The sequence below is a fragment of the Stenotrophomonas sp. STEN035 genome, from assembly GCF_056759935.1.
Genome location: NZ_JBRRDY010000016.1, coordinates 1 through 57,328, shown reverse-complemented (window position 1 = coordinate 57,328; position 57,328 = coordinate 1). Strand labels below are relative to the sequence as shown.

At 63.4% G+C, this 57,328-nt stretch carries 52 protein-coding genes (1 of these 52 cut by a window edge); 25 read left to right on the top strand and 27 right to left on the bottom strand.

Features of this window, described 5'->3' with window-relative positions; all coding sequences use genetic code 11:
• Positions 1–271, bottom strand: partial view of a DUF475 domain-containing protein gene (locus ACVOLL_RS10525; protein WP_481512866.1) — the start only. Its footprint begins 755 nt before the window's first position; the window shows 271 of its 1,026 coding nt (coding positions 1–271); the start codon lies at positions 269–271; the stop codon falls past the left edge of the window.
• Between the two features lie 677 nt (positions 272–948).
• On the opposite strand from ACVOLL_RS10525, the gene ACVOLL_RS10520 reads away from it, so the two are divergent.
• Genes ACVOLL_RS10520 through ACVOLL_RS10500 form a run of 5 tightly spaced genes read left to right on the top strand, consistent with a single transcriptional unit; the run spans position 949 to position 6,620 of the window.
• Complete coding sequence (locus tag ACVOLL_RS10520) at positions 949–1,590, top strand: vWA domain-containing protein (protein ID WP_481512865.1); 642 nt, start codon at positions 949–951, stop codon at positions 1,588–1,590.
• Positions 1,591–1,633: 43 nt separating this feature from the next.
• Complete coding sequence (locus ACVOLL_RS10515) at positions 1,634–2,278, top strand: vWA domain-containing protein (RefSeq protein ID WP_154354630.1); 645 nt, start codon at positions 1,634–1,636, stop codon at positions 2,276–2,278.
• A gap of 27 nt (positions 2,279–2,305) precedes the next feature.
• Positions 2,306–3,355, top strand: coding sequence for a TerY-C metal binding domain-containing protein (locus ACVOLL_RS10510; protein ID WP_481512864.1), 1,050 nt, complete (start codon positions 2,306–2,308; stop codon positions 3,353–3,355).
• Between the two features lies 1 nt (position 3,356).
• Positions 3,357–5,117 carry a protein phosphatase 2C domain-containing protein gene (locus ACVOLL_RS10505; protein ID WP_481512863.1) on the top strand — a complete coding sequence of 587 codons (1,761 nt, stop codon included), beginning with the start codon at positions 3,357–3,359 and terminating at the stop codon, positions 5,115–5,117.
• 3 nt (positions 5,118–5,120) lie between these two features.
• Positions 5,121–6,620 carry a lipopolysaccharide kinase InaA family protein gene (locus ACVOLL_RS10500; protein WP_481512862.1) on the top strand — a complete coding sequence of 500 codons (1,500 nt, stop codon included), beginning with the start codon at positions 5,121–5,123 and terminating at the stop codon, positions 6,618–6,620.
• 110 nt (positions 6,621–6,730) lie between these two features.
• Here the strand turns inward: ACVOLL_RS10500 and ACVOLL_RS10495 are convergent, their stop codons facing one another.
• Both ACVOLL_RS10495 and glmS read right to left on the bottom strand, forming a co-directional pair.
• A complete protein-coding gene (locus tag ACVOLL_RS10495; protein ID WP_481512861.1) occupies positions 6,731–7,075 on the bottom strand; it encodes a DUF4236 domain-containing protein in 345 nt (114 codons plus the stop codon).
• 183 nt (positions 7,076–7,258) lie between these two features.
• On the bottom strand, positions 7,259–9,091 hold the full coding sequence (glmS, locus tag ACVOLL_RS10490) for a glutamine--fructose-6-phosphate transaminase (isomerizing) (RefSeq protein WP_481512860.1): 1,833 nt from the start codon (positions 9,089–9,091) through the stop codon (positions 7,259–7,261).
• A 215-nt stretch (positions 9,092–9,306) separates the two neighbouring features.
• Here glmS and ACVOLL_RS10485 point away from each other — a divergent pair, with 215 nt between their 5' ends.
• From ACVOLL_RS10485 to ACVOLL_RS10435, 11 genes are all read left to right on the top strand, one after another.
• Positions 9,307–10,575 carry an efflux RND transporter periplasmic adaptor subunit gene (locus tag ACVOLL_RS10485; RefSeq protein ID WP_481512859.1) on the top strand — a complete coding sequence of 423 codons (1,269 nt, stop codon included), beginning with the start codon at positions 9,307–9,309 and terminating at the stop codon, positions 10,573–10,575.
• Positions 10,576–10,774: 199 nt separating this feature from the next.
• Positions 10,775–11,500, top strand: a complete 726-nt coding sequence (locus ACVOLL_RS10480) for an ABC transporter ATP-binding protein (protein ID WP_296247631.1) — start codon at positions 10,775–10,777, stop codon at positions 11,498–11,500.
• 45 nt (positions 11,501–11,545) lie between these two features.
• The gene (locus ACVOLL_RS10475) at positions 11,546–12,850 is read left to right on the top strand and encodes an ABC transporter permease (protein ID WP_481512858.1); all 1,305 of its coding nucleotides are present in this window, start codon (positions 11,546–11,548) and stop codon (positions 12,848–12,850) included.
• A 127-nt stretch (positions 12,851–12,977) separates the two neighbouring features.
• The gene (locus ACVOLL_RS10470; protein WP_481512857.1) at positions 12,978–14,201 is read left to right on the top strand and encodes an ABC transporter permease; all 1,224 of its coding nucleotides are present in this window, start codon (positions 12,978–12,980) and stop codon (positions 14,199–14,201) included.
• Between the two features lie 22 nt (positions 14,202–14,223).
• Entirely contained in the window at positions 14,224–15,534 is a 1,311-nt protein-coding gene (locus ACVOLL_RS10465; RefSeq protein WP_481512856.1) for an ABC transporter permease, read from the top strand.
• Positions 15,535–15,595: 61 nt separating this feature from the next.
• Positions 15,596–16,813, top strand: a complete 1,218-nt coding sequence (locus tag ACVOLL_RS10460; protein WP_481512855.1) for an ABC transporter permease — start codon at positions 15,596–15,598, stop codon at positions 16,811–16,813.
• A 30-nt stretch (positions 16,814–16,843) separates the two neighbouring features.
• The gene (locus ACVOLL_RS10455) at positions 16,844–17,338 is read left to right on the top strand and encodes a nuclear transport factor 2 family protein (protein ID WP_481512854.1); all 495 of its coding nucleotides are present in this window, start codon (positions 16,844–16,846) and stop codon (positions 17,336–17,338) included.
• Positions 17,335–18,666, top strand: coding sequence for an ABC transporter permease (locus ACVOLL_RS10450; protein WP_481512853.1), 1,332 nt, complete (start codon positions 17,335–17,337; stop codon positions 18,664–18,666). Before ACVOLL_RS10455 ends, ACVOLL_RS10450 begins: the two co-directional genes overlap by 4 nt.
• Before the next feature lie 13 nt (positions 18,667–18,679).
• Entirely contained in the window at positions 18,680–19,900 is a 1,221-nt protein-coding gene (locus ACVOLL_RS10445) for an ABC transporter permease (protein ID WP_481512852.1), read from the top strand.
• 54 nt (positions 19,901–19,954) lie between these two features.
• A complete protein-coding gene (locus ACVOLL_RS10440) occupies positions 19,955–21,292 on the top strand; it encodes a sigma-54-dependent transcriptional regulator (RefSeq protein ID WP_481512851.1) in 1,338 nt (445 codons plus the stop codon).
• A gap of 10 nt (positions 21,293–21,302) precedes the next feature.
• A complete protein-coding gene (locus ACVOLL_RS10435) occupies positions 21,303–22,655 on the top strand; it encodes a sensor histidine kinase (protein WP_481512850.1) in 1,353 nt (450 codons plus the stop codon).
• A gap of 149 nt (positions 22,656–22,804) precedes the next feature.
• On the opposite strand, the gene ACVOLL_RS10430 is transcribed toward ACVOLL_RS10435, so the two are convergent.
• Both ACVOLL_RS10430 and glmU read right to left on the bottom strand, forming a co-directional pair.
• Positions 22,805–23,296, bottom strand: a complete 492-nt coding sequence (locus ACVOLL_RS10430) for a GNAT family N-acetyltransferase (protein ID WP_481512849.1) — start codon at positions 23,294–23,296, stop codon at positions 22,805–22,807.
• 7 nt (positions 23,297–23,303) lie between these two features.
• Entirely contained in the window at positions 23,304–24,671 is a 1,368-nt protein-coding gene (gene glmU / locus ACVOLL_RS10425; RefSeq protein WP_481512848.1) for a bifunctional UDP-N-acetylglucosamine diphosphorylase/glucosamine-1-phosphate N-acetyltransferase GlmU, read from the bottom strand.
• An 81-nt stretch (positions 24,672–24,752) separates the two neighbouring features.
• Between glmU and ACVOLL_RS10420 the strand changes: the two genes are divergently transcribed.
• Complete coding sequence (locus tag ACVOLL_RS10420) at positions 24,753–25,136, top strand: GtrA family protein (RefSeq protein ID WP_481512847.1); 384 nt, start codon at positions 24,753–24,755, stop codon at positions 25,134–25,136.
• Here ACVOLL_RS10420 and ACVOLL_RS10415 read toward each other — a convergent pair.
• From ACVOLL_RS10415 to ACVOLL_RS10370, 10 genes are all read right to left on the bottom strand, one after another.
• Positions 25,127–27,343, bottom strand: coding sequence for a hypothetical protein (locus tag ACVOLL_RS10415; protein ID WP_481512846.1), 2,217 nt, complete (start codon positions 27,341–27,343; stop codon positions 25,127–25,129). The genes ACVOLL_RS10420 and ACVOLL_RS10415 overlap by 10 nt on opposite strands.
• Before the next feature lie 79 nt (positions 27,344–27,422).
• Complete coding sequence (locus ACVOLL_RS10410; protein WP_481508170.1) at positions 27,423–27,845, bottom strand: F0F1 ATP synthase subunit epsilon; 423 nt, start codon at positions 27,843–27,845, stop codon at positions 27,423–27,425.
• A gap of 83 nt (positions 27,846–27,928) precedes the next feature.
• Positions 27,929–29,335 carry a F0F1 ATP synthase subunit beta gene (atpD, locus tag ACVOLL_RS10405; protein ID WP_481512845.1) on the bottom strand — a complete coding sequence of 469 codons (1,407 nt, stop codon included), beginning with the start codon at positions 29,333–29,335 and terminating at the stop codon, positions 27,929–27,931.
• A 38-nt stretch (positions 29,336–29,373) separates the two neighbouring features.
• A complete protein-coding gene (gene atpG, locus ACVOLL_RS10400; protein WP_481512844.1) occupies positions 29,374–30,237 on the bottom strand; it encodes a F0F1 ATP synthase subunit gamma in 864 nt (287 codons plus the stop codon).
• Positions 30,238–30,344: 107 nt separating this feature from the next.
• On the bottom strand, positions 30,345–31,892 hold the full coding sequence (atpA, locus tag ACVOLL_RS10395) for a F0F1 ATP synthase subunit alpha (RefSeq protein WP_481512843.1): 1,548 nt from the start codon (positions 31,890–31,892) through the stop codon (positions 30,345–30,347).
• Between the two features lie 44 nt (positions 31,893–31,936).
• Positions 31,937–32,464, bottom strand: a complete 528-nt coding sequence (locus tag ACVOLL_RS10390; RefSeq protein WP_481512842.1) for a F0F1 ATP synthase subunit delta — start codon at positions 32,462–32,464, stop codon at positions 31,937–31,939.
• A 3-nt stretch (positions 32,465–32,467) separates the two neighbouring features.
• Positions 32,468–32,938 (bottom strand): F0F1 ATP synthase subunit B, encoded by a 471-nt coding sequence (locus ACVOLL_RS10385; protein ID WP_296251133.1) that lies wholly within the window; start codon positions 32,936–32,938, stop codon positions 32,468–32,470.
• Between the two features lie 111 nt (positions 32,939–33,049).
• Positions 33,050–33,352 (bottom strand): F0F1 ATP synthase subunit C, encoded by a 303-nt coding sequence (gene atpE, locus ACVOLL_RS10380; protein ID WP_054661978.1) that lies wholly within the window; start codon positions 33,350–33,352, stop codon positions 33,050–33,052.
• A gap of 75 nt (positions 33,353–33,427) precedes the next feature.
• Entirely contained in the window at positions 33,428–34,225 is a 798-nt protein-coding gene (atpB, locus tag ACVOLL_RS10375) for a F0F1 ATP synthase subunit A (RefSeq protein WP_481512841.1), read from the bottom strand.
• A 24-nt stretch (positions 34,226–34,249) separates the two neighbouring features.
• Positions 34,250–34,615: a hypothetical protein gene (locus ACVOLL_RS10370; protein WP_481512840.1), complete on the bottom strand. Its 366-nt coding sequence runs from the start codon at positions 34,613–34,615 to the stop codon at positions 34,250–34,252.
• 429 nt (positions 34,616–35,044) lie between these two features.
• On the opposite strand from ACVOLL_RS10370, the gene ACVOLL_RS10365 reads away from it, so the two are divergent.
• A complete protein-coding gene (locus ACVOLL_RS10365; protein ID WP_481512839.1) occupies positions 35,045–35,869 on the top strand; it encodes a hypothetical protein in 825 nt (274 codons plus the stop codon).
• Between the two features lie 123 nt (positions 35,870–35,992).
• On the opposite strand, the gene ACVOLL_RS10360 is transcribed toward ACVOLL_RS10365, so the two are convergent.
• The 5 genes from ACVOLL_RS10360 to ACVOLL_RS10340 all read right to left on the bottom strand — a co-directional run bounded on the left by ACVOLL_RS10360 (position 35,993) and on the right by ACVOLL_RS10340 (position 41,693).
• A complete protein-coding gene (locus ACVOLL_RS10360; RefSeq protein ID WP_481512838.1) occupies positions 35,993–36,688 on the bottom strand; it encodes a DUF6624 domain-containing protein in 696 nt (231 codons plus the stop codon).
• 60 nt (positions 36,689–36,748) lie between these two features.
• Positions 36,749–38,899 carry a dihydrolipoyl dehydrogenase gene (gene lpdA, locus ACVOLL_RS10355; RefSeq protein WP_481512837.1) on the bottom strand — a complete coding sequence of 717 codons (2,151 nt, stop codon included), beginning with the start codon at positions 38,897–38,899 and terminating at the stop codon, positions 36,749–36,751.
• A gap of 17 nt (positions 38,900–38,916) precedes the next feature.
• Positions 38,917–39,564, bottom strand: a complete 648-nt coding sequence (locus tag ACVOLL_RS10350) for a hypothetical protein (protein WP_481512836.1) — start codon at positions 39,562–39,564, stop codon at positions 38,917–38,919.
• A gap of 5 nt (positions 39,565–39,569) precedes the next feature.
• On the bottom strand, positions 39,570–40,946 hold the full coding sequence (locus tag ACVOLL_RS10345; RefSeq protein WP_481512835.1) for a dihydrolipoyllysine-residue acetyltransferase: 1,377 nt from the start codon (positions 40,944–40,946) through the stop codon (positions 39,570–39,572).
• Between the two features lie 180 nt (positions 40,947–41,126).
• The gene (locus ACVOLL_RS10340; RefSeq protein WP_481512834.1) at positions 41,127–41,693 is read right to left on the bottom strand and encodes a DNA-deoxyinosine glycosylase; all 567 of its coding nucleotides are present in this window, start codon (positions 41,691–41,693) and stop codon (positions 41,127–41,129) included.
• Between the two features lie 212 nt (positions 41,694–41,905).
• On the opposite strand from ACVOLL_RS10340, the gene ACVOLL_RS10335 reads away from it, so the two are divergent.
• Positions 41,906–42,544: an OmpW/AlkL family protein gene (locus tag ACVOLL_RS10335; RefSeq protein ID WP_481510642.1), complete on the top strand. Its 639-nt coding sequence runs from the start codon at positions 41,906–41,908 to the stop codon at positions 42,542–42,544.
• A 168-nt stretch (positions 42,545–42,712) separates the two neighbouring features.
• On the opposite strand, the gene ACVOLL_RS10330 is transcribed toward ACVOLL_RS10335, so the two are convergent.
• The 6 genes from ACVOLL_RS10330 to ACVOLL_RS10305 all read right to left on the bottom strand — a co-directional run bounded on the left by ACVOLL_RS10330 (position 42,713) and on the right by ACVOLL_RS10305 (position 48,217).
• A complete protein-coding gene (locus ACVOLL_RS10330; RefSeq protein ID WP_481512833.1) occupies positions 42,713–43,474 on the bottom strand; it encodes a YiiX/YebB-like N1pC/P60 family cysteine hydrolase in 762 nt (253 codons plus the stop codon).
• A 67-nt stretch (positions 43,475–43,541) separates the two neighbouring features.
• A complete protein-coding gene (locus ACVOLL_RS10325) occupies positions 43,542–44,105 on the bottom strand; it encodes a CcdC protein domain-containing protein (protein ID WP_481512832.1) in 564 nt (187 codons plus the stop codon).
• 305 nt (positions 44,106–44,410) lie between these two features.
• Entirely contained in the window at positions 44,411–45,205 is a 795-nt protein-coding gene (locus ACVOLL_RS10320; protein ID WP_481512831.1) for a MetQ/NlpA family ABC transporter substrate-binding protein, read from the bottom strand.
• Between the two features lie 83 nt (positions 45,206–45,288).
• Positions 45,289–45,981 (bottom strand): methionine ABC transporter permease, encoded by a 693-nt coding sequence (locus tag ACVOLL_RS10315; protein WP_481512830.1) that lies wholly within the window; start codon positions 45,979–45,981, stop codon positions 45,289–45,291.
• A complete protein-coding gene (locus ACVOLL_RS10310; RefSeq protein ID WP_481512829.1) occupies positions 45,978–46,985 on the bottom strand; it encodes a methionine ABC transporter ATP-binding protein in 1,008 nt (335 codons plus the stop codon). Before ACVOLL_RS10310 ends, ACVOLL_RS10315 begins: the two co-directional genes overlap by 4 nt.
• A 335-nt stretch (positions 46,986–47,320) precedes the next feature.
• A complete protein-coding gene (locus ACVOLL_RS10305; RefSeq protein ID WP_282271380.1) occupies positions 47,321–48,217 on the bottom strand; it encodes a DMT family transporter in 897 nt (298 codons plus the stop codon).
• A 92-nt stretch (positions 48,218–48,309) separates the two neighbouring features.
• Here ACVOLL_RS10305 and ACVOLL_RS10300 point away from each other — a divergent pair, with 92 nt between their 5' ends.
• The 5 genes from ACVOLL_RS10300 to ACVOLL_RS10280 all read left to right on the top strand — a co-directional run bounded on the left by ACVOLL_RS10300 (position 48,310) and on the right by ACVOLL_RS10280 (position 52,494).
• Positions 48,310–49,428 carry a serine hydrolase domain-containing protein gene (locus tag ACVOLL_RS10300; RefSeq protein ID WP_481512828.1) on the top strand — a complete coding sequence of 373 codons (1,119 nt, stop codon included), beginning with the start codon at positions 48,310–48,312 and terminating at the stop codon, positions 49,426–49,428.
• Between the two features lie 90 nt (positions 49,429–49,518).
• Positions 49,519–50,400, top strand: coding sequence for a DUF2145 domain-containing protein (locus ACVOLL_RS10295; RefSeq protein ID WP_481512827.1), 882 nt, complete (start codon positions 49,519–49,521; stop codon positions 50,398–50,400).
• Positions 50,397–50,924: a hypothetical protein gene (locus tag ACVOLL_RS10290; RefSeq protein ID WP_481512826.1), complete on the top strand. Its 528-nt coding sequence runs from the start codon at positions 50,397–50,399 to the stop codon at positions 50,922–50,924. The genes ACVOLL_RS10295 and ACVOLL_RS10290 overlap by 4 nt, the downstream gene beginning before the upstream one ends.
• A 31-nt stretch (positions 50,925–50,955) precedes the next feature.
• Entirely contained in the window at positions 50,956–51,459 is a 504-nt protein-coding gene (locus ACVOLL_RS10285; protein WP_481512825.1) for a hypothetical protein, read from the top strand.
• A 471-nt stretch (positions 51,460–51,930) separates the two neighbouring features.
• The gene (locus tag ACVOLL_RS10280; RefSeq protein WP_481510517.1) at positions 51,931–52,494 is read left to right on the top strand and encodes a queuosine precursor transporter; all 564 of its coding nucleotides are present in this window, start codon (positions 51,931–51,933) and stop codon (positions 52,492–52,494) included.
• Positions 52,495–52,533: 39 nt separating this feature from the next.
• Here ACVOLL_RS10280 and glnE read toward each other — a convergent pair whose 3' ends face one another.
• Positions 52,534–55,359, bottom strand: a complete 2,826-nt coding sequence (glnE, locus tag ACVOLL_RS10275; RefSeq protein ID WP_481512824.1) for a bifunctional [glutamate--ammonia ligase]-adenylyl-L-tyrosine phosphorylase/[glutamate--ammonia-ligase] adenylyltransferase — start codon at positions 55,357–55,359, stop codon at positions 52,534–52,536.
• A 281-nt stretch (positions 55,360–55,640) separates the two neighbouring features.
• Between glnE and ACVOLL_RS10270 the strand changes: the two genes are divergently transcribed.
• Positions 55,641–57,155, top strand: coding sequence for an acetyl-CoA hydrolase/transferase family protein (locus ACVOLL_RS10270; RefSeq protein WP_481512823.1), 1,515 nt, complete (start codon positions 55,641–55,643; stop codon positions 57,153–57,155).
• Positions 57,156–57,328: the final 173 nt, after the last annotated feature.

Below are 57,328 nucleotides of genomic sequence, written 5' to 3'. Positions count from 1 at the left end.
ACATGTCGGCGGCAAGCGAGACGATCAGCAGCGGGAACAACAGGCGCATGCCGAAAACCGCGACCAGGATACCGATCGTAAGGAAGATGGTTTTCCAGAACTTGTCCCAACCACGCAATACGGCGGCATTGACCACGGCGTTGTCGAACGACAACGACAATTCCAGCACACCGAGGATGGCGGTAATGACTACTGCCTTGGGCCCACCCCATAAGTACGCCAACACCAGACACACGATGGTAATGAGAATGGAAAGCCCAAAGTGTCGCATCTACTCTTCCCTGAATTAGAAAGGCCGAAAAAACCGGTTTATTCCCGCAAGTATCCGAGGGCCAGAATCCTTCTGTCAAGCGAGCATTGAATTCGCAATTGCCGGGTGATACGGTTCAAAAGATTGGATCCGATGAAGCTAAGTCAATAAGGAGATGACGGTAGACGCTTCGCTATTGCACCCCATAACCGGGCAGTGTCCGCCAATACGTTGGCGCCGGCTGGCGACCCTTTCAAAGGTGTCCACTCGGGGGGTAGCAACTGACACCTATCGCAACGCTCGGGGGGGCATGTCTGTTGTCAGTCACGTCGTGGGCGCTCTGCTGCCACGCAAGCCGACCAACGTCCGCACGACCGTCGCCATCTCGGTACCCGCTGCCGCAAGGACTGGCCCCGCCATTGGCACAGGCGAGCAAGCAGCGGCCGCCATACCCTGCCCTTGCCCAGCCGCGCAGTTCGCAACGTGCGTCATTGGCACCTGGCCGGCACACGCCGCCACGCAACTGGCTTGCATCTGCCGCGACCATCGCCGGCCCATGCAGCAACGGGCCGTCCCAGGCACCCGCCCCATACCGCAGTCTCCCGCGAGCCAGCTAGCGCTGCGCACGCGTGCGCCACTGAACCTACTTACCGCACCCTTTGCAGAACGGGCCCTGGGCCCATAACAGGAGCTACACAATGCGTCGTCTTCCAGTCTTCATCTTGGCCGATGTCTCCGGCTCGATGCTCGGTGAGCCCATCGAAGCCGTGCGCACCGGCGTGCAGACCATGCTGTCCTCGCTGCGCCAGGATCCCTATGCGCTGGAAACGGCATACATCAGCATCATCACGTTCTCCGACGCCGCCCAGACCGTGGTCCCGCTGACCGAGCTGGTCTCGATCCAGGCACCGGATTTCAAGGCCGGCGGCACCACCGCACTGGGCGCAGCACTGAAGGAGCTTGCCCGCTCCATCGAGCGCGATGTCCGCAAGAGTTCACCGGAACAGAAGGGTGACTGGAAGCCGCTGGTATTCCTGCTGACCGACGGTGCGCCAACCGACAACCTGCAGGAAGGCATCAACGAAATCCGCAACGCCAAGATCGGCACGTTCGTTGCCTGCGCGGCCGGCCCGAATGCCGACACCACCGAGCTGTCCAAGATCACCGAATCGGTGGTGCGTCTGGACACGCTGGATTCGAACTCGGTCAAGAGCTTCTTCAAGTGGGTGAGCTCGTCGGTCTCCACCTCCAGCCAGAAGATCGAATCCGGCGGCGTGGACCTGACCAAGGGCTTGAACGAGCTGCCGCCGCCGCCGCCGGAAGTGCAGGTTGTGATCTGAAGCGCACCACACGGATACGTAGCAGTACACAACAGGGATTGCCATGTCAGATCGCCGTTTGATCATCTACTTCCTCGCCGACACCTCCGGGTCGATGCGCGGGGAACCCATCGAATCGGTCAACATCGGGCTGCGCTCGATGATGTCCGCGTTGCGCCAGAATCCCTATGCACTTGAAACGGTGCATCTGTCGATCGTCACTTTCAACTCGGAGGTGGCCGAGATTCTGCCGATCACGCCGATTGAAACCGCCGCGATACCGGACATCGTCTGCCCGCAGTCGGGGGCCACCATGCTCGGCGAAGGACTGGAATTCATCGCCGCCAAGGTGCAACGCGAGGTGCGCCGCTCCAGTGCCGACAACAAGGGCGACTGGCGCCCGCTGCTGTTTGTGCTCACCGATGGCAAGCCCACCGATGTACTGGCATTCAAGGAAGTGGTGCCGAAGATCAAGGCCTGTGGCTTTGGCACCATCATCGCCTGCGCAGCCGGCCCCAAGGCCGATGCCGAGGCGTTGAAGACCTTCGCCGACCGGGTGGTCAGCCTGGACACCATGGATGCGAACTCGTTCTCCAGCTTCTTCCAGTGGGTGTCGACGGCGGTCACCGCCGGCAGCAGCAGCGTCGGTGCGGCCAGCACCGGCGTGGAACTGCCACCGCCGCCGCCCGAAGTCCAGGTCGTGTTCTAAGCCATCGAAGGCAACAAGGAGCCCCATATGCGTCGCCTTCCCGTTTTCATCGTTCTCGACCTGTCCGAATCCATGATCGGCGAGGACCACCGTCGCCTGCAGGAGGGGATCGCCAACCTTTCCTCGATGCTCAAGACCGATCCCCAGGCGTTGGAGACGGTCTATATCAGCCTGATTGGCTTTGCCGGCCAGGCACGGACATTGACGCCGCTGGTGGAGGTGGCTTCGTTCTATCCACCACGCCTACCGGTCGGCTCGGGTACCAACCTCGGCCGGGCGATGACCCACCTGATGGACGAGATCGACCTGCAGGTGCGCAAGACCACACCGGACCAGAAGGGCGACTGGAAGCCCATCATCTACCTGATGACCGACGGCAAGCCTACCGACGCCATCGATGCGGCGGTGGAGCGCTGGAACAAGCACTACGCCCAGCGCTCCTCGTTGGTCGCGGTGGGCATCGGCCAGTACGCCAGCCTGAGCGCACTGCGCAGGTTCACCGACAACGTACTGAACTTCGCCAACGGTGGTGACCAGCAGTTCCACAAGTTCATCACCTGGGTAAGCCAGTCGGTATCGGTACAGAGCAGAAGCGTGGGCATGGCCGGCGACAGCGGCGTGAACCTGGCCAAGTTCGATGAAAGCTTCCTCAAGAAAATCGAACAGGCGGCCTCGCAGATCACCCAGGATGAAGACTTCGCCATCATCCGTGCCACCTGTTCCAAGAAGAAGCTGCCGTACCTGATGAAGTACGAGAAGTCGCCTTCGCAGATCCGCACCGAGTACATGTCGCTGGACGTGATGCCGTACCTGCTCACAGGCGTGTACCCGGTCGAGAAGGACTACAACGACTGGTCCGAGAGCAACTCCATCGAAGGCAGCATCAACAGCGACCAGCTGCTGGGCTCACCGGGCTGCCCGCATTGCGGCAACCCGATTGGTTTTGCGATGTGCAGCTGTGGTGCGGTGATCTGCCTGGCAGGTGGCGGCGCGGCGCTCTGCCCGGTGTGCAACAAGCAAGGCAACTTCGGCCAGGGCGAAGGTGATGGGTTCGACGTAACCAGGGCACGAGGCTGACATGGCATTCAAGGATCCCGGCAACAATGGCCGGCAGCTGCTGCAGATGGCAGCAATGCTGGCCGCCACCGCTGAAGCAAAGAACTACGATGGCGAAATTCTGCAGGCCTTCATCGGCTCGTCCGATGAACTGAAGCTGGCGGAGGACTTCCTGCAATCGGTGCAGGAGCGCTGGCGTTCCCATCTCGACACCACAGAGACAGCCACGGAGCCGTTGCAGGCAGGGACTGTCGACGCAACCGCGGTCGCGACAACTACCGACGTAGCCGCCACAGTTGCCTGCGATGTACAGACGGGCGAATCAGCGCAGGCAGCGACACAGACACCTGCGCTGAACGAACCCACAGCAACCGCCGCCGACACCAACAGCGCGGCTGCGCCTGCAGTGGCGGCTGAAGCTGAGCTTGCCCCCGGCACAACGGATTCGACTGCAAGCGCAGCACCTGTCGCGTTTGCGGTCGCTGCACCTGCATTGGCCATCGCCACTACCGCTACCGCAACTGTTACCGCTCCGGTCGCCACTGCCGCACCGGTCGCAGCAATGGCGCCTCCACCAAAGGTCTATCCGGACATGAAAATCCAGCTCGCCAATGCCAAGGCCGGCCAGCCCTATGAAGGCGCGTTTGTCATCGCGCCTGCCGCACAGATCACCATCATCGGCGTGCAGGCCCCTGAAGGTATGGGCCTGTTCCACGCCCCCGGCAGTACCAGCATTCAAGGCACGCCGGCGATGGCTGGTGACTTCGAGCTGCAGGTGAAGTATCGCTTCAGCGATGAAGCGGCGGATGCGCCAGTACGCATTGCCAAAGTCAACCTGACGGTGACCCCGGACCCACGCTCACTGTGGCAGAACCTGCCTTCGGACAAGGGCGTTCCGTTCTGGAAGCCGGATCAGGATGCCAAGTTGATGGCCGACGAGAAGATCGTCGCAGCCAGCCAGCGCGGTCGCTCGCACGCGCACAAAGGCACCTGCCGCGACGATGATTTCTTCATCGACACCTGCAACGGCTGGCAGATTGCAATCGTCGCCGATGGAGCCGGCAGTGCCCGCTACTCACGCGAAGGCGCGCGACGCGCAGCGCAGGCAGCCGGTAATTTCATCATCAATGCGCTGGCCAACGATGCCGCGTTGCTGCTGGCAGCCGACGACATCATCGCCGCCCCCTCGGTCGAGGAACGCGGCAAGAAACATGATGCGCTCAAGTCAGCGTTCTATTCCGTGGTTGGTCATGCCGCCCATGACGCACTGAAGACCCTGAGCGTGCTGGCCAATGAAGGCGGCCCCGATGGACTCCCGGTCAGCCTGGCTGATCTGAATACCACCCTGCTCATCGCCGTGCGCAAGCAGCACGCTGGCAAGCACATCATCGGCAGCTACAGCATCGGTGACGGCGCCATCGGCATCCTCGCCGGCGATGACGTGCATCTGGGCGGCAAGCCCGATGGTGGTGAATTCTCCGGCGGCACGCGCTTCCTGGCCGCTGCCTACGTACAGCAGGACCAGCTCTGGGAGCGCACCCGTGCGTTCGTGCTTGATCAAGCGCAGTCCATCGTGCTGCTCACCGATGGCGTGTCCGACCCGAAATTCAAGAGCGACAATGCGCTCGAGGAACGTGTGGCCTGGGATGCCCTGATGGACGAAGTAGTCAGCCATACCGGCTTCCCGGTAGTGGAAGAGAACCTGGCCGAAAAGCTCGTCGACTGGCTCAACTTCTGGGTACCCGGCGAACACGACGACCGTACGATCGCAATCATCTGGTGACCTATGGCAAGCATTGTTTCTCTCAAAACCCATGATGGCCGCGACATCTCCTACATCGATGAGGTGAAGGGACAGGGAGGCATGAAGGATGTCTATTTCTCCCCAAACCGTGACTATGTCGTTGCCTTCTTCCGCGACAAGCAGGACCCCGGCGCCAAGGAACGGCTGATCCAGATCGCCGACACCTATCGCCACGGCATCTACAACAAGGAAGGCGGCAGTTACTGGAAGGACCTGTTCTGCTGGCCCACGGGCGTGGTTGAGCACCAGGGTCGACTGGGCGTGGTGGCACCGTTCTACAACCCGAACTTCTTCTTCGCCGTGGGCAGCCGCAACGGTGACAGCCTGGGCATCAAGGGCCGCGAGAAAGAAGGCAAGTGGTTCGCAAGCGCCAAGAACCGCAACACCTTCATCGACCCGAAGGAACTGGGCGACTGGAGCACCCACCTCAAGATCGGCTTGATGATTGCCCGCGCGGTGCGCCGTCTGCACGCCGCTGGGCTTGCCCACTCCGATCTCTCATACAAGAACGTGCTGGTCGACCCCTCACGCGGCGCCGCCTGCGTGATCGATATCGACGGCCTGGTAGTCCCCGGCAAGATCCCGCCGTTGGTGGCCGGCACGCCGGACTTCATCGACCCGTTGGTGATGATGACCCAGCGCCTGGCGCTGGGCGACCCGCAGCGGGTATTGCCCAGCATCCGTACCGATCAGCACGCCTTGTCGGTGCTGATCTACATGTATCTGCTGTATCGCCATCCATTGCGCGGACCGAAAGTGCATGACGTCGGCGACCCGCAGCGCGATGAAGAGCTGTCCATGGGCGAGAAAGCGTTGTGGATCGAAAATCCCACCGACACTTCAAACCGCATCCGTCCGGCCGACCTGAAAGCTTCCCAACTACCGTGGGGCGATCCGGCCAAGGTTTCCTACAAGGTCACCGGGCCTTACCTGGCGCCCTTGTTCGAACGCGCGTTCACCACAGGCCTGCACAACACCACGCAGCGACCCTCGGCGGACGAGTGGGAAGTCTCGCTGGTCAAGACCGTCGACCTGTTGCAGCCCTGCACCAACACCAGCTGCGAGCAGAAGTGGTATGTCTTCGACAACAGCAACTCGCCACGCTGCCCGTTCTGCGGCACCCCGTACAAGGGCAGCCTGCCGGTGCTGAATCTGTACTCCTCGCACAAGGAGGGCAACTTCCGGCCAGACAACCACCGGCTGATGGTCTACAGCAACCAATCGCTGTTCTCCTGGCACATGTTCAAGAACGTGTTCCCCAACGAGAAACTGGCTGAGAACCTGCGCCGCCGACTGGGCTACTTCGTGCTTCACCAAGGCAAGTGGTGGCTGAAGAACGAGGCAATGCCGCAGCTATGGGACGCCAGCAACAAGACCCAGATTCCGCTTGGCGGGCAGATCGAGCTCACCGATGGCCTGCAACTGTTGAACAAGGAAGAAGGCGGCCGCCTGATCGTTGTGCAGATGGCCCATGGCGCCTGATTGGCCTGACAACACGCTGCAGCGCTGACGACACAGTCGCTGCAACAAACGGACGCCGCCCAGGCTTGGGCGGCGTTCTGCGTTATGACCCGGGCGTTGCTCCACCACGGTCAGCGCGTGCGCAGGGCAGCCACCCGCTGGATACCGTACCGACACAGGTCATAGACCGTAAGCACCACCCACGCCAGGCATTGCCATACCAGCGGAAGCAGATGGAGCAACACTTTTACAATTGCGGCAAGCACGACAAAGCACAGTACAAGCACGGCCATGACACCGGCATTCTTACCCCAGCTCTGGCGAAAGCTCAGCCCCGGAATACCCGTACGCAGACTGAAACCGCGCGTACCCACCGAACCATGCCGTGAGCGATGACTCAGCGATGCGCCGGAACCACTGGCATTGAGCCCCCAACCACCACCAAGCCTGATACGCCGCTGAAAACGAAATCCCATGACACCTCCTGTGCTGGAGGCGGATTTCTGCCACGAATCCGATCGACTGACAAGTCGCCGGTCCAGCCTCAGCCCTGCATTGCCTGCAAGAGCCAAAGCGGCCACTTACGGCCAGCAACGTCGTGCGCATCCTGGCGACTCCGGAGGCGTCGCAGTGATCAATCACTGCGACGCTTCAGACAATCATTCCACCGTAACGCTCTTGGCCAGGTTGCGCGGCTTGTCCACATCGGTGCCGCGTGCCAGGGCGGTGTGGTAAGCCAGCATCTGCACCGGGATGGTGTGGACGATGGCGCTGAGCACGCCGGCATGGCGGGGTGTACGGATCACATGCACGCCCTCGGAGGCATTGAAGTTGCTGTCCTGGTCGGCAAACACGAACAGCTCGCCACCGCGTGCGCGCACTTCCTGCATGTTGGATTTCACCTTCTCCAGCAGGCTGTCGTTGGGGGCGATCACCACCACCGGCATCTCCGCGTCCACCAGCGCCAGCGGGCCGTGCTTGAGCTCGCCGGCCGGGTAGGCTTCTGCGTGGATATAGGAGATTTCCTTGAGCTTGAGCGCGCCTTCCAGCGCGATCGGGTAATGCAGACCACGGCCGAGGAACAACGCGTTCGACTTGCCGGCGAAACGCTCGGCCCACGCGATGATCTGCGGCTCCAGGTTCAAGGCGTGCTGCACGCTGCCCGGCAGATGCCGCAGTTGCTCCAGGTAGTCTGCTTCCTGGGCGGCATCAACCTTGCCATGCAGTTTGCCCAGCACCACGGTCAGCTGGAACAGCGCGGCCAGCTGGGTGGTGAACGCCTTGGTCGAGGCCACGCCGATCTCGGCACCGGCACGGGTGTAGCAGACCAGCTCGCTGGCACGCGGAATCGCGCTTTCCGGCACATTGCAGATCGATAGCGTGTGCAGGTGACCGAGCGACTTGGCGTACTTGAGCGCTTCCATCGTGTCCAGGGTTTCGCCGGACTGGGAGATGGTGACGATCAGATGCCTGGGATTGGCATAGGCAGCGCGGTAGCGGTACTCGCTGGCGATCTCCACGCTGCACGGCAGGCCGGAGATGGCTTCGATCCAGTACCGCGCGGTCAAGCCGGCGTAGTAGCTGGTACCGCAGGCCAGGATCTGCACGCCTTCGATGTCCTTGAACACCGCTTCGGCGTTCTGGCCGAACAGGGTTGCCGGGAACCCACCGGCATCAATCGCTGCCTCGACGGTGTCGGCCAGCGCGCGCGGCTGCTCGTGTATTTCCTTCTGCATGAAGTGGCGGTACGGGCCCAGCTCCAACGAGGCCAACGACACGTCCGACATGCGCTGCTCGCGCTGTGCCGGTGCGTTGTTGGCATCGAATACACGCACGCCCTGGCGGGTCAGTTCTGCGGTGTCGCCTTCTTCCAGGAACATCACCCGGCGGGTGGCCTGCAGGATGGCCGATACGTCGGAAGCGACGAAGTTCTCGCCCTCGCCAAGGCCGATCAGCAGCGGGCAGCCCATGCGTGCCACCACCATGCGCTCGGGCTCGTTCTCGCTGATCACCGCCAGCGCGTAGGCACCAGTCAGTTCCTTGACCGTGCGCTGCAAGGCGCTGAGCAGATCATCTTGATCAGCCTTGAGGTGATGATGGATCAGGTGGGCGATGACCTCGGTATCGGTCTGCGACTCGAACACATAGCCCAACGCCAGCAGCTTCTCGCGCTGTTCTTCGTGATTCTCGATGATGCCGTTGTGCACCAGCGCCACGCCCTGGCTGATATGCGGATGGGCATTGGATTCAGTCACACCACCGTGGGTGGCCCAGCGGGTATGGCCGATGCCCATCACCGAATGGAACTGCTCGGCGATGGCCGCGCCCTCCATTTCGGCAACACGACCGGTGCGACGCACACGGCGGATGTGCTCGCCATCGAGCACGGCTATGCCGGAAGAATCGTAGCCGCGGTATTCCAGCCGCTTGAGTCCTTCAATCAATACCGGAACCACATCGCGATCAGCAATCGCCCCAACAATCCCGCACATAGCCTATCCATTGGTAATTACGAGCGGACATTCTAAGTCAGCTGGATCAGACATCCAGCGGACATACCTGGACATCGCCCCCCGGACACTGTCCGCGCGAGCGTCCGCGGACACCCGGACACTCACATCGATGAATATTTCCCAAACAAATTCAATTACTTGGAGTTGGCACGCGATCTGCTTAATGAATAACAAACCCAGCAGCGAAGCCGACGATGATCCGCGACACCTCCGCCCAGGACCAGGTAAGTACCCAGCGCCCGCAGCCCGTGTGGCGGCGCTACATGTGGCCTACGGTCATCACCGTGGTGGTGGTGGCCGGCATCGGTTACGTCGTCAGCAACTGGCTGGGCGCCAGTCGCTCGTTCGACGGCGACCGCCTGCGCATTGCCGAAGTGAGCCGCGGCAACCTGGTCCGCGACATCGCCGCCGATGGCCGCGTCATCGCCGCCAACAGCCCGGTGCTGTATGCCATCTCCTCCGGCACGGTGACCTTGAAGGTCGTCGCCGGTGACGTGGTCAAGCAGGGCCAGGAATTGGCAGTGATCGACAGCCCGGAACTGCGCAGCAAGCTGGCGCAGGAACAGGCGACGCTGGCTGGCCTGGAAGCCGAAGCCGGCCGCGCCGCACTCGATGCCACCCTGGCCCGCGCCACTGGTGCCAAGATGTCGGATCAGGCCGGGCTGGTGCGCGTCGCTGCCGAGCGCGACCTGCAGCGCTACCAGCGCGGCTTTGATGGTGGCGCGGTACCGCAGGTCGACCTGGCCAAGGCCCAGGACGAATTGAAGAAAGCCCAGATCGAACTGCAGCACGCCCAGCAGGACGCCAGTCTGCAGAGCCAGGGGGCAAGCCTGGATGCACGCAACAAGCGCTTGATGGCGGATCGCCAGGAAGCCGTGGTGGCTGAAGTGAAGCGCCAGGTAGATGCACTGACCCTGCGCGCGCCGTTCGATGGTCAAGTCGGTCAGGTCCAGGCCACCCAACACACCCAGGTTGCCACCAACGCCCCGATCCTGGGCGTGGTCGATCTGTCGCGCTTCGAGATAGAAATCAAGGTACCGGAAAGCTTCGCCCGTGATCTGGCGATCGGCATGCCGGCCCAGCTCACCAGTGGCTCCGGCCAACCGTACCCGGGCGAGATCGCTGCGGTGTCACCGGAAGTGGTGAACGGCGAAGTCGTCGCCCGCCTGCGCTTCTCCGACAAGCAGCCGCCGGGCCTGCGCCAGAGCCAGCGCATGAGCGCCCGCATCCTGCTGGACACCCGCAACAACGTGCTCAAGGTCGAGCGCGGCCCGTTCGTCGAGCAGTCCGGTGGTCGCTACGCCTATGTGGTCAGCGGCAGCACCGCGGTGCGTCGTCCGATCCAGACCGGCGTCAGCAGCCTGGGCGAAGTTGAAATCGTCTCCGGCCTGCAGCCGGGCGAGAAGATCGTTGTCTCCGGCGCGGATCTGTTCGGCGACATCGAACGCGTGTCGATCAATTGATAGGGGCCGGGATTGGGGATTCGGGAATCGTGATTGGAAACAGCTGCAGGCGTCCGGGTTGTCGTGAGCCCTGCCGTCCACGCTGCAAACCTCGAATTCCCTCCCCCATCGCCGGCCCTGGCATCACCCATTCAAGCGCAGTCCCAGAACCCCGTTCCCGCTCCACCTTCCACATTCCCCGTCGCTGAAAGGAATACCCATGCTCCATATGCAATCCGTCTCCAAGGTCTTCCGTACCGAACAGGTCGAAACCCATGCGCTGCGTTCGCTGGACCTGCATGTGCGCGAAGGCGAATTCGTCGCGGTCACCGGCCCGTCGGGCTCGGGCAAGACCACCTTCCTCAACATCGCAGGCCTGCTGGAAACCTTCACCAGCGGCCAGTACCTGCTTGATGGCCAGGACGTCAGCCACCTCGGCGACGACGCCCGCTCGCGCCTGCGCAACCAGAAGATCGGCTTCATCTTCCAGGGCTTCAACCTGATCCCCGACCTCAACCTGTTCGACAACGTCGATGTGCCGCTGCGCTACCGCGGCATGCCCTCGGCCGAGCGCAAGCAGCGCATCGAGAAGGCCTTGAGCGACGTCGGCCTGGGTTCACGCATGAAGCACTACCCGGCCGAACTGTCCGGCGGCCAGCAGCAGCGTGCTGCAATCGCGCGCGCCCTGGCTGGCAGCCCGCGCCTGCTGCTGGCCGACGAACCGACCGGTAACCTGGACACGCAGATGGCACGCGGCGTGATGGAACTGCTGGAAGAAATCAACAGCCAGGGCACCACCATCGTCATGGTGACCCATGATCCGGAACTGGCCGCACGCGCCCAGCGCAACGTGCACATCGTCGATGGCCAGGCCACCGACCTGATCCGCGAGCCGGTGCTGGCACACGCCGCCCGCATCGCCGCTGTCGCCGACAACCAGGGCTGAGCCCCATTCCGCCACGCGCAGCGCCTGAGCTGCCAAGGATCGTCCATGTTCAGTTACTACTTCAAACTTGCGCTGCGCAGCTTCGGCCGCAACAAGATCCTGACCGCGCTGATGGTGCTGGCCATCGCCCTCGGCATCGGCGCGGCGATGACCACTTTGACTGTATTCAAGGTGCTGTCCGGTGATCCGATCCCGCACAAGAGCGATCGCCTGTTCTACGTGCAGCTGGATCCAGGCATGCGTGAGGGCTACAAGGCCGGTGAAGAGCCGGAGATGCAGTTGACCCGCTTCGATGGTGAAACCCTGCTCAGCCAGAAGAAGGCGCCGCGTCAGGCTTTGATGACCGGCGGTGGTGGCATCGTCGATCCGCGTGTAGATGCGCTCAAGCCTTTCAGCATCAGCATGCGCTACACCTCGGCCGATTTCTTCCCGATGTTCGATACCCCGTTCGCGTTTGGACAGGGCTGGACCGGCGATGAAGACCAGGGCCGCAGCCGCGTTGCAGTAATCAGCAAAACCCTGAATGACAAGCTGTTCAAGGGCGCGAACAGCGTCGGCAAGGAAGTGCTGGTGGAAGGCCATGCCCTGCGCATCGTCGGCGTACTCAAGGAATGGAAGCCAGCCCCAAAGTTCTATGACCTCTACTCCGGCAAGTTCGATTCCGAAGAAGACGTATTCGTGCCGTTCAGCACCTCGCTGGAGCTCAAGCTGGACCGCAATGGCAGCATGAACTGCTTTGGCCGCGAGATCGTCAACGACGTGATGGCCTTGAACGTGCCCTGCGCATGGGCACAGTACTGGGTAGAGCTGGATTCACCCAGCGATGCCAAGGATTTCAAAGCGTATCTGGACAACTACTCCGAGCAGCAACGCGCCAGCGGCCGCTTCGAGCGTCCGGCCAACACCCGCCTGCGTGATGTCATGGACCTGATGGAATACCGCAATGCGGTGCCGGGCGATGTACGCCTGCAGATGTGGCTGGCATTCGGCTTCCTGCTGGTGTGCCTGGTCAATACCGTTGGCCTGTTGCTGGCCAAGTTCCTGCGCCGCAGCGGTGAGATCGGCGTGCGCCGTGCACTGGGTGCCAGCCGCGCGGAGATCTTCAAGCAATGCCTGATCGAGGCCGGCACGATTGGCTTGGCCGGCGGCCTGCTCGGCCTGGTGTTTGCACTGTTCGGACTGTGGGCAGTACGTCAGCGCCCAGCCGAATACGCCTCGCTCGCCCATCTGGACGGTTCGATGCTGCTGATCACCTTTGCTCTTGCGGTATTCGCCAGCATGCTCGCCGGCATCCTGCCCGCCTGGCGCGCCATGCAGGTAGCACCAGCACTGCAGCTCAAGAGCCAGTAATGCCCTGCCCCCTCCCTTGCGCAACGCGCAGGGGAGGGCTGGGGAGGGGCGCTTTGGCAGTTTCAGTTGCCATCGCCTCTTCCCCATCAACCTCACTCCCAGCGCCACGCTTCCCCGGAGATACCTCATGGAAATCCGTCCCATCCTCTCCACGCTGTCACGGCACAAGACAGCTGCCGCACTGATCGTGCTGGAGATCGCGCTGAGCTGCGCCATCATCTGCAACGCGCTGTTCATCGTTTCCCAGCGCATCGACAACATGCAGCAGGCCAGCGGCATCGATGAAAGCCAGCTGATCGAGATCGGCCTCAGTGGCATCGGCAAGCAGGTAGACGGCGATGCGCGCACGGTCGAAGACATTGCCTCGTTGCGCGGCATCGCTGGCGTTGAGAACGTGGCCATCATCAACCAGCTGCCGTTCCAGGGCGGTTCCTGGAATACCTCGTTGGCCGCCAGCCCCGAACCCGATGCGCAGTCGGTCAACGGCGCGCAGTACACCATCGGTGAGAATACGCTCAAGACCTTGGGCTTGAAGTTGACTGCCGGGCGCGACTTCAATGCCGACGAGTACATGAGCAATGAGGTTCTTGAGAAGGAGAAGAACCTTGAAGCCATGAAGTTCTCGGTGATCCTCACCGAATCCATGGCCAAGAAGCTGTTCCCGGATGGTGCTGCGGTTGGCAAAACCCTGTACATGGCCAACATCCCGATGACTGTCGTCGGTGTGGTGCAGACCCTGCTGCGGCCCAACAACCAGAACGGCAACCGCACCGATTCGCTGATGTTCCCGGTCCGCATGAACTACGCCAACGGCGGCCGCTTCGTCATTCGCGTGACCGACCCTGCGCGCCGCGCTGAAGTGCTGAAGCAGGCAGTGGCAGCGCTGGAAAAGAACGATCCCAATCGTTTGATCTACAGCAAGCAGACCGTCGAAGAGAAGCGCGCCAAGTACTTTGCCGACGACCGCGACATGATCGGCCTGCTGCTGATCGTCAGCGGCCTGCTGTTGCTGGTGACCGCACTGGGCATCATCGGCCTGGCCAGCTTCTGGGTGCAGCAGCGCACCAAGCAGATCGGCATCCGCCGTGCCCTGGGCGCTACCCGCGCGCAGATCCTGCGTTACTTCCAGACTGAGAACTTCCTGCTGGCTGGTATCGGCATCGTGGTCGGCATGTTGCTGGCCTACCTGCTCAACCAGTGGCTGATGGGCCGCTACGAGCTGCCGCGCTTGCCGCTGCTGTATCTGCCGGTAGGCGCGGTGCTGCTGTGGCTGCTGGGCCAGATCGCGGTATTCGGCCCTGCCCGCAAGGCGGCATCGATTCCACCGGCAGTGGCCACCCGCAGCACCTGATCCGTCGACTCAAGGAAGGGACATGTTCGGCTACTACCTGCAACTGGCCTGGCGCGGCTTCGGCCGCAACAAGGTGCTGACCACCTTGATGGTGCTGACCATCGCGGTAGGTATAGGCGCGACCATGACTACCCTTGGCCTGTACTTCGTACTGTCAGGGGATCCGATTCCAGGCAAGAGCCAGCAGCTGTTCTACCCGCAGCTGGAACCGCGCAGCTTGGGCAAGGACGCTACGCTGGAATCGGATCCGCTGGAGCAGATGACCCGCTACGACGCCGAGGAGTTGCTGCGGCAGAAGCGTGGCGATCGGCAGGCGCTGATGTCGGCCGGTTCGGTAACGGTGTTGCCTGCGGGCAACGCCGCACAACCGTTCCGGGTAATGACGCGCTATACCTCGGCTGACTTCTTCCCGATGTTCCAGGTGCCGCTGGCCACTGGCAACAGCTGGAATGCTGCCGACGATGATGGCCGTGCGCTGGTTGCAGTCATTGACCGCAAACTGGCGCAACGGCTGTACGGCACGGAGGATGCCATTGGCAAGGAACTACGCCTGCCGCAAGGTGTGTTCCAGGTGGTCGGCGTGCTTGGCAACTGGAATCCAACGCCGCGCTTCTATGACCTGACCAGCCAGCGCTATGGCGGTGATGAACAAGTCCTGCTGCCGTTTTCCACCTCGCGAGCACTGACCTTGGATACCCAGGGAAGCATGAACTGCTGGGGCAGCAGCGATGGCGGCGAAGGCAATCGCGGGCTCACCGCCCCCTGTGCCTGGCTGCAGTACTGGGTGGAGCTGGACACGCCGCAGAAAGCCCGCGACTACCTGAAATACCTGGCCGACTATTCCGATACCCAACGTGCCAGCGGCCGTTTCGAACGCCCGACCAATGTGCGCCTGCATGATGTGATGGGCTGGCTGGACTTCAACCGCATCGTGCCCAACGATGTGCGCCTGCAGATGTGGCTGGCCTTCGGCTTCCTGCTGGTCTGCCTGATCAACACGGTGAGCCTGCTGCTGGCCAAGTTCCTGCGCCGCAGTGGCGAGATCGGCATCCGCCGGTCGCTGGGCGCTTCGCGCACCGACATCTTCAAACAATGCCTTGTCGAAGCCGGTTCCATCGGGCTGGCCGGCGGAGCACTGGGGCTGGGCTTCGCCGCGATGGGGCTGTGGCTGATCCGCCAGCAGCCAGACGAGTACGCGAAGCTGGCACAGATGGATGTCACCACCTTGTGGATGACCTTCGTACTGGCCGTTGGCGTGAGCCTGATTGCCGGATTGCTGCCGGCATGGCGTGCCATGCAGATTCCTCCCGCACTACAGCTCAAGAGCCAATGACGCGCTGGCATTGAATCCACCCCGTCAGCAACGGCAGCTTCCGCCGCCACGGAGAACCCCCTTGGACATCCGCCCCACCCTGTCGATGCTGTCCCGCCAGAAGATTGCCGCACTGCTGGTCGTGTTCGAGATCGCGATCAGCTGCGCCATCATCTGCAATGCGGTCTTCATCATCAGCACCCGCGTTGCGCAGCTACAGCTGAAAAGTGGCGTGGCCGAGGATGAACTGGTCTACCTGGCCACCAGCAGCCTGCTGCCGGACGTCAACTACGATGCACTGCGCAAGCAGGATCTGGCCGCACTTGCTGCCGTCCCCGGCGTCAAAGCGGCCAGCAGCATCAACCAGATTCCGTATGGCAGCAATGTCTGGGGCTCGGGCATACGCCTGCGGCCGAACCAGACACGCCCGACGGTACATGCCACCAATTACATGGACGACGGCCAGTTGCTGCCAACCTTTGGTTTGCAGCTGCGCGAAGGGCGCGGCTTCAAGCCCGACGAATACCTGGAGAACAGCGCTTTTGTTGGTGGCGATGCCAATCCTGTCGTACCCAGCGTGCTGTTGAGCCACTCACTGGCCAAGTCCCTGTTTCCAGATGGCAACGCGGTGGGCAACAACATCTATGTCTGGGGCAGCAAGCCGACCCAGGTGGTTGGTGTTATCGACGATCTGCTGGCACCGGGCGAAGCCGGCGAATTCAGCAACCGCTTCGACAGCATGGTGTTTCCGGTCCGCGTATCCAACGGCGCCTATGCACTGCGCACCAGCCCCGAGCAGCGCGAGGCCGTACTGAAGGCCGCCATTGCCGCACTCAACAAGGCCGACCCCAATCGCATCATCGAGGAACAGGGCACCGTGGCGCGCATGCGTGACGACTACCAGCACCGTGATCGCTCGGTGATCTGGCTGCTGCTTGCGGTCTGCATCGCGCTGCTGGCGGTAACCGCCTTCGGCATCGTCGGCCTTGCCAGCTTCTGGGTGCAGCAGCGCACTCGCCAGATCGGCATCCGCCGCGCCCTGGGTGCAACCCGCAAACACATCCTGCGCAATTTCCAGCTTGAGAACCTGCTGCTGAGCAGTGCCGGCATCATCGTGGGGCTGGTCCTGGCCTATGCACTGAACATGTTCCTGATGAGCCGGTACGAACTGCCGCGGCTGCCGCTGATGTATCTACCGGTGGCAGCGGTGCTGTTGCTGCTGCTAGGGCAGATCGCCGTACTTGGCCCAGCGCGCCGTGCTGCGGCCGTGCCACCGGCAGTCGCTACCCGCGCCGCCTGATCCTCTTCCACTGTTTCCCGGAGTCGCCCGATGAAAACCAAGCTGCCGTCCCTGCTGCTGATGCTGTGCCCGCTGCTGGTGATCCCAGCGCATGCAGCCGATGCTGGCAATGCCAACCTGCACGAAACCATCGCGGCACTCGACCACGGCATGTTCGACAGTTTCAACCACTGCAGCGATCCAGCCCAGTTCGAGAAGCACGCCAGCTACTTTGACCCGGCAGTAGAGTTCTACCACGACAACGGCGGCGTCACCTGGACCCGCGACGCCATGCTGGCGAACACCCGCAAGCATGCCTGCGGCAACTACACCCGGCAGTTGCTATCCGGCACGCTGGAGGTATTCCCGATCAAGGACTTCGGCGCCATCGAACAAGGCCAGCACCAATTCTGCGATCTGAAGGGCGAACACTGTGATGGCGTGGCCGACTTCGTCATCATCTGGCGCCTGCGCGATGGCCAATGGCAGGCCACCCGAGTATTGAGTTATGCACACCGCGCAGCAGCCGGAGAGCCAGCGCGATGAACTACACGCTGGAAACCGGACTGCGCGGCTGCATCCGCCACCCAAGGACGATGGCCCTGGTCGTACTCACCCTTGCGCTGGGCCTGGCCTCGGTGATGACCATGTTGACCCTGTTGTCGGTACTGGCGGCGGACCCCCTGCCCGGCATCAGCCAGAACCTTCATCTAGCCTGGGCAGACTCGCGAGAGGCGGCAAAGAGTGGTGAAAGCGACAGCTACGGTGACGGTTCACCGGTGCCGCCGCTGTGGAAGCTCACCGACGTGCAGGCGATGCGCCAGCTACGCCCGGATGTCCCGCAAGTGGCCTTGCTCACTGCCCCGCTGACTGTCAGCAACACCGACAACACGCTCAGCAAGAACGTTTCGACCAGCCTGGCCCTCGGCCCGATGCTGCAGGTATTCGGCGTACCGCTGCGCTACGGGCGTTCCTGGACTGCGGAAGAAGAGGCCGCACGCACACCGGTGGTGATCATCAGCCGCGCACTCAGCCAACACCTGCTGGGGCGCGAAGATGGCACCGGCGCCGAGATCCGTGTGGGCAAGCACAGCTTCCGCGTCATCGGCATCAGCGAGCGTTGGGCACCCCGCCCGCGCCCGCATTTTCTGCCTTCAAACAATGCCGGTTGGGAAGGTGATGGCGATGAGCTGTTCGCACCCGCCGAGGCGGTGCTGGCGTCAGGCGCAGAGATCACCAGCACCCGCATTTGTGATGGCAATGGCTTTGGCGGTTTCCGCTTCGATCAGATCGATACCCAGCAATGCCGGTGGCTGGTACTGTGGGCAGATCTGAAAGATGCACAGCAGCGCCACAACTACGCACAAAGCCTGCAGAACTTTGCCGCCGATCGTCATGCCGCCGGTATCTTCGCGCGCGCACCAAACACCCGTCTGCAGTCGATGGCGCAGTGGTTGCACACCAACCGCGTGGTACCGGACAGCGTGCGCTTGAACCTGTGGCTAGCGGCCGGCTTGCTGGTGTTGTGCCTGGTCAATGTCGCCGGCCTGCTAGCAGCGCGCTTCCTGCGCCGTGCTGGTGAGCACGGCGTGCGGCGGGTGCTGGGTGCACCACGCCGCGCGATCATCGCCGCCTGCCTGGTCGAGTCCACCCTGGCAGGCTTGCTGGGCGGATTGCTGGCATTGCCGCTGACGCTGGGCGGCCTGTGGCTGATGCGGCAACAAGGTGAAGCCTACTCATCACTGGCCCGGCTCAGCCCTGCGCTATTTGCCGGCCTGCTGTTGATGGCGGTTGTGACTGGCGTAGTGGTCGGACTGCTACCCGCCATCCGTGCCGCACGTCAGGAACCTGCGCTGCAGGTCAAAACCCTATGAACAAGGCCAAGGCATGAATCCTCTGCTCTCCTCCATGCGCCGCCAACCGCTGATGCCGTGGTTGATCGTGCTGCAGATCACCGTGGCCTGCGCCATCCTCTGCAATACCTTGTTCCTGTTGGCGCAACAGGCCGGACCACTGTTGATCGACGATGGCATCGCCGACAAGGAGGTCATCGTCATCGACCAGATCGTGCGCCCGGACGGCAACTGGACCGCAGCACAGGCCAGCGCAGGTGCCGATGCATTGGCAGCGATTCCCGGCGTGAAGCGTGCCACCGCCGTGGTCGGCGCACCGATGCGCGAGACTTTGACCATGGTCTACGACCTCAAGTCAGCCAACGGCCCCACCGTGCAGGTCAGCGGCTTCATCGGCAACCAGCTGATCGACACGCTGGGCCTGCAGCTCAGCCGTGGCCGCGACTTCCTCACCGACGAATACGCCGATCTACAGCTCGGTGACGATGCCAACACCGCCAGCACGCCCATCATCATCACCGAGGCATTGGGCCGGACCCTGTTCGACGGCAATCCGGTCGGGCAGGCGCTCACCTCCAGCGATGGCGGCAGCCACTATGTAGTTGTCGGTGTTGTCGCTCACCTGCTGCGCTACCAGCTCAGCGAACTGGACGATGGCAAGGCCGAGTACGCCATCCTGTTGCCACGACGCCCGGCCGGCCTGCCACTGCTGAGTTTCGTGGTGCGCGCCGAGGCCGATCAGCGCGATGCGGTAATCAAGGCCGTGCCTGGCGTACTGCAGACGGCCTATGCCGGGCAGATGGCAAAGAGCTTCAACCCGGTCGTGTCCAGCTACGAGCAGTTACGCAGCAACGGCATGCGCAACCGCCGCGCCGCGGTATGGCTGCTGCTCACGGTCAACGCGGTTGTCGCCACCATCACCCTGATCGGCATCGCCAGCCTCAGCGGCTACTGGATACAGCAACGCACCCGCCAGATCGGCATCCGTCGCGCCCTGGGTGCTACCCGCAGCCAGGTGATGCGCCATTTTCTGACGGAGAACCTGTTGTTGACCGCTGCTGGCTTGCTGATCGGTCTGCTGCTGGCGTTGCTGATCAACCAGTGGTTGATGCAGCATTACGAGCTGCCACGGTTGCCTTGGGCCTATCTGCTGGTCGCTGCCGGCTTGATGCTGCTGCTCGGGCAAGCTGCGGTTGCGGCACCTGCGCGGCGCGCCGCACGGCTGCCACCTGCCAGCGCGACCCGCAGCGTGTAATGTGCTGACTTCAGCGTCCGCGCTGCGTCCCCCAATCTTCTTCTGCGACAACTGATGCCACAGATCCTGATCATCGACGACAACACCGCCGTGGCCACCGCGCTGGATGTGCTGTTCTCCCTGCACGACATCGACACCCGCCACGCCTCCTCGCCCGAGCAGGGCCTGGCGATGCTGGCCGAGCATGAATTCGACCTGGTCCTGCAGGACATGAACTTCACCGCCGACACCACCTCCGGCGAGGAAGGCCAGGATCTGTTCCGACGCATCCGCCAGGCGCATCCGGACCTGCCGGTAATCCTGCTCACCGCGTGGACGCACCTGGACAGCGCCGTGGAGCTGGTCAAGGCCGGCGCCTCCGATTACCTGGCCAAGCCCTGGGATGACGGTCGCCTGTTGACCACGGTCAACAACCTGCTGGAACTGGCCGAAGCGCGCCGCGAACTGGCCCGCCGCCGTGCCCGCGAGCAGCGCCAGCAACAGGCCCTGCATGATCGCTACGACCTGCGCGGGTTGGTGTTCGCCGACCCGTCCAGCGAGCGCATCATCGCCCTCGCCTGCCAGGTAGCGCGCTCGGAATTGCCGGTCCTGATCACCGGCCCGAACGGTGCCGGCAAGGAAAAGATCGCGGAGATCATCCAGGCCAACTCGGCGCACAAGAAAGGTCCGTTCGTCGCGCTGAACTGCGGTGCCATTCCCTCCGAGCTGATCGAAGCCGAGCTGTTCGGCACCGAGGCCGGCGCCTATACCGGCGCCAACAAGGCCCGCGAGGGCAAGTTCGAGGCAGCCGATGGCGGCACCTTGTTCCTCGACGAAATCGGCAACCTGTCGCTGACCGGGCAGATGAAACTGCTGCGGGTGCTGGAAACCGGACGCTTCGAGCGGCTGGGTTCCAACCGCGAGCGGCAGGTAAAGGTTCGCGTGGTAAGTGCCACCAATGCTGATCTGCCAGCGATGATCCGCGCCGGCAGCTTCCGCGAAGATCTCTATTACCGGCTCAACACGGTCGAGCTCAGCTTGCCGGCGCTGGCCGAACGCCGCGAAGACATCCTGCCGCTGGCGCAATACTTCCTCGCCGATGGCAAGCCGCTGTCGGCACCGGCGTTGCAGGCGCTGCAGCGTCATAACTGGCCGGGCAATGTGCGCGAGCTGCGCAATGTGATCCAACGCGCAGCCCTGCTCGCACAGGGCCCGCGCATCGAAGTTGCCGACCTCAACCTGCCACGCGCGCCAGCACGTCCTACCGCACCTGCTGACGAGCCCGACCGCGAACACATTGTCAGCGCGCTGGAACGCGCTGGCGGCGTCATCGCCCAGGCCGCCGCCGAGCTGGGCTTGAGCCGGCAGGCGCTGTACCGCCGCATGGATCGCCACGGCATTCCGCGCGAGTGAGCACACATCAGTGAAAACGCGCTCCTTCACCTTCACTCTGTTTCTGCGCCTGCTGCCGGTGCTGGCACTTGCTGCGGCCCTGCCGTGGTTCCTGGCCTACTGGATGGACCGCGGCTGGGTGGTTGTGTGTGTTTCCACCGTGCTCCTGCTGGCGGCGATGTGGTGGGCGCTGAGCCGCGCCACCGCGCCGATCCGCTCGCTGTTGCGGGCACTGGCCGGCACCACCAGCAGTTATCGCGATGGCGAGTTCAACTTCGGCGTGCATTGGCGCGGCCACGATGAGTTCGCGCAACTGGTGCAGGCCCATGCCGAACTAGGCGATGTGCTGCGCGAACAACGGCAATCCCTGGTGCAGCGCGAGCTGCTGCTCGACACCATGGTGCAGAACACACCGGTGGCGATGCTGCTGCTAACCGACGGTGGCGATGGCGTGCAACGGGTGACCTTCTCCAACACGGCTGCGCGCAAGCTGCTGCACGGTGGCTGGAAACTGGAAGGCCAGCGCATGCATGAGCTGCTGGAGAACATGCCGATCGAGCTGCGCAATGCCATCGCCCGTGGCGGCGACAGCCTGTTCGCCGTACGTGACCCGGACGCGGCCGAAGACGATGATGACGACGAGCAGATCTATCACCTGTCGCGCCGCGCCTTCCATTTGAATGGACGCCCGCACGAGCTGTTGCTGCTGCGCCTGCTCACCGCCGAGCTGCGCCGCCAGGAAGTGCAGACCTGGAAGAAGGTGATCCGCGTGATCAGCCACGAACTCAACAATTCGCTGGCACCGATTGCCTCGCTGGCGCATTCCGGCGCTGAGCTGGTGCGACGTGGTCGCCATGATCGCCTCGAAGATATCTTCGGCACGGTCGAGGAACGCGCGCGTCATCTGGAAGGTTTCATTCGCGGCTATGCACGCTTTGCCAAGCTGCCGCAGCCGCAACTGCAGACCGTAGCCTGGAGCCAGTTCCTGCATGGCCTGCAGCAGCAGATCAGCTTCCGCATGGCACCGATGGCCGACGAACAATACAGCCGCCTTGATCAATCGCAGTTCTCGCAGGCACTGTTGAATCTGCTGAAGAACGCGCATGAAGCCGGTGCTGACAATGGCGCGCCGGATGATTCGGTGGAAGTACGCATCGCGCGACTGCCCAATTGGCTGCGGATCGAAGTATTGGATCGCGGTACCGGCATGAACGAGGCGGTGTTGCAGAACGCGCTGATGCCGTTCTATTCGACCAAGCGCAATGGCACAGGATTGGGTTTGGCATTGACCCGCGAGATCATCGAAGCGCACGGCGGCCGCATCTCCCTACAGAACCGCAAGGACGGCGGCCTGTGCGTGGCGATCCTGTTGCCGCATGACTAGAGCCATGTCTTTTGTAGGAGCGGCGTAAGCCGCGAAGCTGACATGGCATCCGAGCCAGTTAGACCGAAGATCTGAAAATACCCCGGCTTCGCGGCTTACGCCGCTCCTACAAAAGCTTGAGCCGATCCCACAAGGATGACTTACGCCTTTCACAGCTGCCGCTGCATCGCCAGCCGCAGCTCCATTGGAAAACCCGCCGCTGCCTCGGCCGCCATCACTTCGCGCATGCCTGCGCTCCAGTCCTGCGGCAGCCATTCGCTGAAGCCTTCGCTGGCATAGAAGGGTGCATTCCAGGCCACATCACTCAACGTAGACAGCACCACACGCTGATGCCCGCGCGCCCTCGCCTGCTCCACTGCGTGCCGCAGCAGGGCCCGGCCAAGTCCCTTGCGACCATATGCCGGCAAGACATCCATCTGCTGGACATGGAAATCCTCATCGAGCACGCCGGCCATCAGGTAACCGGCCAGTTCCTGTTCGCCGGCAACCACCCACAGCATTCCGCGCTGCCAGGCCTGTTCAAACAAATACGGCTCGGTCGGGCTCACAGCGAATAGCTCAGCAGCAGGATGTCCACGCAGACGCTCACCCGCCTGCGCTTCGATCAACGGCAGCAGCGCGAGCTCGCCGCGCTGCGCCAACCTTGGCTCAGGACTTTTTGACAGGTCGCGTCCAGCCTTCAATCGTTTGCTGCCTGGTGCGCGCCACCGTCAACTGGCCTGCCGGTGCGTTGCGGGTAATCACCGAACCGGCACCGATCGTTGCCCCATCCTCGATCGTCACTGGTGCCACCAGCGAGCTGTTGGAGCCGACAAAGACCTTGTCACCTATCGTGGTCTGGAACTTGTTCACGCCATCGTAGTTGCAGGTGATGGTGCCGGCACCGATGTTGGTGCCGCTGCCGATCACCGCATCACCCAGATAGGTGAGATGGTTGGCTTTGCTGCCCTTGCCCAGCGTGACCTTCTTGGTCTCCACGAAGTTGCCAACGTGCACGCCATCGGCCAGCACGGTGCCCGGGCGCAACCGTGCGAACGGACCGATCTGGGCTGCGCCTTCGCTGATCACACCTTCCAGATCGCAGTGCGGACGCACTTCGGTACCGGCGCCGAGCTTGACGTCCTTCAGCCGCACGAAGGCACCGATGCTGACGCCATCGCCCAGCTCGACCTCGCCCTCCAGAATCACGTTGGCGTCGATCTGCACGTCGCGGCCGACCTTGACCGTGCCGCGCTGGTCAAAGCGTGACGGATCCAGCAGGCGCGCGCCCTGCTCGCACAGCGCCTTGGCTGCACGCAGCTGCCATGCGCGTTCCAGCTGCGACAGCTGCCACGGGTCGTTCGCGCCTTCCGCTTCCTGCGCATCGGCTACCAGCACCAGTTCGGCCGGCGCGTATTCGCTGGCAGCGGAAGCGAACACATCGGTCAGGTAGTACTCGCCCTGTGCGTTACTGTTCGACAAACCCGACAACCAGCGACGCAGTGCGGTGGATTCAGCGGTGATGATGCCGGTGTTCACCGTACGGATGCGCTTCTGTTCATCGTTGGCATCCTTCTGCTCGACGATGGCTGCGACCTTGCCTTCGGCATCACGGACGATGCGGCCATAACCGTTGGGGTCATCCAGCTCGGCCACCAGCACCGCCAAGCGCGGGCCGTTGTTCAACAGTGCACTCAGCGTCTGTGCGCGCATCAACGGCACATCGCCGTACAGCACCAACACCTGCGCGGTATCGGGAACCTGCGGCATCGCCTGCTGCACTGCATGGCCAGTGCCCAGTTGCTGGCTCTGCTCGGCCCACAGCAGATCGGCTTGATCAGCGAAGGCGGCGCGCACTGCTTCACCACCATGACCGTAGACCACATGAATGCCGGCCGGCTCCAGCTCACGCGCAGTGGCAATCACATGGGCCAGCATCGGTTGCCCAGCGATGGGCTGCAGCACCTTGGGCAACAGCGATTTCATGCGCTTGCCGGCGCCGGCGGCGAGAATGATGACGTGCAGCGGCTGGGTCATGCGTACAACTTCCTTCGAGGTTCTCTTGATTCTAAGCGCAAGGGGGTAGCATTGCAGGCCATCAATAGAACCGTCGCGTCCATGAGCCTGTTCCGTCAGGGTAGCCAATATATCGCCATTGGGCTTCTGCAACTGTCGCTGGACTGGGGAGTGTTTGTCGCTGCCACCGCGTTGGGGCTGCCGGTAGCACCGGGCAATCTAGTCGGGCGCACCAGCGGCGCCTTGCTTGGCTTCTGGCTCAACGGTCGCTACACCTTTGCGGCGCAGGGTGAGCAGCGCCATGGCTGGAAGCGCTTTGCACGCTTTTTGGCGCTGTGGCTGCTGATGACCGCGATAAGTACATGGCTGGTCGATTGGGTGGCCGGCTCACTGGGCCTGCAATACGCATGGCTGGCCAAACCCGCGGTCGAAGCGGGGCTGGCCCTGCTCAGCTTCCTCCTGCTACGGCAGGTGGTTTATCGCTGAGTCTGGCGCTGCTCTGATCGCGCGGCCAATCGCCACCGCCACAGGGCCATCGGTCGATAACTCAGCGTGAGCACGTGCGTACCCGCGGGTACGCAGACAGCACGAAACAAACCATTCGCACGCAGCACCGGCAACGCCTGCCCATCGATCTCTGCCTCCCATCCGGGCACATACACCTCATTGACGACCACCAAAGCCGGCGCTTGGGCAACCACCTGCAGTGTGATGCTGCTGGCCAGATAGCTCCGCTCCGTCACCTGCGCCGCACCGCCAGATGAATCGGCGCAATCCACCAGCGCGTCATCCGGAAGCCAGACGGTTCGCGTGAAATCGGTTGCATTGAACTCGCCCGCGGGCGGATGCGCTTTCGAATACCGGCGCACTTCCCGTGGATTCAGCACACGCGGCAGTACCCCCTCACGCCGCATCGCATAGGTCTGCCCAGCATCCTGTGCCACACCGCCGGGGAACGCCTGTTCCGCCACCACCCAGCGCAGCCCAAGCAGATCGTACAGTGGCGCGGACATATCCTCGGCCCACGCAGTAGGCGGCACATCCTGTAGCCGCCCCCCCGGATACTCCGGCATGCCCACCATCTGCTGGTAGTCGGCGGCCAGCAATGGGTTGTACCCATTCACCAAGGCCAGCGCATGCAATGCCGCACCATTGGTGAACGCGGGATTGCCAAACACCATGGCCCGCGTGGGGATGCCTGGTCCACGTTCCGGTACCAGCAACCTATACACACGCTGCGCCGCACCGCCACGATCAGCATCCAGCACCGGCCTGGTACTGCTTCCGGTGTTGAATGTCGCCGCAACATTGAACAACAGCAGGTCCACGACAACCAGTGCGATCACCATGCCCGCACGCGGCGTCGATCGGCGCAATTGCCATACGGCCGCAACTCCGAGCGCGATGCTCGCTGCCAACCACGCCAATGACGAGAAGTGATCACCCGCGATCACGAGCCGCACGGTCATTCCTGCCAGTAACATGACCAGCAAAAGAGACGGCAAATGCGGGCGCAACGGCACCCGTTGCAATGCCGACTGAAAAGCCTGCGCCGATAGCCACGCTACCGCAGGAATGGCCATGTACAGGCCATCCGAAGGCCGGCGGAAAAGGTTCAGCCCCGGTACCCACGTATACAGCCATGCGTAAATCGGGGTTGTCCCGCCAAGTGCGAACACTACTGCCAATACCAGCACCGACAAGGCCATGCGTGTGCGCCAGCGTTCGCGTGCGGCGACAGCGCCCCCCCAACCCAACCACAGGGCCAGTGGTACGGCGCCGTAATAGAGGTAGTCGGTGGTGATGTCGCTGAAGGCCCAACTCTCGCCGCGCGCCTGTGAGAACACGTTGCCCGACAGCAGCGTTGCCAGCGACTGCCAACGCACCGAGTTCCACAGCGCGGAATCCAGCCCTACGCCAGTACGATTGGTCAACGGCAGGTACGTCAGCGTGGATACCCATTGCGGCGCACTCAGCAGCGCAGCCAACAGGCCTACCAGAAAGAACTGGGCCAGCAGGCGCCAACGTGTCGCGCCAGCCAGCACCACCGCCACAAGCGCATAGACCGCGCATCCAATCATGATCAGGTAGGTAACCTGCGTCAGTTGCAGCGCACACAAGCCACCTGCGATACCGGCCAGCAGTACATCCCGCCATTGCCCGGACTCGCGCAGACGCGACAGGCCCAGCCACAGCCAAGGCAACAGGCAGTAGCTGATGACCATCGGGGTGTGTTGTAGGCGCGACGCGGCCACCGAGCTGAACATCAGAACCAGGGTGAACAACAGCTGCGCGGGGGCCCGCAGGCGATAGTGCCTGGCCACGCGCAATGCGCCGAGTCCACCGACCAGCAGATGCAACGCAACAACTACGTTGAACCAATGCAGCGACTGCGGCGCCAGCAACATCGGCACTACCATCGTTGGCTGGAACGTCATCATCTGCGGATCGGCGAACTGCGGATAACCGCCAAACAGATATGGGTTCCACCACGGAGCCTGAAGCTGACGAAGCTGTTCGGCAACAAAACCCACGGCCGGAAAGAACTGATTCACAGCATCGAACGGAACTGCTTTGGCACCACTCAGCCAAGGCAAGCACAACAGAAACCAGATCAGCGTCCACTGGATGTCCGTCGAGCTCTTCAGCAGTTGCCACAGCTTCGGCTGTGACCTTGTGCTTTCAACCAGCATTACCCACCCCAACTTCCATGTAAAAAAAAGGCACCGATGCGGGATCGGTGCCTCCTGTATGGTGACGCTGCGCGACGCCTCAGTGCTTGAGGTTGCGGCGCAGACGCTCCAGGGCTTGCAGCTGGGCGGTGACTTCGGCCAGCTTCTGCTGTGCCTCGGCCAGCTCCATGGCTTCGCCACGGTGCGCCAGCACGCGCTCTGCTTCTTCCTTGGCCTTGCGCACCGACGCTTCATCGATATCGGTGGCACGGATGGCGGTGTCGGCCAGCACGGTCACGACCTGCGGCTGTACTTCCAGGATGCCGCCGGAAATGGCGAAATCCAGGTGCTCGCCTGCAGCGGTGGTGACCACGACCTTACCCGGCTTCAGACGGGTGATCAGCGGTGCGTGCTTGGGCGCGATGCCCAGCTCGCCCAGCTCACCGGTGGCCACGACCAGGGTCGCTTCGCCGCTGAAGATCTGCTGCTCGGCACTGACGATGTCGCAACGGATGGTGCTCATGGATCTCTCTTCGCCTGGTTGGGTGGGCCTGCGCCCACCGCAGGTTGCCGCGTGGGCGGAGCGAACTCCGCCCTACGTGGTTATTAGGCCTTCTCAGCCATCTTCTTGGCCTTCTCGACGGCTTCGTCGATGCTGCCGACCATGTAGAACGCCTGCTCCGGCAGGTGATCGTACTCACCATCAACGATGGCCTTGAAGCCACGGATGGTGTCCTTCAGCGGCACGTACTTGCCCGGCGAGCCGGTGAACACTTCGGCCACGTGGAACGGCTGGCTGAAGAAGCGCTCGATCTTGCGGGCGCGGGTCACGGCCTGCTTGTCTTCTTCGGACAGCTCGTCCATGCCCAGGATGGCGATGATGTCCTTCAGTTCCTTGTACTTCTGCAAGGTCTGCTGGACGCGCTGGGCGGTTTCGTAATGCTCGGTGCCGATGACCTGCGGGTCCATCTGGCGCGAGGTCGAATCCAGCGGATCCACTGCCGGGTAGATACCCAGCGAGGCGATCGAACGCGACAGGGTCACGGTCGAATCCAAGTGGGCGAACGTGGTGGCCGGCGACGGATCGGTCAAGTCATCGGCGGGCACGTAGACGGCCTGGATCGAGGTGATCGAGCCGGACTTGGTCGAGGTGATGCGCTCCTGCAGGACGCCCATTTCCTCAGCCAGGGTCGGCTGGTAACCCACGGCCGACGGCATACGGCCCAGCAGTGCCGACACTTCGGTACCGGCCAGGGTGTAGCGGTAGATGTTGTCGACGAACAGCAGCACGTCCTTGCCCTTGCCGCTGGCGTCCTTCTCATCACGGAAGTACTCCGCCATGGTCAGGCCGGTCAGGGCAACGCGCAGACGGTTGCCCGGCGGCTCGTTCATCTGGCCGTACACCATCGCAACCTTGTCGAGGACGTTGGAGTCCTTCATTTCGTGGTAGAAGTCGTTGCCCTCACGGGTACGCTCACCCACGCCGGCGAACACGGACAGACCGCTGTGCGCCTTGGCGATGTTGTTGATCAGTTCCATCATGTTGACGGTCTTGCCGACGCCGGCGCCGCCGAACAGGCCGACCTTGCCGCCCTTGGCGAACGGGCACATCAGGTCGATGACCTTGATGCCGGTTTCCAGCAGCTCGGTCGAGGAAGACTGGTCTTCGTACGACGGGGCAGCGCGGTGGATTTCCCAGCTGGCCGAAGCCTGCACCGGGCCGGCTTCGTCGATCGGGCGACCCAGCACGTCCATGATGCGGCCCAGGGTGCCAGCGCCGACCGGCACCGAGATGGCGCGGTTGGTGTTGGTGGCAACCAGGCCACGCTTCAGGCCGTCGGTGGAGCCCAGCGCAATCGCGCGGACGATACCGTCACCCAGCTGCTGCTGGACTTCCAGCGTGATTTCGGTGTTGTCGACCTTCAGCGCGTCGTACACCTTCGGCACGTCGCTGCGCGGGAATTCGACGTCGACGACGGCGCCGATGATCTGAACGATCTTGCCCTGACTCATTGCTGCATCCTCTAAATGTGTGCTGTTGACTGCGCGCGTTAAACCGCTGCCGCGCCGCTGACGATTTCGGAGATTTCCTGGGTGATCGCTGCCTGGCGGGCCTTGTTGTAGACCAGCTGCAGGGTTCCGATCATCTTGTTCGCGTTGTCGCTTGCCGCCTTCATCGCCACCATGCGAGCTGCGTGCTCGGAGGCAACATTCTCCAGCACCGCCTGATACACCAACGATTCGATGTAGCGGGTGATCACGTGCTCAAGCACGGTTGCTGCGTCGGGCTCGTACAGGTAATCCCAGTCGTGCGAGGCCACCTGCTTTTCAGCAGCGGGCAACGGCAGCAGCTGATCGAAGCTGGCCTTCTGCGTCATCGTGTTGATGAAGCGGTTGTAGACCAGGTACACGCGGTCAACCTTGCCTTCGGTGTAGGCGTCGAGCATGACCTTGATCACGCCGATCAGCGTTTCCAGCCTGGGCTGGTCGCCGATGTTGGCAACCGAAGCAGCCATGTTGACGTTGACGCGACGGAAGAACGCGCCGGCCTTCTGGCCAACGGTCACCACGTCGATCTCGGCGCCCTTTTCCTGCCAGCCGCGCATTTCCGCGACGGTCTTGCGGAACAGGTTGTTGTTCAAGCCGCCGGCCAGACCGCGATCAGACGAGATCACGATGTAACCCACGCGCTTGACCTGCTCGCGCTCAACCAGGAACGGATGCTGGTAGTCGGTGCTGGCCTGGGCCAGGTGACCGATCACCTGCTTCATCGCCTGCGCGTACGGACGCGAGGTCTTCATCCGATCCTGCGCCTTGCGGATCTTGGAGGCCGAGACCATTTCGAGCGCGCGCGTCACCTTGCGGGTGTTCTGCACGCTCTTGATCTTGGTTTTGATTTCGCGTCCGCTTGCCATCTCTTATTCCCGTGGCGCGAGGTCGAACCCCGCGTTTGCCATACAGCGGAGCCATGCTCCGCTGCTTTCAGTCGTGCGGAACCAAGCTCCGCACTACTGGACTGGTATTACCAGGTGCCGGTGCTCTTGAAATCGGCGATGCCCTTCTTGAAGGCAGCTTCGATATCGTCGTTCCACGCGCCGGTGCTGTTGATCTTGGAGGTCAACTCACCTGCGGTGTTGGCGAAGTGCGCGTGCAGGCCAGCTTCGAACGAGAGCAGCTTGTTGACCGGCACGTCGTCGAGGAAGCCCTCGTTGACGGCGTAGATCGACAGCGCCTGGTCGGCGATCGACATCGGTGCGTACTGCTTCTGCTTCATCAGCTCGGTGACGCGCTGACCGCGCTCCAGCTGCTTGCGGGTCGCTTCGTCAAGGTCGGAGGCGAACTGCGCGAACGCAGCCAGCTCACGGTACTGGGCCAGCGAGATACGAATACCGCCGGACAGCTTCTTGATGATCTTGGTCTGGGCCGAACCACCGACGCGCGACACCGAGATACCGGCGTTGACGGCCGGACGGATACCGGCGTTGAACAGGTCGGTTTCCAGGAAGATCTGGCCGTCGGTGATCGAGATCACGTTGGTCGGAACGAACGCGGAGACGTCGCCAGCCTGGGTTTCGATGATCGGCAGTGCGGTCAGCGAACCGGTCTTGCCGGTGACGGCACCGTTGGTGAACTTCTCGACATACTCTTCCGACACGCGAGCTGCACGCTCGAGCAGGCGGGAGTGCAGATAGAACACGTCACCCGGGTAGGCTTCGCGGCCCGGCGGGCGCTTCAGCAGCAGCGAGATCTGGCGGTAGGCAACAGCCTGCTTGGACAGATCGTCGTACACGATCAGGGCGTCCTGACCGCGGTCCATGAAGTACTCACCCATGGTGCAGCCAGCGTAGGCGCTGATGTACTGCATCGCGGCCGATTCGGAAGCGGTAGCAGCCACGACCACGGTGTGGGCCAGGGCGCCGTTTTCTTCCAGCTTGCGCACGATGTTGGCAACGGTCGAGGCCTTCTGGCCGATCGCTACGTACACGCACTTGATGCCAGTGCCCTTCTGGTTGATCACGGCATCGATCGCCATTGCGGTCTTGCCGGTCTGACGGTCACCGATGATCAGCTCGCGCTGGCCACGGCCGATCGGAATCATCGAGTCGACCGACTTGTAACCGGTCTGCACCGGCTGGTCGACCGACTTGCGCCAGATCACGCCCGGAGCAACACGCTCCACCGGGGCGGTCAGCGAGGTACCCAGCGGGCCCTTGCCGTCGATCGGCTCACCCAGCGCGTTGACAACGCGGCCGAGCATTTCCGGACCCACCGGCACTTCCAGGATGCGGCCGGTGGTCTTGGCCACGTCGCCTTCGCGCAGGTGCTGGTAGTCGCCCAGGACCACGGCGCCGACCGAGTCGCGCTCCAGGTTCAGTGCCAGGGCAAAGGTGTTGTTCGGCAGTTCGATCATTTCGCCCTGCATCACGTCGGCCAGACCGAAGATGCGCACGATACCGTCGGACACGCCAGTGACGGTGCCTTCGTTGCGCGACTCTGCGGACAGGGCGACCTTCTCGATGCGGGTCTTGATCAGTTCGCTGATTTCAGAGGGGTTGAGCGTGGTAGCCATCGTCAAGTCCTAGTGCCGGCTTGTGGCCGGACGGTAATGTGAATTCAGTGTGCGAGCGCGGTCTGCAGGCGCGACAGCTTGCCCTTGAGCGAGCCATCGATAACCACGTCGCCGGCATCGATCACGGCGCCGCCGATCAGCGAAGCGTCCACTGCGGTCGACACGTCGACCTCGCAGTTGAAGCGCTTGCGCAGCGCAGCCTTGATCTTTTCCAGCTCGTCGCCCGACAGCGCGGCTGCCGAGGTCACGGTGGCCTTGACCACGTGCTCGGCTTCGGCGCGCAGCTGCTCGAACAGACCGGAGATTTCCGGCAGCTGTTGCAGGCGGCGGCCTTCGGCCAGCAGGGTCAGGAAGCGACCGTAGGTCTCGCTGGTCGCGTCCGGGGTCAGCAGGGCAACGGCATCGCCGCGGCTCAGCTGCGGATTCGACAGCAAGGCCGACACGCGCGGATCGGCAGCAACGCGGGCGGAGAACGCAAGCGCGTCCGACCACGGCGCGAACTTGCCTTCGTCACGCGCAATCGCAAACGCGGCGCGGGCGTACGGGCGGGCAAGCGTGAGGGCCTGGCTCATCGATCAGATCTCCGCAGCCAGCTCGTCGAGCAGCGCCTTGTGGGCGTTGGCATCGATTTCGCGCTTGAGCAGCTTTTCGGCGCCAGTCACGGCCAGAGCGGACACCTGCTTGCGCAGATCTTCACGGGCACGGTTGGCGGCAGCGTCGATTTCAGCCTGGGCCAGGTCTTTCTGGCGGGTGGCTTCGGCGATGGCTTCGTTCTTGGCGGCTTCAACGATCTGGTTCGCACGGGCGTGCGCCTGGTCGATGATCTCGTTGGCCTTGCCACGGGCTTCTTTCAGTGCCTCGTTGACCTTTACTTCCGCCTGCGCCAGATCTTTCTGGCTGCGGTCGGCAGCGGCCAAGCCCTCAGCGATCTTCTGCTGGCGCTCTTCAATGGCCTTCAACAACGGCGGCCAGATCTTGGTCGCGATGATCCAGATCAGCAAAGCAAAGGCCAAGGCCTGTGCAAAGAGGGTGAGATTGATATTCATGATTAGCTCGATCGCTGGTGTCGGGGGTGGTTACGCCGCCGTGGCGGCGCAACCGAACCTTCATCCGAAGTCGGGCGCCAACAGGCACCCGACCGTCTCACTGCAGCTGGATCAGCCTGCCAGCTTGGCGGCTTCGGCCAGCAGGGCAGCAGCCAGCGGGTTTGCGAAGGCCAGCAGCAGGCCAACGGCGACCGAGATGATGAACGCGGCGTCGATCAGGCCGGCGGTGATGAACATGCGGACCTGCAGGACCGGGATCAGTTCCGGCTGGCGAGCGGCCGATTCCAGGAACTTACCAGCCATGATGGCCAGACCGAGGCCAGCGCCAAGTGCGGCCAGGCCGATCATGATGCCGACGGCAAGGGCGGTGGAGCTCTGAACTTGGGCGAGGTTGGTCAGGACGGCGAAGTACATGGTTATCTCCAGGAACTTTAAGTAGCTAAGGGTGATGAAACGGATGAAGGTTGAAACTGGGTGAAGCTTGTAACTTTAGTGACTGTCTTCCGACAGGCTCAAGTACACGATGGTCAACATCATGAAGATGAAGGCCTGCAGCGGGATCACCAGCAGATGGAACAGCATCCAGCCAAAGCCGAACACGCCACCGGCAACGGCACCGAACACGCCGGCACCGCCCAGCACCCAGATCAGCAGGAAAACGATTTCGCCGCCGAACATGTTGCCGAACAGTCGCATCGCCAGCGAGATCGGCTTGCTCAGCCACTCGACGATGTTGAGGATCAGGTTGAACGGCATCATCCACTTGCCGAACGGGGCCGTCAGGAATTCCTTGATGAAGCCGCCGACGCCCTTGGACTTCAGCGCGAAGAAGATCATCAGGATGAACACGCTGATCGACATGCCCAGGGTGGCATTGACGTCGGCGGTCGGCACCGGCTTCCAGTAGTGGATGCCTGCCAGCTCAAGCGGCTTGGCGATGAAATCGGCCGGGATCATCTTGATGAGGTTCATCAACAGGATCCAGAAGAAGATGGTGATCGCGATGGGCGTGATCAGCTTGCTCTTGCCGTGGTAGGTGTCCTTGGCCTGGCGGTCAACGAACTCCAGGCAGATTTCAACGAACGCCTGCCACTTGCCCGGCACACCTGCCGTGGCCTTGCGGGTTGCCATCCAGAAGGCGAACACCATCAGCAGGCCCATCAGGACCGCGGTGACGATGGTATCGACGTGGATCATCCAGAAACCACCGCCTTCACCGACCGGAGCGGTCAGATTCTGCAGGTGATGCTGGATGTACGTGGTAGGAGTTAGAGCCTCGCCCGCCATGTGTCCGGAACCTTTATGAGTGAATCAACGTCTGGCTAGTGCCAGAACCTGGAACATCAGCGCCACTGGAATTGCCGCCAGCAGTGCCAAAGGAGGGAGTTGCCACCAGAAAAAAGCCATTCCCAGCACAGCAACAATAAGCACAATCTTCAGCACGAACCCCAGGAACAGGCGGATCATTGCTGAACCAGCGGCCTGAACGCCGCCGCCGAGCCCTACCCACGCAGCCAGCGCAGTCCCTGCTACCACCGCCAGGCCCGATACAAGGGCGCCCAGCGCATGCTTTGGCCCCACGAAGAGGAAGGCCAGAGCCAGGACCACCACTGCGACCAGCGGGTAGACCGCGGCGCGCAACATCAGTCGCCGACCCGCATCAACGGAGTTCAGCACGTCAAAGTGTCCTGCATCAGGTAAAGGAAAGAGCCGAACCGCGCAAAGGCGTCTCGTCGAGCCGCGAAAGTATAACAGCGGGACAATTTGCGAGACAACCGGCATTTGTCCCCATTTGACTATGCAAGTGGCCGCAATATCACGTTTTTTCCCCCAATGCGCGGCCGCCGGGCCGCCGCGCGGGACAATAAATATTGCACCGCAACATGGGAACTTCCCCCAACTCCCCCGGTCAGACCTTCGTAGTCCGCCACCCGCTACCTCGTCGGGCGCGTGCGCAGGCTCGGGTGAGGTGGTGTCGCACGCCCTCGGCGGCACCACCTCACCGCAATTGACGCTGGCGTACACATTGCCTGCACGCTGCGCTTACTGTTCTCTACATCAGATCAGCGAAGGTCAATTGTTCTATCGCAACAAGCAGGCAATGGCATGCGCAATCCCCGCTTCATTCTCGCACTTGCTCCGTGCGCACTCACACTCGCTCTGATCCACGCGCAGCCCGCGCAAGCCGCTGAAGGCGATCCTCGCTTCACTCTGCGGCTGGGCGCGATGAACATCGACACCGACAACACCATCCGCGGCAGCACCACGGTTGCCGGCCAGAACATTGATCTGTCCGAGGACTTCAGCCTCGGCGGCAAGGAATGGGAGCCACGCATCGACGGCCTGTTCCGCATCAGCGACCGCCAGCGCTTGATCTTCGATTACTTCAAGTACGACAAGGACCGCCGCGAGACGCTGGATGAAGGCATCAGCTGGGGTGACACCACGGTACCCGCAGGCAGCTTCGTGAAGGGCGAGTTGAAGTACCAGGTCGCAACGTTGGTCTACGACTACTCGGTGGTCGATGGTGATCGTTTCGATTTCGGCCTGCAGCTCGGCGCCGAATACGCAAAGATCAGCGCCGATGCTTATGCCGATGTAGGCGATGTCTACCAGGGCCGCTTCCTCAACGAGAAAGCCGATGGCATCGCGCCGGTGGTTGGCGCGCGCCTGACCTTCACTCCCTCGGAGAACTGGCTGATCAACCTGCAGGGCCAGTATCTCAACACGCGCTGGGGCAACTTCGATGACTACGAAGGCGACCTGAGCCGTGCCAATGCGATCGTGCAGTACAACGTCAACAAGAACTTCGGCATCTTCGCCGGCTACGACTGGTTCAAGTTGGATGTTGACCAGAAAGGCAGCGACGGCGTGATCGGCCTGAAACAGGAATTCAAGGGTCCAGTTGCGGGCGTGAGTTTGTCGTTCTGACAGGCTCCCTCACCCCAACCCCTCTCCCGCACGCGGGAGAGGGGCTAGTAGTGCCGAGCCATGCTTGGCAGATCCCTTCCCGGCGAACTCCGGACAGCGGCCTGTTCAGTCCTGCCGTGAACTCTATTTCGCCGCTGCGGGCGGCGTCGGGAACATCTGCGTCGCCACGCAGATGTAATCAGCCAACGGCATCTGGCCGATGCTGGCCCGACGCTGGTCAACCTGATCAGGCGACTCCATCGGCTTTGACTGCCAACGGCCATCTACCGCCAGCAGCTGGCTGCCATACCGTTGCAGCTCGCCACTGTTGACGAGGACGCGGTCGGTCAGCAACGCGAAATCATGTGCCGATATTTCGCCACGCTGCACCATGGGCTCAATGCTGCCCAATACCTGCCGCTGGAAAACGACGTCAGCATCTGCATGCTGCACCAGCAGCCAGGCCGCGGAAACACCATCGCCCCCGACCTGCGCCGCACTCGGCAAGCCACCGCTGGCCGTCACGATCTGTTTTATACGCGGCAGATTGGCGGCATCCACTGCCTGCAGGTTCTCGACCATGGCACGCGTCCACTCACCTTGGCGAGCTTCCTGGTCAACCTGCGCCATGTCCAGCAGCTGCTGGCGAAGTGCCGGCTCCGAAAGCACCGCGTCGGTATGCGCATTCTTCCGTTCTTCCGCGCGTAATCGATCTGCCTCGACGAAAGGTGCTGCGCCCGGGCATTTCAGCAAGGCCGCGGCAAGCCCAGGATCTCCCTCCTCGGCAAACGCCGGGCCCGCGAGCAGCAATACGCCAAGCATCACATTCTTCCGCAACATTCCCTTGCTCCTTTGAACTGCCGAAAACAGCGACGCCCCGGTGAAGGGGCGTCGTGTGGGTTACTTCTTCTTCGGGATATACAAGTCGGTGATGGTGCCGTCGTAGATCTCCGAGGCCATCGCCACCGACTCGCTCAGGGTCGGATGCGCGTGGATGGTGTGGCCGATGTCTTCGGCCTCCGCACCCATCTCAATAGCCAGGCCAATCTCGGCCAGCAATTCACCGGCATGCACGCCGACGATGGCACCACCGATCACGCGATGGGTTTCTTCGTCGAAGATCAGCTTGGTGAAGCCTTCGGTGCGACCAATACCAATCGCGCGACCGCTGGCCGCCCACGGGAACTTGGCCACGCCCACCTTCAAGCCCTTGGCCTTGGCCTCGGTCTCGGTGACGCCGACCCAGGCGATTTCCGGGTTGGTGTAGGCCACCGACGGAATCACCCGTGCCACCCACTCCTTCTTCTCGCCGAAGGCAACTTCAGCCGCCAGCTTGCCTTCGTGCGTGGCCTTGTGCGCCAGCATCGGGTTACCGACGATGTCGCCGATGGCGAAGATGTGCGGCACGTTGGTGCGCATCTGCCGGTCAACCGGAATGAAGCCGCGATCGGTGACTTCGACGCCAGCCTTGTCGGCATCGATCTTCTTGCCGTTGGCCGAGCGGCCGACCGCAACCAGCACGCGATCAAACGTGCCGCTTTCCATCGCCGGCTTCTCGCCTTCGGTGGCGGCGTCGAAGGTAACGGTGATGCCCTTGGCATCGGCGCTGACGCCGGACGCCTTGGTCTTCAGATGGACCTCGATGCCCTGCTTCTTCAAACGATCAGCCAGTGGCTTGACCAGGTCCTTGTCGGCGCCCGGCATCAGCTGGTCCATGAACTCGACCACGGTCACCTTGGAACCCAGGGCGCTGTACACGGTGGCCATTTCCAGGCCGATGATGCCGCCGCCAACAACGAGCAGCGAACCCGGCACTTCGGCCAGTTCCAGTGCGTCGGTGGAGTCCATCACGCGCTTGTCGTCCCATGGGAAGTTCGGCAGCTTCACCGCCTGCGAACCGGCAGCGATGATGCACTGCTCGAAGCGCAGCAGCTGGGTCTTGCCGTCGTCGCCGACGATCTCCAGCTCATTGGCCGAGACGAACTTGGCCAGGCCGTGCACGGTGCGGATCTTGCGCTGCTTGGCCATGCTGGCCAGGCCCTTGGTCAGCTGACCGACAACCTTTTCCTTGTAGCCGCGCAGCTTGTCCAGGCTGATCTTCGGCGCGCCGTATTCGATGCCCAGTTCGTCGGCATGCGCGGCGTGGTCGATGATTTCAGCGGCGTGCAGCAGCGCCTTGGACGGAATGCAGCCGACGTTGAGGCAGACACCGCCGAGGCTGGCGTAGCGCTCGATCAACACGGTATCCATGCCCAGATCGGCGGCACGGAAGGCAGCGGTATAGCCGCCCGGGCCAGCACCCAGCACCACGATGCGGCACTCGATGTCAGCGGTGCGGCCGCTGGACGGCAACGCCTTGGCGGCGACCGCAGGGTCCGGCGCGCGGTGCGACGGGGTCACCGGCGGCTTGCTGCCCGGGGCGGCCTTGGCGGCAGCCGGGGCGGCGCCAGCAGCGCCTTCCAGCACCACCACCACGTCGCCGACCGACAGCTTGTCGTCGAGCTTGACCTTGATTTCCTTGACCACGCCATCGGCCGAGGACGGCACTTCCAGCGTGGCCTTGTCCGATTCCAGCGTGACCAGGCCCTGGTCCTTCTTCACCGTGTCGCCGACGGCGACCAGGATCTCGATCACCGGCACGTTCTGGTAATCACCGATGTCCGGCACCTTGACCTCGATCGGGCCGGATGCGGCTGGCGCAGCAGCGGCAACCGGCGCGCTGACGGCTGCCGGAGCGGCAGCAGCGGCAGGCTGTGCAGCCGGCGCAGGTGCGGCGGCAGGTGCCGGGGCTGCGACCGGGGCAGCGCCCTCGCCTTCAGCTTCCAGGATCACCACCACATCGCCCTCGGACAGCTTGTCGTCGAGCTTGACCTTGATTTCCTTGACCACACCCGCAGCCGAGGACGGCACTTCCAGCGTGGCCTTGTCCGACTCCAGCGTGACCAGACCCTGGTCCTTCTTCACCGTGTCGCCCACGGCCACCAGAATCTCGATCACCGGCACGTCGTTGTAGTCGCCAATGTCCGGAACCTTGATTTCAATCGTCGCCATTGTTTTCTCCTGTGGGCTCAGCCGGCTTCGCCGACGAACCGGTCATGCATCTTGTCGAGCGCGCGTTCGATGTTGGCGTAGCGCTTCTCGTATTTTTTGTCTTTGCTATGGGCCAGCTCGATCAGCAGCGCCGCCTGTTCCTGCAGCGCTTCAAGCTGACCGCAGGCCGGCCGCTGACCGCTGTAACGCTCGCCGTTGACGGTGAAGGACAGCACCTCGCCATCGGTAACCGGCGCACGCGCTGCCACTTCGGACGACGCCAGGGCCCTGCCCCAGACCTCGACCAGACGCTGCGCCAGTGCATCGGGCAACGGCGCCTGGGCGAACTCGGGCTCCTGGTCCAACTGCAGGTTGACGCCACCGCGACCGCCGGTGGTGTTCCAGCTGTAGATGCGCTTGTCGGCCGAGCCGGACAGCACCATCCACTGCCCGTTGGCGGCATCGCGGCGCAGCAGCACCTGCGACTCCACCCCACGCGCCGGCAGCACCAGCAGCGACAGGCCGTCTTCGGCCTGGCCACCCAGCAGACTGGTCGCCGCCTGGCCGTAGTTGCCTACCGCCGGCGGCCAACCCTCACCGACCACCGGCAGGCACTGGCTGGCGGCCAGTGCCGGGCCCGCCAGGGTAGCCAGCACCAGCGTCAGCAGGGCGCGTCGCGGCGCCACTGGCATCACAGCAGCACGCGCCGCATGTCGGCCAGCACCTGCGACAGGTAGGTGGTGAAACGGGCTGCCAGGGCGCCGTCGATGACGCGGTGGTCGTAGCTCAGCGACAGCGGCAGCATCAGCTTCGGGGCGAATTCCTTGCCGTTCCAGACCGGCTGGATGGACGACTTGGAGACGCCGAGGATGGCCACTTCCGGCGCATTCACGATCGGCGTGAAGGCGGTGCCGCCAATGCCACCCAGCGAGCTGATCGAGAAGCAGCCGCCGCTCATGTCGGCCGGGCCGAGCTTGCCGTCACGCGCCTTCTTGGCCAGTTCGCCGCTTTCCTGGGCGATCTGCACCACGCCCTTCTTGTCGACGTCACGGATCACCGGCACGACCAGGCCGCTCGGCGTATCGGCGGCAAAACCGATGTTGAAATACTTCTTCAGGGTGAGGTTTTCGCCGCTGGCGTCCAGCGAGGCGTTGAACTCGGGGAACTTCTTCAGTGCAGCGGCGCTGGCCTTGATCAGGAAGGCGAGCATGGTCAGCTTGATGCCGGCCTTCTCGTTTTCCTTGTTCAGGGCCACGCGCAGGCCTTCCAGATCGGTGATGTCAGCCTGCTCGAACTGGGTGACGTGCGGGATCATCGCCCAGTTGCGGGCCAGGTTGGCGCCGGAGATCTTCTTGATGCGCGACAGCTGCACCACTTCGGTTTCACCAAACTTGCTGAAGTCGACCTTCGGCCACGGCAGCAGGTTCAGGCCGCCGCCGGCAGCAGCCGGAGCACCGGCGCTGGCAGCAACGCCGCCAGACAGCGCGCCCTTGACGAACTTCTGCACGTCGCCCTTGGTGATGCGGCCGCCCTTCTCGGTGCCCTTGACCTGCTGCAGGTCCACGCCCAGTTCACGGGCGAACACGCGCACGGCCGGGCTTGCATACGGCACATTGGCCGGCAGCACGCCTTCGGCGTTGAACTGCACCGGCGGGGTGGCCGGCTTGCTGGTGGTAACCGAGTCTTCCTGCGCGATCTCGCGCTGGGCCAGCTTGTCGGCGACCGGGGCAACCGCCACCGGCTCGACCTTGGTGCCGGTCTCAGCGGTGGCTTCAACCTTGGCAGGAGCGGCCGGAGCAGCAGCGGCGGCAGGCTTGGCGGCCTCTTCGCTGACTTCGATCAGGGCCACAACCTTGCCCTCGGACAGGCCGTCGCCAACCTTGACCTTCAGTTCCTTGACCACACCGGCGTAGGCCGACGGCACTTCCATCGTCGCCTTGTCCGATTCCAGCGTGACCAGACCCTGGTCCTTCTTGACCGTATCGCCAACCGCGACCAGCACTTCGATCACCGGAATGTCGCTGTAGTCACCGATATCGGGGACAAGTGCTTCCTTGATTTCGGCCATGAACTACTCCAGCAACAAATGAGGGAATCCCCTATTGTGGCGTTAGCGAGCCGCAGCGCCAACCGCTACAAGCGAATTCGCCTGCGTATGTCCCCGGACAAGGGCACGCCACGCGGGCCGTGACCGCCGGAATTTCGGCTCAACGCCGTGCTTTGCGACGTGCCGGCTGTCTTGCCTGTCCTAGTCGGCCAAACCATTGGTTGCAGGCGATACCACCACTTTGGGCGCATTCAACCACGGTTGCAGCGCTTGCCACTGCCCAGTCAGGCGCTGCAGCGACCACGCCGCATTGGCCGGACTGGTCGATGGCAAGGCCACCACTGGCAGCGCAGCCGCCAAAGGCGGCAAAGCCGGTGCAATCCATCGTTGGAACGCAGTGTGTGCTGCAGAACCATTACAGGCGATGGCACGCAGCTGCGGCAGATCGGCCAGCAGCTCTGCAATGCGATTGGGCACCTCGCTGCCACGGACGATGGCTGTGTCCAGACTGCCGGTGCGTTGGCACTGCCCGATCACATCCCACAAGCCGACACCGGCCTGCTGCAGGCAGTGCAATCGTTGCGCATACGCAAGCTGCGCGTCGAAGCCGCACAGCGCCGCCATCAACGGCCAGAAGCGATTGCGCGGATGCGCGTAGTAGCGCGATTCATGCAGCGATATCGCGCCCGGCATCGAGCCCAACACCAACACACGACACGATGCGGTTACCTGCGCGGGCAAGCCCTGCAATACATCTGCACTCATCACATGCTCCACAACATCGTGAACGAATTTTTTCTGCGGATCATTGTGTCCATGGGATCTCTCTGTTTTTCGCTGAACGCAACGGCACTGAAAAATCCCTGCGTTTAGAGCGATTCATCTTGCCATCGTTAGGGTGACCTCGCCCCGCAACGAGGGCCTTGATAACAACGTTGTCCCGATCGCAGTAGTTCTGTTCGCAATACGAGGAGTCAGTTATGCGTTCCATCAAAATTCTCAGCCTTGCCACCCTCGGCGCACTTGCGCTGTCTTCCACCGCCTTCGCGCAGGACGGCAATGGCGATACCGCCTCCGGCAAGCATTTTGCCGTGGTTGGTGGCATCAGCCTGCTGCAGCCGAAGAACGATCCGATCGACGGCATTGGCAAGGTCGATGGCGGCCCGGCACCGACGATCAGCGCCAGCTACTACTTCAACGACAACTTCGCCGTTGAGCTGTGGGGCGCCGCCGACAAGTTCGATCACCGCGTGCGCACCGATGGTGGCGCCAAGGTCGGCAGCGTCGAGCAGCAGCCGCTTGCACTGAGCGCGCAGTACCACTTCGGCCAGGCGGACAACGTGTTCCGTCCGTTCGTCGGCCTGGGTTACTACGAGTCGAACTTCAGCAACGAGAAGATCGACGGCCTGAGCAGCACCGGCAACCACGTTGGTGTGGATACCGCCAAGGGCGCGATCGGCACAGTCGGCGTTGACATGAACATCAACTCGACCTGGTTTGCCCGCGCCGATGCGCGCTACATGCACGCACGTCCTGACCTGCGCGTCGCCGGCCAGAACGCTGGCGAGCTGAAGCTGGATCCGTGGACCGTGGGCTTCGGCCTGGGTGCACGCTTCTAAGCGACAACGTTCCTGGCAACACCGTTGTAGATTCAATGCAGTGCTTGTAAATGAAACACGGGCCGTTCGCGGCCCGTGTTTTTTTGTGGGACTAAGCTCATCAATGCCAAAGCAGAAGCTACCCCTCCCCAGCCCTCCCCTACCCCTCCGGGGCAAGGGAGGGGGTGATCATGGGCTGCCGTCATCACTCCACTGCAGCGCCAGGTAATCGAAGTTGTGCTGTAGGCGCGGCTTGACCACGTCGAAGAACGGCGACACATCGAAATCGCGCGGCGTGTACAGGCTGTAATTGCGGATATGCAGGATCTCCTGCGACTGCTCGGCGCCGCCCACCTGCGCCAACACCGTCTCGATCTCGGGCAGGATCGGGTAGCGGATCGACTCGAAGGCCTGCGCCAGCAAGGTCGAACAGATCGCCTTGGTTGGCTCGCCACTGCCCAATGCAATCAGGCGACGGCGCATATGCCCCGGTACCGGCGGCTGCCGGATCAGGAATCGCGCCAGATCGAAGACATTCTTCAGGTCATAGCTATAGCCCAGGCGTGCGCGCATGAAGCCAACCAGTTGATCCACCACTGCCGGTGACAGGCCTTGCGGACGGCAGATACGGGTGTGCTGGTTGGCGAATTCGGTCAAGGGTATGCGGCGCACACCCTGCTCCACATCCACGTCGATCAGCATCGGCTGCGGCTTGCCACCTTCCAGCAAGGACTCCTCACCGATATACAGCGCCGCATGCGACCAGGTGGACTGGCTCAGATACTTGATGGCTGTGGAGAAGCGGCTATTGCCCTCCACCAGCAGCACATCGCCACGGCGCAAGGTGCGCAGCAGCATTGCGGGGTCGCTGGTCGACGGCCGCATCTGGTTGGCGCGTGGCTGCGCCAGGAAGTGCGCCAAGCGGCGCCCGAAGAACTGCAGCACACCCATCAAGCGTCTCCGTATCTGCTTGCATCAGACTAGCCGGGACAGCCTCCGCCTGCCATCGGATACAGGCTCAGCGCGGACTACGATCAAACTGCCGATAGCGCTGATGGTGACGAACCCGGCGCCGCAGCAGCCAGGCGTACATGCCTGCATAACCGAGCAGCAAGGCCGCCATTGCCAGCAGACCAGCGTGGCTGAGCCAACCCGAGTCTGGCCACGGCACGCCGTTCACCGATGCCTGCCAGCCCTGTACCACGCCGGCGACCACACGCACGACGATCATCGCGGTCAACGCCAACACCAGCCAGATATTGGGCTTGTAATGCAGCGCCTCCGGACCGGGCTCGAAGCGGGTCAGGTAGTGGCCGAGCACGCCGACCAGCAGGCCTGCCAGCCAACCAAGTGCGGCATAGCTCCAAGCGCCTTGCCACCAGAAGCCGGCGATGGCGACGAACACCGCGAACAGACCAGTGGATACCAATGTCGCCCAGAAATTGAAGGTAATCAGCCAGGGCCGCGCCTGTCGCCGCGCGCCACCACTGCGCACGCGCTGCCATAGCGATAGCGGCATCAGCAGCAACATGATCGCGACGAACACCAGTATCGCCAGCGGCAGAGCGAGAAGCACAGGCATGGGGGGCAGATCCGTGGATGCAGGCCCAAAGATTACGCCATGCCAGATACCGGTAGTGCCGAGCCATGCTCGGCAGAGGCTTTATCGGGGTACCAAACCTGTAGGAGCGGCGTAAGCCGCGAAGCAAGCGCACCACCGGATCGCAAGGTTGCGTGCACCTGTGGCGATATCTGCTTCGCGGCTTACGCCGCTCCTACATTGGGCTATCGGGAGAGCCCCTTGCCGAGCATGGCTCGGCACTACATTGGGTCTGCCTGCCGAGCATGGCTCGGCACTACAGGGCAGTCCCGGCCTGGCGGTGCGGCTTAGAACGCCGGCAGTACCGCGCCCTTGTACTTCTGCTCGATGAAAGCCTTCACTTCCGGGCTGGTCAGGGCCTTGGCCAGCTTCTGCACGCGGGCGTCGTCCTTGTTGTCCGGGCGCGCGACCAGGAAGTTCACGTACGGCGACTCACTGCTCTCGATCGCCAGTGCGTCCTTGGTCGGATTCAGGCCGGCGTCCAGCGCGTAGTTGGTGTTGATCAGGGCCAGGTCAACCTGATCGAGCACGCGCGGCAGCATCGCCGAGTCCAGCTCGCGGAACTTGAGCTGCTTCGGGTTCTCGGTGATGTCACGCTGGGTGGACAGGGCGTTGCTCGGGTCCTTGAGCTTGATGACGCCGGCAGTGTCCAGCAGGATCAGCGCGCGGCTGTTGTTGCTGGGGTCATTCGGGATCACCACGTCGGCGCCGTTGGGCAGTTCGGCCAGCGACTTGAAACGACGCGAATAGGCGCCGAACGGTTCGATGTGCACGCCGGTAACGGTGACCAGATCGGTCTTGCGGTCCAGGTTGTAGGCCTTGAGGTAAGGCTCGGTCTGGAAGTAATTGGCGTCCACCTGCTTCTGCACCAACTGGTCGTTGGGCTGCACGTAGTCGTTGAACACGCGCACGTCGAGCTTGACGCCTTCCTTCTCCAGCAGCGGCTTGACCACTTCCAGGATCTCGGCGTGCGGCACAGCGGTGGCAGCAACCACCAGCTTGGACTCATCGGCGGCAGGCTTGGCGCAGGCCGACAGGGCCAGCACGGCGGCAATCAGGGGAAAGGTGAGCAGCTTGTTCATCGGTAACGTGATCCTGTGGGGAAGGATGGTGTGGACATACGCTAACAGGCCGCCACGCAACGTGCCGGCCTGAAGTCATTCCATTACTTGCGGCTGTAATGCGTTACCAGACGGTCGCCGAGCATCTGCAGCAGCTGCACCAGCACCAGCAGCAACACCACGGTGACCAGGGCCACATCGGTATGCGAACGCTGGTAGCCATCGCGGAAGGCCAGGTCGCCGAGGCCGCCGGAGCCGATCGCACCGCCCATCGCGGTGAAACCGATCAAAGCGATGGTGGTGACGGTGGCGCCGGCAATCAGGCCCGGCCGCGCTTCCGGCAGCAGCACCTTGAAGACCAGCTGTCTGGTGGTCGCGCCCATCGCCTGGCTGGCTTCGATCACGCCACGGTCGACTTCACGCAGGGCCGTTTCAACCAGACGCGCGTAGAACGGCGCAGCACCAACGACCAACGGCAGGATGGCGCCGCGCACGCCCAGCGAGGTGCCCATCATCGCCAGCGTCACCGGGATCAACACGATCATCAGGATGATGAAGGGCACCGAGCGCAGCAGGTTCACCAGCAAGGCGGTGATGCCGTAAACCACCGGCTTGCGGTACAGCTGCGGCGAGCCGGTCAGGAACAGCAGTACGCCCAGCGGCAAGCCAATTGCCAAGGTCAGCGGCAACGAGCCGGCCAGCATCAACAAGGTATCGATGGTGGCCTGGCCGATATCGGCCCACTTGCCCGCATCCAGATGACGGAAGAAGCCTTCGGCGGCAGTTGCAATGATCATCGGCGCAGCTCCTCCACATGCACACCGGCAGCGACGAAGGCCGCCTGCGCGGCATTCTGGTCGCCGCCTACCAGGGCCACGGTCAGCTGGCCGTAGGGCGTGTCCTTGATGCGGTCGATGCGGCCGGTAAGGATGTTGTAGTCCACCCCGGTGTCGCGGGCGATGCGGCCGAGCAACGGGTCATAAGTGCCTTCGCCGAGGAAGGTCAGGCGCACGATGCGGCCACCGACGGCAGCGAAATCACGCAGCTGCTCGCCTTCGTCCACATGCTCGGACTCGGAGACGAAACGGCGAGTGGTCGGGTGCTTGGGGTGCAGGAACACCTCGGTGACCGGGCCCATTTCCACCATGTGGCCGGCATCGAGCACCGCAACGCGGTCGCAGACGCGGCGGATCACGTCCATCTCGTGGGTGATCAGCACGATGGTCAGGCCCAGCTCGCGGTTGATCTTGCCCAGCAGCGCCAGCACCGAGGCGGTGGTCTGCGGGTCGAGCGCGCTGGTCGCCTCGTCGCACAGCAGGATCTGCGGGCGCGTGGCCAGCGCGCGGGCGATGCCGACACGCTGCTTCTGCCCGCCGGACAGCTGCGACGGGTATTTGGCTGCGTGCTCTTCCAGCCCGACCATGCGCAGCAGCTCGGCCACGCGGGCATCGATCTCGGCCTTGGGCGTACCCGCCAGTTCCAGCGGGAACGCCACGTTGGCGGCCACGGTACGCGCCGACAGCAGGTTGAAGTGCTGGAAGATCATGCCGATGCGCCGGCGCAGCGCGCGCAGGCCGTCGGCATCCAGTGCAGTCGCGTCCTGGCCGTCGATCAGCACCCGTCCGCCGCTGGGCTCTTCCAAGCGGTTGATCAAGCGGATCAGGGTCGATTTGCCGGCACCGGAGTGGCCGATGATGCCGAACACTTCGCCGGCCTGGATCTTCAGGTCGAGCGGATGCAGCGCGGTGATCGCGCGGCCGTCGACGGCATAAGCTTTCTGCAGGTGCTGGAACTCGATCACTGCCAGGGCAACCGGGGGGCATAAGAAGGGGGCGTGCAGCCTAGCAGCGCCGGGCCGTCGGCGCGCGTGCCGCAAAGGGGAATCTTATTCCTTTTGGTTATAAGTGAAAGCAGTCGGTGCTGTGTTGGGGCCTGCAAGCCATGCTGTTTGTGGGAGCGGCGTCAGCCGCGAAGCTGGTGATGCCAGATGAACAGGTAATGCCGCAATCCGGTGGTCCATCTGCTTCGCGGCTGAGGCCGTTCGAGTCTGCCGGTAAAGCCCCTGCCGAGCATGGCTCGGCACTACGCCCCCTCCCTTTGGCGAAGCCAAGGGGAGGACTGGGGAGGGGTTGGCTTTCAGGGATGATCAATCTGATCCGGCCGCTGCGCCCGCTGCACCCGTTCACGGTGCAGCAGGTACAGGCCACTGGCGACGATGATGCCGGCGCCGATCCAGGTCCAGCGGTCGGGCAGCTTCTGCCAGAGCAGCACGTCCCAGCCGATCACCCAGACCAGGCCGGTGTACTCCAGCGGCGCGATCATCGAGGCCTGCCCCAGCTGGAACGCACGGGTCAGCGCGATCTGGCCCAGCGCCCCGGCCAGGCCCATGCCGGCAATCAGCGCGGCGTGCTTCCACTGCAGCGGCTGCCATTGCGGCCAGGCCAGCAAGCCGGCGCCAATGGCCATGATCAGCAGGAACCAGACCACCATCGACTGTGGGGTATCCGTACGGGTCAGCAGGCTGACCGTCACCGCGGCAATCGCATAGGCCGTCGCCGCCAGCAGCACCATCAGGCCCGGGAACGAGATGAAGCCGTCCACGCCGGGACGCAGCACCACCAGCACGCCGATCAGGCCGATGCCGATGGCGACCCAACGCCGCGGCCCCACGTGTTCACCCAACAAGGGCACCGACAGTGCCGCTACCAGCAAGGGCGCGACGAAGTAGATCGTGTAGGCGGTGGACAGCGACAAGGTCCGCAGCGCATAGACGAAGCAGCCGATCATCACCATGCCGAGCACGCCGCGCAGCAGATGCAGGCCCCAACGCACCGGGATGATCGAGCGCGGACCGGCGGTGGCAAGCACCCAGACAAGGACGAACGGCAGCGAGGCGGCACCACGCAGCATGGTGACCTGCAAGGTGGGATAGCTGCTGGACAGCATCTTCATGCCAGCGTCCATGCAGGAGAAGAAAGCGACGGCGGCCAGCATCCAGACGATGGCACGCACGGGGGATTTGGTAGGCGACATGGCCCCATTATCCGCTGCCGGGGCCTGGCTTGCAGACTGTCGGCAGTAATGGGCGATGTTATGTTCTGGCCATTCCCAGCCTGGGCCCAACCATGCGCAAACCACTGAAGCATCCAGTTGCCACGCCTGCCCTGCTGCGTCTTGCTCCGTTGCTGCTTGTTGCGTTGCCCTGGATTGCCACTGCCGCACAGGCGCCCAGCGCTGAAGCGCTGGCGCAGATGGATGGCTTTGCACTTGGGCTGCAGGCCGCTGGGCAGTTCTCGGGGACGGTGTTGATCGCCAGCGGCGATGACGTGGTATTCGAGAAAGCCTATGGCGCGCGCGATGAGCAGCAGGAAACACCGCTGCAAGTGGATGACCGCTTCAACCTGGCCTCGGCCGGCAAGATGTTCACCAGCGTGGCGATCCTGCAGCAGATAGCCGCCGGCCGCCTCAGCCTGGACAGCAAGGTCGGTGAGGTGCTCAAGGACTACCCCAACCGCCAGTTCGCCAATGAGGTGAGCGTGCGCCAGCTGCTGACACATAGCGCCGGTGCGGGGGATATCGATGAACTGTTTGGCGCCGAACATAGTACTGATCGCGCGCGCCTGCACAGCCTGGAGGACATGGTCGCGCTGCATGCCGGGCGTGCACCGGAGTTCGCGCCTGGCAGCGCGCAGAAATACGGCAACTTTGGCTACCTGGTATTGGGGCGGATGCTGGAAGTCCTCTCCGGGCAGGATTTCGAAAGCTACATCCGCCAGCACGTGCTGCAGCCAGCAGGCATGCAACATACCGGCTTCGTGGATTGCAGCGATCCCGCCGCCGATCTTGCACGGGCCTACGTCGACGTGGATGGCAAGCACGTGCGCAACTGTGCAACCCAACCCAGCCGTGGCCTGCCCGCCGGTGGCGAAGTGGGCAATGCCCGCGACATGTTCCGCTTCGTGCAGGCCCTGAATGCCGGCAAGCTGCTGCCAGCGGCATTGTTCGAACAGGCCACCAAAACCCAGCGCGAGTTCATGGGTCTGGGCTTTTTTGCCACCGGCTACGGCAAGGACGTGCCGGCCCGCGACTTCCGCTGGGGCCATGGCGGCAGCACGGACGGTGTCTGCACCGACGTGCGCCATTACCCGGCAACCGGCGAAACCGTGATCGTGCTGTCCAACAAGGATGCGCCGGCCTGTTTCGCGGTTTCCGGCCTGTTGCATGCGCAATGGAAGCAGCCTTGAACGAAAATCCCGGTATAGGCAGCCAGCAAGCGCGCGCCTGCGCAGGTTCCTAACGAATATTTCCCAAGCACCATGCAAGGATGCGCGCCGATGAAACCCCGCACCACACTATTGCTGGCAGTCTCACTGAGCCTGGCCACCCTCACCGCTCCAGCATTCGCGCAACCGGCGTGCAGCCCACGTTATCCGCCGCCGACCACGATTGCCGCCATGTTCGACATGGCCGCAGTCACCGCCGATACGCTCGATGCAATGCCCGACGTGGATGTGGCCATTGCTGCGCGCGGCGGGCAGGACCTGAGCAAGTACGGGTTGCGCCACAGTCATCTGGCCTTCCTGGTCCGTAACGACAGCGGCAGCTGGGACGTGGTGCACCTGCTCAACCGCTGCAAGAGCGACAGCTCGGACCTGTACCGCGAAGGTCTGGTCAACCTGGTCGGCGAAAGCTCGATCACCACTGATCTACGCGTTGGCATTCCCACGCCGGAAGTACGCGCGGCATTGAAGACGCTGCTCGCCGGCGCTGCACCGCAGGCGCGCGCACTGCATGAGCCGCGCTACAGCATGCTGGCCTACCCGGGCAGCAGCGAATACCAGAACTCCAACCAATGGATACTGGAAGTGGCCGCAGCGGCCATGGCGCAGGCCGCAGGCGATGCGCCCCTCGCTGACCGCGACAGCGCCTTGGCCTGGCTCAAGCAGAAAGGCTATATGCCATCACGCATGCACATCGGTATCGGCAAGCGGCTGGGCGCGCGCTTCCTTGCCGACAACGTAGCAGTAACCGACCACCCGGCCAGCGAACGCATTTCCGGCAATTACTCGGTGGTGACGGTGGAGTCGGTGTTCGACTTCCTGCACCGCAGCGGCGCACTGCAGCGCGAACTCGCCGTCGCCCATCAGACACCCGTGCCGGCGGTGGCCGGCAGCAACACGCAAGCTCCCACACCCCAACAGGAAGCCACACCATGAAACACCTGATCAAGAGCGGCGCCCTTGCCTTTGCCATCGCCGCCAGTCTGGGATCAGGACTCACCCCAGACACGGCCTGGGCCGGCGAGATCAACGGTTCGCAGGCATCGGTGCTGATAACAGGCTCCAGCGTGGTGATGGTGGTATCCGGGCCGATCTTCCTGTCGGCGGCTGGTGTGCGCGGCGCGGCTGACATGTCCAAGGAGTCGCGTGAACGCCGCGAGGAAAAGCGTCGGATCAGCGCCGGCCCGCTGCCGGATCTGGAAGTGAAGTCGATCGAGACCGCCGCCGATGGTGGCCGTCGCGTCACCCTGGAAGACCCCGCCAACGTCGAGAACCGCGCCACCCTGCAGTGGCCCAATCGCGAGGATGACCCTGCGGCCGGCTTCAAGGTGGGCGCAAAGATCGCCTTCCAGCCGAGCCCGAAGGGTGCGGGCTGGATGCTGCGCAACCCGGAAGGCGCGGCATTGGCCTTCGTGCCGACCATCGAAGCGGTGGATGAGAGCCGCACCCGCACGCTTTGATTTCTGATTCGCTGTACTCGAGGAACACCCTATGAAATCCATTTTTTCCCAGTTGGCCTGCGCCGCAGCCATCAGCGCCATGTTGGTGATTGCACCCGCGCATGCCGGCGATGGCTTGAACCGTTCGGAGGTCAGCACCCTGATGACCTCGGTTGGCGCGTCGATGCTGGTATCCGCGCCCTTGCTGCTGGTGGCATCGGCAGCCGACAAGTCTTCCACGGCAGCCGGTGAGCGCCAGACACGCCGCGTCAGCGCCGGTCCGCTGCCGGACATGAAGGTCGAAGCAATCACCCAGGACGCCGATGGCGGCCGCAGCGTTGCGCTGGCCGATCCGCAGGATGCAGCCAACACCGCGTCGTTGCATTGGCCGCAACGAGAGGACAACCCCGCCGGGAACTTCGTGCTCGGGCAGACCGTGGCGTTCACACCGAGCCCACAGGGCGCGGGTTGGATGGTGCGTGCGGAAGATGGCGCGGTGCTGACCTTTGTGCCGGCGATTGAAGCGGCTTCGGTGAGTCATAGCGGGAAGCTTTGAGGCTGTAGGCAGCGCTTGAAAACTTCAGCCCGCAGAATGCCTGATTGCTCCCTTCTCCCGCCTGCGGGGTTAAGAACAGGCGCTTACGAGCCAAAGGCTCGTGACTGTTCGTACGCACCGCGTGCTACGCGGGGCCGGGGCGCGAAGCGAGGTGCCCGAAGAGCCTGCCCCCGCGAAGGCGGGGGGCGGATGAGGGAGCTTTTGCTTTTGCTTTGACTTTGGCTGTGGTCTTTTGAAACTGAAACGCCAGCGAGGCCAACAGCACAAGCAAAAGCTGCCCTCACCCCAACCCCTCTCCCGCCTTGCGGGAGAGGGGTTCAGTCTGCTTGATCGCAGGCTGTACGCACTCCTGCCGCCGTTGACATCCGTCTCGGCCACACCCGCTACAATGCCCACCGACCTGCCCTCCCGGGCACGGCCCTTCCCCTCCTCTATCGATGCAGTGCCCACCGGCGCTGCCTGTGCCCGTTCATGTCCTCACATCCATCCATCCGCTTCGCTCCGCTGACCCCAACCTCACTATTGCTGGCCGTGCTGGCAATGGGTGCCGTGGTGCTGGGCTCGAACGTGCTGGTGCAGTACCCGATCAATGACTGGCTCACCTGGGGTGCCTTCAGCTACCCGATCGCCTTCCTGGTCAGCAATCTGATCAATCGCCGCTTCGGCCCGCAGGCGGCGCGCCGCGTGGCCTGGGCCGGCTTTGCGGTGGCGGTGGTGTTGTCGGTGTGGATCGCCACGCCGCGTATCGCGGTGGCTTCGTGCTCGGCCTTCATCGTTGCGCAGCTGCTGGACATCACCGTGTTCGACCGCCTGCGTGCGGGCAACTGGTGGCGCGCACCAATGGTGGCCACCACCTGCAGCGCCACCGTGGATACCGCGATCTTCTGGTCGATCGCCTTTGCCGGCTCGCAGTTGCCGTGGGTAAGCTGGGCCGCCGGCGATCTGGCGGTGAAGCTGGCCATCGGCGTGTGCCTGCTGGCACCGTTCCGTGCCCTGCTGTGGAAGATGGCGCCGCTGCGCGGCACTACCCGCTGATCGCTGCAGCCCGGTACCAAGCCGGGCTGCTTTCCAGCATCACTCCGCGTGCTTGCCCGGCTCGAATGGCAGGCCTTGTGCAATTGCCGCGGCACTGATCGCCGCACACGCCGCTTCGATCTCGGGCGTTGGGATGGCAATGCGCGGGCGCCGGTCCAGGGTGCAGCTCAGGCCCACATCAAGCAGCGTGGCGTGCGCCGCGTGCAAGGCTTCGGCCGTCGCAGCAGGCAACCAGCCTGCAGCGGCCAACGCGGAGATCAGCAACGGGGTCTCCCTCGGCTCGCATAGCGACGGCGTGTGTTGCGCCTGCGACAGCACGCCGGTCTGCAGCACGAACTCCAGGTCGACCAGACCGCCTGCGCCCTGCTTCAGGTCCAGCCGCCCTGCATCACTGCGGTCCAGTTCGGCGCGCATGCGTGCACGCATTTTCAGCACATCGCCGAACAAGGTCTCGTGCTCACGCGCACGGCCCAGGGTGTCAGCGCGTACCTGTTCGAAGTCGGACAGCAGCGATGCATCACCAGCCACGCCGCGTGCGCGTACCAGTGCCTGATGCTCCCAGGTCCAGGCGCGCTCGCGCTGGTACTCGGTATAGCTGGCCAACGAGGACACCAGCGCGCCCTTGCCGCCGTCCGGGCGCAGGCGCACGTCGATGTCGTACAGGCGGCCGGCGGCGGTCACGGCGCCGAGCAAGGCCATCACCTTCTGCGCCAGACGCGCAAACCAGCGGCCGCTGTCCAAAGGACGCGCACCGTCGCTGCCTTCGCTGCCGGCCGGGCTGTCGTACAGGAACACCAGGTCCAGATCCGAACCGAAGCCCAGCTCAACGCCCCCCAGGCTGCCGTAACCGATGATCGCAAAGCGTCCGCCCGGCACTTCGCCATGCGCCTGCAGCATGTCCGCATGCGCCATCTGCAGCACGGTGACCACCACCGCGTCGGCCAGTTGCGCCAGTTGTTGCGTGCAGTCGACCGCACGCTGGCGGCCATCGTGGAAGGCCAGGGCCATGCGGAAACTCAGCGCGAGCCGCACTTCGTTGAGCGCGCGCAGCGCCGCTTCCGGGTCATCGATCTGCAAGGCGGCGGCGCAGGCTTCCTGCATTTCCTGCGCCTCCGGCATCGGCCCGGCGACGCGGGTATCCAGCAACTCGTCCAGCAGCAGCGGGAACGCCACCAGCCGCTCGGACAACAGCGCGCTGCGTGCGAGCACGTTGACCAATCGGGTCAAGGCGCTGGGCTGTTCGTCCAGCAGCGCCAGATAGCTGGTGCGACGCAGGATGGCCTGCAGCAGGCCGAGCACGCGGCGCAGCGCGGCATCTGGCTGCGGCGAGCGCGTGGCGGCGTGCAGCAGTGCTGGCAATACCCGATCCAAGCGCGCACGAGCGCTGTCAGACAAGGACTTCACCCCCAGCGACTGGGCGAACTCACGCAGCGATTGATCCGCACCATTGGCATCGGCGAAACCGGCCTCAGCCAGCACCTCGGCGCTGCCGCCACCAGGCAATACCCGCCAATAGCTGGACAATACATCCGGCGCGGCCTGACCTTGGCGCGGGGCGAGCAACGCACCGAACTCAACGCTGACGCGTTCGCGCTGTTCGTTCAAAGCGCCCAGCAAAGCGTCCCAATCGGCATAGCCGAGGCCCAACGCGATGCGGACGCGGTCCAACGGATCGTTGGGCAGGCAGTGGGTCTGCGCGTCGCGCAGCATCTGCAGCCGGTTCTCGACGCGGCGCAGGAAGCGGTAGGCCTGGATCAGGTCATCACCATCGCTGGCAGCCATCTGCCCGCCTTCGACCAGCGCGCGCAGCGCTGGTAGCAGCCGTCGCTCGCGCAGCGCCGGTTCGCGGCCGCCACGGATCAGCTGCAATGCCTGGGCGAGGAACTCGATCTCGCGGATACCGCCCGGACCACGCTTGATGTCGTCCAACCGGTCCTTGCGCGCGACTTCGGCGGTGATTGCCGCTTTCATCTCGCGCAGGCCATCGAGCGCGGTGAAATCCAGGTAGCGGCGGTAGACGAAGGGCCGCAGCGTCTCCAGCCAGGCCTCGCCAGCGGCGATGTCGCCGGCTACCGCGCGTGCCTTGATCCAGGCATAGCGCTCCCAGTCGCGGCCTTCGCGCTGGAAGTATTGGTCCATGCCGGCGAATGACAGGGCAACGCGACCGGCGGTGCCGAACGGGCGCAGGCGCAGGTCGACACGGTGACTGAAGCCTTCGGCGGTGGTTTCGTCCAACAGCCGCGCCAGCCGCTGGCCGAGCCGGGCGAAATATTCCTCGGCGGCCAGCGGGCGGGTGCCATCGGACTCGCCGTTGTGCGGGTAGGCGTAGACCAGATCGATATCGGAAGAAAAATTCAGCTCGCCGCCGCCGAGCTTGCCCAGCCCGAACACCACCAGCTGCTGCGCGCTGCCATCGGCGTCGCGGACCACGCCGTGGCGGCTGGCGAACTCCTGTTCCAGCGCCTCCAGGCCCAGCTGCAGGCATTCCTCGGCCAGGCGGGTGGCGCCCGCCAGCGTGGCATCGACGTCATCAAGTTCGAGCAGATCGCGCCAGATCAGCCGGGTCGAGGCCGCAGCGCGGTAGCGACGCAGCTGGGTCGGCCAGGCCGTGGGTTGCAGCGGGTCCAGCACGGGCAATGGCAGCGGCGCTGGATCGGCCGCAGCCAGCAATTGCAGCAGCTCCGGCTGCCGGCACAGGGTATCGATGGCGAAATCGCTGGTAACCGCCAGCTGCCGCAAACCAGCCTCGAAGGCCTCTGAAGACGGCCATTGCGCCGGATCGGGAGCGGCCAGCTTGAGCCGGGCCAAGGCACGTTCGATTACAGGTTGAACAGATTCAGGTGCTGCGGGGGCGATTTGGTTCATTCCGCGATTCTGGCATCTGCGGCCCAGAAGTCGCCATCTCCGGCGATCAGGTAATAAAAAAGCCCGCTGACAGCGAACTGTCAGCGGGCCTTGCTCCCTCCCCCACGTCGGGATGCAGGGCGATCCTGCCGGGTGCGCAAACAACTTGCACGCTGCACTGCAAAACAATACCGGGGAGTACAAGAGCAGCAAATCCGTAATGACCATTCCACCAAGGTCCAACCCCCCTGTTCACGCCGAAGGGCGATAATCAGCCATCCCCCCAACAAACCGTAGTCGTCATGTCTGTCGAACGCATCCTGGACCCGCGCCTGCGCGACCGCATCGTTTCCGCCGAACAAGCCGCGGCCTTCATCCAGCCCGGCGAAACCGTGGCCATGAGTGGCTTCACCGGTTCCGGCTATCCCAAGGCGGTGCCGCTGGCACTGGCGCAGCGCATTGAAGAGGTGCACGCCGCCGGCCAGCCGTTCAAGATCAAACTGATGACCGGCGCGTCCACCGCACCGGAGCTGGATGGCGCGCTGGCCAAGGCCGATGCCATCGCCATGCGCATGCCGTTCCAGACCGACCCGGATGCACGCAAGCGCATCAACGAAGGCACGCTGGACTACATCGACATCCACCTTTCCCACGTTGCCCAGCATGTGTGGTTTGGCTTCTATGGTGATATCGATACCGCGGTGATCGAAGTCTCGGCGATCCGCGAAGACGGTTCGCTGGTGCCCTCCACCTCGGTCGGCAACAACAAGACCTGGCTGGACCTGGCCAAGAAGGTGATCATCGAGGTCAACGAATGGCAGCCCGCGGACATCGAGGGCATGCACGACATCTACTACGGCACAGCCCTGCCGCCGCACCGCAAGCCGATCCCGCTGATCCACGCCAACGACCGTATCGGCCAGGCCACGCTCAGCGTGGACCCGGACAAGATCGTGGCGGTGGTGCGCACCAATGGGCCCGATCGCAACAGTCCGTTCAAGCCGATCGATGAAGACAGCCGCCAGATCGCCGGCTACCTGATCGAATTCCTCAAGCACGAAGTGGCCAAGGGCCGGCTGCCGGCCAATCTGCTGCCGCTGCAGTCGGGCGTGGGCAATATTCCGAATGCGGTGCTGGCTGGTCTTGCTGAAAGCGGCCTGCGCGGGCTCACCTCGTTCACCGAGGTGATCCAGGACGGCATGCTGGATCTGCTCAAGTCCGGTGTGCTCGAGTACGCCTCGTGCACCGGTTTCGCGCTGAGCCCGGAGGCGAACGAGGAGTTCAAGCGCAACATCAAGTTCTACCGCGAGCGCATCATCATGCGCACGCAGGAGATCTCCAACCATCCGGAACTGGTACGCCGCCTCGGCTGCATCGGCATGAACGGCATGATCGAGACCGACCTGTACGGCAACGTCAATTCCACCCATGTGATGGGCAGCCGCATCATGAACGGCATCGGTGGTTCCGGTGACTTCACCCGCAACGGTTTCCTGTCCACCTTCCTGAGCCCGTCGGTGGCCAAGGGCGGTTCGATCTCGGCGATCGTGCCGATGGTCAGCCATGTGGACCACACCGAGCACGATGTCTCGATCATCGTCACCGAGCAGGGCCTGGCCGATCTGCGCGGCCTGCCGCCGCGTGCACGTGCGCGCCAGGTGATCGACAACTGCGCACACCCGGATTACCGCGACCAGCTCAACGATTACTTCGACCGCGCCTGCCGCGACAGCTACGGCAAGCACACGCCGCACCTGTTGCCAGAAGCCCTGTCCTGGCATCAGCGTTATATCGATACCGGCACCATGAAGGCCTGAGGCCAAACCTGTAGTGCCGAGCCATGCTCGACAGGGGCTTTACCAGCGAAAAGCCGCCCTCACCCCAACCCCTCTCCCGTACACGGGAGAGGGGCTAAAGCTGAAGGCCTGAAGCTCCGCCTGTAGTGCCGAGCCATGCTCGGCAGGGGCTCTACCGGGAAGGCCCCTTGCCG

Bases quoted from the DNA above. Each gene is read 5' to 3' on its own strand.
- ACVOLL_RS10385 (WP_296251133.1), bottom strand. From the start codon at position 32,938: ATGAATATCAATCTCACCCTCTTTGCACAGGCCTTGGCCTTTGCTTTG.
- atpB (WP_481512841.1), bottom strand. From the start codon at position 34,225: ATGGCGGGCGAGGCTCTAACTCCTACCACGTACATCCAGCATCACCTG.
- ACVOLL_RS10450 (WP_481512853.1), top strand. From the start codon at position 17,335: ATGAACTACACGCTGGAAACCGGACTGCGCGGCTGCATCCGCCACCCA.
- glmS (WP_481512860.1), bottom strand. From the start codon at position 9,091: ATGTGCGGGATTGTTGGGGCGATTGCTGATCGCGATGTGGTTCCGGTA.
- ACVOLL_RS10485 (WP_481512859.1), top strand. From the start codon at position 9,307: ATGATCCGCGACACCTCCGCCCAGGACCAGGTAAGTACCCAGCGCCCG.
- ACVOLL_RS10440 (WP_481512851.1), top strand. From the start codon at position 19,955: ATGCCACAGATCCTGATCATCGACGACAACACCGCCGTGGCCACCGCG.
- ACVOLL_RS10325 (WP_481512832.1), bottom strand. From the start codon at position 44,105: ATGCCTGTGCTTCTCGCTCTGCCGCTGGCGATACTGGTGTTCGTCGCG.
- atpA (WP_481512843.1), bottom strand. From the start codon at position 31,892: ATGGCTACCACGCTCAACCCCTCTGAAATCAGCGAACTGATCAAGACC.
- ACVOLL_RS10465 (WP_481512856.1), top strand. From the start codon at position 14,224: ATGTTCGGCTACTACCTGCAACTGGCCTGGCGCGGCTTCGGCCGCAAC.
- atpG (WP_481512844.1), bottom strand. From the start codon at position 30,237: ATGGCAAGCGGACGCGAAATCAAAACCAAGATCAAGAGCGTGCAGAAC.
- ACVOLL_RS10300 (WP_481512828.1), top strand. From the start codon at position 48,310: ATGCGCAAACCACTGAAGCATCCAGTTGCCACGCCTGCCCTGCTGCGT.
- ACVOLL_RS10500 (WP_481512862.1), top strand. From the start codon at position 5,121: ATGGCAAGCATTGTTTCTCTCAAAACCCATGATGGCCGCGACATCTCC.
- ACVOLL_RS10285 (WP_481512825.1), top strand. From the start codon at position 50,956: ATGAAATCCATTTTTTCCCAGTTGGCCTGCGCCGCAGCCATCAGCGCC.
- ACVOLL_RS10415 (WP_481512846.1), bottom strand. From the start codon at position 27,343: ATGCTGGTTGAAAGCACAAGGTCACAGCCGAAGCTGTGGCAACTGCTG.
- ACVOLL_RS10345 (WP_481512835.1), bottom strand. From the start codon at position 40,946: ATGGCCGAAATCAAGGAAGCACTTGTCCCCGATATCGGTGACTACAGC.
- ACVOLL_RS10335 (WP_481510642.1), top strand. From the start codon at position 41,906: ATGCGTTCCATCAAAATTCTCAGCCTTGCCACCCTCGGCGCACTTGCG.
- ACVOLL_RS10510 (WP_481512864.1), top strand. From the start codon at position 2,306: ATGCGTCGCCTTCCCGTTTTCATCGTTCTCGACCTGTCCGAATCCATG.
- ACVOLL_RS10445 (WP_481512852.1), top strand. From the start codon at position 18,680: ATGAATCCTCTGCTCTCCTCCATGCGCCGCCAACCGCTGATGCCGTGG.
- ACVOLL_RS10520 (WP_481512865.1), top strand. From the start codon at position 949: ATGCGTCGTCTTCCAGTCTTCATCTTGGCCGATGTCTCCGGCTCGATG.
- ACVOLL_RS10365 (WP_481512839.1), top strand. From the start codon at position 35,045: ATGCGCAATCCCCGCTTCATTCTCGCACTTGCTCCGTGCGCACTCACA.
- ACVOLL_RS10320 (WP_481512831.1), bottom strand. From the start codon at position 45,205: ATGAACAAGCTGCTCACCTTTCCCCTGATTGCCGCCGTGCTGGCCCTG.
- ACVOLL_RS10480 (WP_296247631.1), top strand. From the start codon at position 10,775: ATGCTCCATATGCAATCCGTCTCCAAGGTCTTCCGTACCGAACAGGTC.
- ACVOLL_RS10410 (WP_481508170.1), bottom strand. From the start codon at position 27,845: ATGAGCACCATCCGTTGCGACATCGTCAGTGCCGAGCAGCAGATCTTC.
- ACVOLL_RS10295 (WP_481512827.1), top strand. From the start codon at position 49,519: ATGAAACCCCGCACCACACTATTGCTGGCAGTCTCACTGAGCCTGGCC.
- glnE (WP_481512824.1), bottom strand. From the start codon at position 55,359: ATGAACCAAATCGCCCCCGCAGCACCTGAATCTGTTCAACCTGTAATC.
- ACVOLL_RS10270 (WP_481512823.1), top strand. From the start codon at position 55,641: ATGTCTGTCGAACGCATCCTGGACCCGCGCCTGCGCGACCGCATCGTT.
- ACVOLL_RS10475 (WP_481512858.1), top strand. From the start codon at position 11,546: ATGTTCAGTTACTACTTCAAACTTGCGCTGCGCAGCTTCGGCCGCAAC.
- ACVOLL_RS10290 (WP_481512826.1), top strand. From the start codon at position 50,397: ATGAAACACCTGATCAAGAGCGGCGCCCTTGCCTTTGCCATCGCCGCC.
- ACVOLL_RS10505 (WP_481512863.1), top strand. From the start codon at position 3,357: ATGGCATTCAAGGATCCCGGCAACAATGGCCGGCAGCTGCTGCAGATG.
- ACVOLL_RS10280 (WP_481510517.1), top strand. From the start codon at position 51,931: ATGTCCTCACATCCATCCATCCGCTTCGCTCCGCTGACCCCAACCTCA.
- ACVOLL_RS10315 (WP_481512830.1), bottom strand. From the start codon at position 45,981: ATGATCATTGCAACTGCCGCCGAAGGCTTCTTCCGTCATCTGGATGCG.
- lpdA (WP_481512837.1), bottom strand. From the start codon at position 38,899: ATGGCGACGATTGAAATCAAGGTTCCGGACATTGGCGACTACAACGAC.
- ACVOLL_RS10360 (WP_481512838.1), bottom strand. From the start codon at position 36,688: ATGTTGCGGAAGAATGTGATGCTTGGCGTATTGCTGCTCGCGGGCCCG.
- ACVOLL_RS10390 (WP_481512842.1), bottom strand. From the start codon at position 32,464: ATGAGCCAGGCCCTCACGCTTGCCCGCCCGTACGCCCGCGCCGCGTTT.
- ACVOLL_RS10455 (WP_481512854.1), top strand. From the start codon at position 16,844: ATGAAAACCAAGCTGCCGTCCCTGCTGCTGATGCTGTGCCCGCTGCTG.
- ACVOLL_RS10305 (WP_282271380.1), bottom strand. From the start codon at position 48,217: ATGTCGCCTACCAAATCCCCCGTGCGTGCCATCGTCTGGATGCTGGCC.
- ACVOLL_RS10515 (WP_154354630.1), top strand. From the start codon at position 1,634: ATGTCAGATCGCCGTTTGATCATCTACTTCCTCGCCGACACCTCCGGG.
- atpD (WP_481512845.1), bottom strand. From the start codon at position 29,335: ATGAGTCAGGGCAAGATCGTTCAGATCATCGGCGCCGTCGTCGACGTC.
- ACVOLL_RS10470 (WP_481512857.1), top strand. From the start codon at position 12,978: ATGGAAATCCGTCCCATCCTCTCCACGCTGTCACGGCACAAGACAGCT.
- ACVOLL_RS10420 (WP_481512847.1), top strand. From the start codon at position 24,753: ATGAGCCTGTTCCGTCAGGGTAGCCAATATATCGCCATTGGGCTTCTG.
- glmU (WP_481512848.1), bottom strand. From the start codon at position 24,671: ATGACCCAGCCGCTGCACGTCATCATTCTCGCCGCCGGCGCCGGCAAG.
- atpE (WP_054661978.1), bottom strand. From the start codon at position 33,352: ATGTACTTCGCCGTCCTGACCAACCTCGCCCAAGTTCAGAGCTCCACC.
- ACVOLL_RS10330 (WP_481512833.1), bottom strand. From the start codon at position 43,474: ATGGGTGTGCTGCAGTTCTTCGGGCGCCGCTTGGCGCACTTCCTGGCG.
- ACVOLL_RS10495 (WP_481512861.1), bottom strand. From the start codon at position 7,075: ATGGGATTTCGTTTTCAGCGGCGTATCAGGCTTGGTGGTGGTTGGGGG.